Annotated in this window: 43 protein-coding genes and 1 tRNA gene (1 of these 44 cut by a window edge); 19 read left to right on the top strand and 25 right to left on the bottom strand. The window is 72.6% G+C overall.

Translation table 11 applies throughout. From position 1 onward, the window contains the following. Positions 1–1939 carry the 5' portion of an N-6 DNA methylase gene (locus ACZ6Y1_RS14830; RefSeq protein ID WP_469628060.1) on the bottom strand. Its footprint begins 137 nt before the window's first position, so 1939 of the gene's 2076 nt are visible here — the first part of the coding sequence; it begins with the start codon at positions 1937–1939; the stop codon falls past the left edge of the window. A 321-nt stretch (positions 1940–2260) separates the two neighbouring features. Between ACZ6Y1_RS14830 and ACZ6Y1_RS14825 the strand changes: the two genes are divergently transcribed. Beyond that, complete coding sequence (locus ACZ6Y1_RS14825; RefSeq protein WP_469628057.1) at positions 2261–2992, top strand: hypothetical protein; 732 nt, start codon at positions 2261–2263, stop codon at positions 2990–2992. Positions 2993–3080: 88 nt separating this feature from the next. Here the strand turns inward: ACZ6Y1_RS14825 and mfd are convergent, their stop codons facing one another. Beyond that, the gene (mfd, locus tag ACZ6Y1_RS14820; RefSeq protein WP_469628053.1) at positions 3081–6614 is read right to left on the bottom strand and encodes a transcription-repair coupling factor; all 3534 of its coding nucleotides are present in this window, start codon (positions 6612–6614) and stop codon (positions 3081–3083) included. Between the two features lie 297 nt (positions 6615–6911). Between mfd and ACZ6Y1_RS14815 the strand changes: the two genes are divergently transcribed. Next, a complete protein-coding gene (locus ACZ6Y1_RS14815; RefSeq protein ID WP_469628050.1) occupies positions 6912–8288 on the top strand; it encodes a DUF2079 domain-containing protein in 1377 nt (458 codons plus the stop codon). A 72-nt stretch (positions 8289–8360) separates the two neighbouring features. Here ACZ6Y1_RS14815 and ACZ6Y1_RS14810 read toward each other — a convergent pair whose 3' ends face one another. Beyond that, complete coding sequence (locus ACZ6Y1_RS14810; RefSeq protein ID WP_469628306.1) at positions 8361–10898, bottom strand: ABC transporter permease; 2538 nt, start codon at positions 10896–10898, stop codon at positions 8361–8363. 53 nt (positions 10899–10951) lie between these two features. Then, entirely contained in the window at positions 10952–11728 is a 777-nt protein-coding gene (locus ACZ6Y1_RS14805) for an ABC transporter ATP-binding protein (protein ID WP_376659822.1), read from the bottom strand. A gap of 489 nt (positions 11729–12217) precedes the next feature. On the opposite strand from ACZ6Y1_RS14805, the gene ACZ6Y1_RS14800 reads away from it, so the two are divergent. Together ACZ6Y1_RS14800 and ACZ6Y1_RS14795 are read left to right on the top strand one after the other, a co-directional pair. Continuing rightward, on the top strand, positions 12218–13789 hold the full coding sequence (locus tag ACZ6Y1_RS14800; protein ID WP_469628303.1) for an MFS transporter: 1572 nt from the start codon (positions 12218–12220) through the stop codon (positions 13787–13789). A 63-nt stretch (positions 13790–13852) separates the two neighbouring features. Then, a complete protein-coding gene (locus ACZ6Y1_RS14795) occupies positions 13853–14701 on the top strand; it encodes a hypothetical protein (protein WP_469628045.1) in 849 nt (282 codons plus the stop codon). Here ACZ6Y1_RS14795 and ACZ6Y1_RS14790 read toward each other — a convergent pair. Continuing rightward, a complete protein-coding gene (locus ACZ6Y1_RS14790; RefSeq protein ID WP_469628041.1) occupies positions 14698–15258 on the bottom strand; it encodes a CGNR zinc finger domain-containing protein in 561 nt (186 codons plus the stop codon). The two genes, ACZ6Y1_RS14795 and ACZ6Y1_RS14790, sit on opposite strands and share 4 nt — an antisense overlap. An 81-nt stretch (positions 15259–15339) precedes the next feature. On the opposite strand from ACZ6Y1_RS14790, the gene ACZ6Y1_RS14785 reads away from it, so the two are divergent. Next, a complete protein-coding gene (locus tag ACZ6Y1_RS14785) occupies positions 15340–16197 on the top strand; it encodes an alpha/beta fold hydrolase (protein WP_469628039.1) in 858 nt (285 codons plus the stop codon). Between the two features lie 245 nt (positions 16198–16442). Here the strand turns inward: ACZ6Y1_RS14785 and ACZ6Y1_RS14780 are convergent, their stop codons facing one another. The 3 genes from ACZ6Y1_RS14780 to ACZ6Y1_RS14770 form a co-directional block, all read right to left on the bottom strand. Then, on the bottom strand, positions 16443–17336 hold the full coding sequence (locus tag ACZ6Y1_RS14780) for a cellulose-binding protein (RefSeq protein WP_469628035.1): 894 nt from the start codon (positions 17334–17336) through the stop codon (positions 16443–16445). Between the two features lie 153 nt (positions 17337–17489). Then, positions 17490–20243, bottom strand: coding sequence for an SUKH-4 family immunity protein (locus tag ACZ6Y1_RS14775; RefSeq protein ID WP_469628033.1), 2754 nt, complete (start codon positions 20241–20243; stop codon positions 17490–17492). Between the two features lie 7 nt (positions 20244–20250). Then, the gene (locus ACZ6Y1_RS14770; protein WP_469628031.1) at positions 20251–21246 is read right to left on the bottom strand and encodes an SMI1/KNR4 family protein; all 996 of its coding nucleotides are present in this window, start codon (positions 21244–21246) and stop codon (positions 20251–20253) included. A 229-nt stretch (positions 21247–21475) separates the two neighbouring features. Between ACZ6Y1_RS14770 and ACZ6Y1_RS14765 the strand changes: the two genes are divergently transcribed. Both ACZ6Y1_RS14765 and ACZ6Y1_RS14760 read left to right on the top strand, forming a co-directional pair. After that, the gene (locus ACZ6Y1_RS14765) at positions 21476–22084 is read left to right on the top strand and encodes a YwqJ-related putative deaminase (RefSeq protein WP_469628028.1); all 609 of its coding nucleotides are present in this window, start codon (positions 21476–21478) and stop codon (positions 22082–22084) included. A 2-nt stretch (positions 22085–22086) separates the two neighbouring features. Then, positions 22087–22596, top strand: coding sequence for an SUKH-3 domain-containing protein (locus ACZ6Y1_RS14760; RefSeq protein WP_469628027.1), 510 nt, complete (start codon positions 22087–22089; stop codon positions 22594–22596). Positions 22597–22722: 126 nt separating this feature from the next. Here the strand turns inward: ACZ6Y1_RS14760 and ACZ6Y1_RS14755 are convergent, their stop codons facing one another. Beyond that, entirely contained in the window at positions 22723–24000 is a 1278-nt protein-coding gene (locus ACZ6Y1_RS14755; protein ID WP_469628025.1) for a sensor histidine kinase, read from the bottom strand. Positions 24001–24131: 131 nt separating this feature from the next. Here ACZ6Y1_RS14755 and ACZ6Y1_RS14750 point away from each other — a divergent pair, with 131 nt between their 5' ends. The 7 genes from ACZ6Y1_RS14750 (at position 24132) to ACZ6Y1_RS14720 (ending at position 30148) form a co-directional block, all read left to right on the top strand. Next, positions 24132–25040, top strand: coding sequence for a hypothetical protein (locus ACZ6Y1_RS14750; RefSeq protein WP_469628023.1), 909 nt, complete (start codon positions 24132–24134; stop codon positions 25038–25040). A gap of 12 nt (positions 25041–25052) precedes the next feature. Next, positions 25053–25124 (top strand) — tRNA-Gln (locus ACZ6Y1_RS14745). A gap of 111 nt (positions 25125–25235) precedes the next feature. Next, positions 25236–26684, top strand: coding sequence for a bifunctional UDP-N-acetylglucosamine diphosphorylase/glucosamine-1-phosphate N-acetyltransferase GlmU (glmU, locus tag ACZ6Y1_RS14740; protein ID WP_469628021.1), 1449 nt, complete (start codon positions 25236–25238; stop codon positions 26682–26684). Between the two features lie 134 nt (positions 26685–26818). Further along, the gene (locus tag ACZ6Y1_RS14735; protein WP_469628018.1) at positions 26819–27796 is read left to right on the top strand and encodes a ribose-phosphate diphosphokinase; all 978 of its coding nucleotides are present in this window, start codon (positions 26819–26821) and stop codon (positions 27794–27796) included. Positions 27797–27984: 188 nt separating this feature from the next. Beyond that, positions 27985–28566 carry a 50S ribosomal protein L25/general stress protein Ctc gene (locus ACZ6Y1_RS14730; protein ID WP_469628015.1) on the top strand — a complete coding sequence of 194 codons (582 nt, stop codon included), beginning with the start codon at positions 27985–27987 and terminating at the stop codon, positions 28564–28566. 99 nt (positions 28567–28665) lie between these two features. Continuing rightward, entirely contained in the window at positions 28666–29259 is a 594-nt protein-coding gene (pth, locus tag ACZ6Y1_RS14725) for an aminoacyl-tRNA hydrolase (RefSeq protein ID WP_469628012.1), read from the top strand. A gap of 142 nt (positions 29260–29401) precedes the next feature. Then, positions 29402–30148, top strand: coding sequence for an LPXTG cell wall anchor domain-containing protein (locus ACZ6Y1_RS14720; RefSeq protein WP_469628009.1), 747 nt, complete (start codon positions 29402–29404; stop codon positions 30146–30148). 69 nt (positions 30149–30217) lie between these two features. Here the strand turns inward: ACZ6Y1_RS14720 and ppc are convergent, their stop codons facing one another. Then, positions 30218–32965: a phosphoenolpyruvate carboxylase gene (gene ppc / locus ACZ6Y1_RS14715; protein WP_469628007.1), complete on the bottom strand. Its 2748-nt coding sequence runs from the start codon at positions 32963–32965 to the stop codon at positions 30218–30220. Positions 32966–33304: 339 nt separating this feature from the next. Between ppc and ACZ6Y1_RS14710 the strand changes: the two genes are divergently transcribed. Together ACZ6Y1_RS14710 and ACZ6Y1_RS14705 are read left to right on the top strand one after the other, a co-directional pair. Further along, the gene (locus ACZ6Y1_RS14710; RefSeq protein WP_469628004.1) at positions 33305–34285 is read left to right on the top strand and encodes an acyl-CoA desaturase; all 981 of its coding nucleotides are present in this window, start codon (positions 33305–33307) and stop codon (positions 34283–34285) included. Then, the gene (locus tag ACZ6Y1_RS14705) at positions 34282–34956 is read left to right on the top strand and encodes a TetR family transcriptional regulator (RefSeq protein WP_384591860.1); all 675 of its coding nucleotides are present in this window, start codon (positions 34282–34284) and stop codon (positions 34954–34956) included. Before ACZ6Y1_RS14710 ends, ACZ6Y1_RS14705 begins: the two co-directional genes overlap by 4 nt. A 124-nt stretch (positions 34957–35080) precedes the next feature. On the opposite strand, the gene ACZ6Y1_RS14700 is transcribed toward ACZ6Y1_RS14705, so the two are convergent. Beyond that, positions 35081–35458 carry a VOC family protein gene (locus ACZ6Y1_RS14700; RefSeq protein ID WP_469628001.1) on the bottom strand — a complete coding sequence of 126 codons (378 nt, stop codon included), beginning with the start codon at positions 35456–35458 and terminating at the stop codon, positions 35081–35083. 2 nt (positions 35459–35460) lie between these two features. Further along, the gene (locus tag ACZ6Y1_RS14695) at positions 35461–36318 is read right to left on the bottom strand and encodes a trans-aconitate 2-methyltransferase (RefSeq protein ID WP_469627998.1); all 858 of its coding nucleotides are present in this window, start codon (positions 36316–36318) and stop codon (positions 35461–35463) included. A 161-nt stretch (positions 36319–36479) separates the two neighbouring features. Here ACZ6Y1_RS14695 and ACZ6Y1_RS14690 point away from each other — a divergent pair, with 161 nt between their 5' ends. Next, positions 36480–36977: a MarR family winged helix-turn-helix transcriptional regulator gene (locus ACZ6Y1_RS14690; protein ID WP_384591851.1), complete on the top strand. Its 498-nt coding sequence runs from the start codon at positions 36480–36482 to the stop codon at positions 36975–36977. Here the strand turns inward: ACZ6Y1_RS14690 and ACZ6Y1_RS14685 are convergent. From ACZ6Y1_RS14685 to rsmI, 13 genes are all read right to left on the bottom strand, one after another. Next, positions 36936–37736: a LuxR C-terminal-related transcriptional regulator gene (locus ACZ6Y1_RS14685; RefSeq protein ID WP_469627994.1), complete on the bottom strand. Its 801-nt coding sequence runs from the start codon at positions 37734–37736 to the stop codon at positions 36936–36938. The genes ACZ6Y1_RS14690 and ACZ6Y1_RS14685 overlap by 42 nt on opposite strands. Positions 37737–38204: 468 nt before the next feature. Next, the gene (gene galE / locus ACZ6Y1_RS14680) at positions 38205–39164 is read right to left on the bottom strand and encodes a UDP-glucose 4-epimerase GalE (protein WP_469627991.1); all 960 of its coding nucleotides are present in this window, start codon (positions 39162–39164) and stop codon (positions 38205–38207) included. Between the two features lie 100 nt (positions 39165–39264). Beyond that, entirely contained in the window at positions 39265–39951 is a 687-nt protein-coding gene (locus tag ACZ6Y1_RS14675; protein ID WP_469628300.1) for a response regulator transcription factor, read from the bottom strand. A 180-nt stretch (positions 39952–40131) separates the two neighbouring features. Next, entirely contained in the window at positions 40132–41766 is a 1635-nt protein-coding gene (locus tag ACZ6Y1_RS14670) for an outer membrane protein assembly factor BamB family protein (protein ID WP_469627988.1), read from the bottom strand. Between the two features lie 181 nt (positions 41767–41947). Further along, positions 41948–43567, bottom strand: coding sequence for an outer membrane protein assembly factor BamB family protein (locus ACZ6Y1_RS14665; RefSeq protein ID WP_469627984.1), 1620 nt, complete (start codon positions 43565–43567; stop codon positions 41948–41950). Positions 43568–43700: 133 nt separating this feature from the next. Continuing rightward, a complete protein-coding gene (locus tag ACZ6Y1_RS14660; protein ID WP_469627981.1) occupies positions 43701–45506 on the bottom strand; it encodes an ABC-F family ATP-binding cassette domain-containing protein in 1806 nt (601 codons plus the stop codon). Between the two features lie 28 nt (positions 45507–45534). After that, entirely contained in the window at positions 45535–46869 is a 1335-nt protein-coding gene (locus ACZ6Y1_RS14655) for an acyltransferase family protein (protein ID WP_469627977.1), read from the bottom strand. 473 nt (positions 46870–47342) lie between these two features. Next, complete coding sequence (locus ACZ6Y1_RS14650) at positions 47343–48248, bottom strand: 4-(cytidine 5'-diphospho)-2-C-methyl-D-erythritol kinase (protein WP_469627974.1); 906 nt, start codon at positions 48246–48248, stop codon at positions 47343–47345. Next, positions 48245–49156: a 16S rRNA (adenine(1518)-N(6)/adenine(1519)-N(6))-dimethyltransferase RsmA gene (gene rsmA, locus ACZ6Y1_RS14645; protein ID WP_469627971.1), complete on the bottom strand. Its 912-nt coding sequence runs from the start codon at positions 49154–49156 to the stop codon at positions 48245–48247. Before rsmA ends, ACZ6Y1_RS14650 begins: the two co-directional genes overlap by 4 nt. Continuing rightward, positions 49153–50712 carry a ubiquitin-like domain-containing protein gene (locus ACZ6Y1_RS14640; protein WP_469627968.1) on the bottom strand — a complete coding sequence of 520 codons (1560 nt, stop codon included), beginning with the start codon at positions 50710–50712 and terminating at the stop codon, positions 49153–49155. Before ACZ6Y1_RS14640 ends, rsmA begins: the two co-directional genes overlap by 4 nt. A 101-nt stretch (positions 50713–50813) precedes the next feature. Continuing rightward, entirely contained in the window at positions 50814–51689 is an 876-nt protein-coding gene (locus ACZ6Y1_RS14635; protein WP_469627965.1) for a TatD family hydrolase, read from the bottom strand. A gap of 10 nt (positions 51690–51699) precedes the next feature. Beyond that, the gene (locus ACZ6Y1_RS14630) at positions 51700–52179 is read right to left on the bottom strand and encodes a hypothetical protein (RefSeq protein ID WP_469627963.1); all 480 of its coding nucleotides are present in this window, start codon (positions 52177–52179) and stop codon (positions 51700–51702) included. A 140-nt stretch (positions 52180–52319) separates the two neighbouring features. Further along, entirely contained in the window at positions 52320–53237 is a 918-nt protein-coding gene (rsmI, locus tag ACZ6Y1_RS14625) for a 16S rRNA (cytidine(1402)-2'-O)-methyltransferase (protein WP_469627960.1), read from the bottom strand. Positions 53238–53316: 79 nt separating this feature from the next. On the opposite strand from rsmI, the gene ACZ6Y1_RS14620 reads away from it, so the two are divergent. Beyond that, positions 53317–55086 carry a dolichyl-phosphate-mannose--protein mannosyltransferase gene (locus ACZ6Y1_RS14620; protein ID WP_469627958.1) on the top strand — a complete coding sequence of 590 codons (1770 nt, stop codon included), beginning with the start codon at positions 53317–53319 and terminating at the stop codon, positions 55084–55086. A gap of 199 nt (positions 55087–55285) precedes the next feature. After that, positions 55286–56920 (top strand): penicillin-binding transpeptidase domain-containing protein, encoded by a 1635-nt coding sequence (locus tag ACZ6Y1_RS14615; RefSeq protein WP_469627955.1) that lies wholly within the window; start codon positions 55286–55288, stop codon positions 56918–56920. Positions 56921–57334: the final 414 nt, after the last annotated feature.

Here is a 57334-nt window from a genome sequence, read left to right as displayed (position 1 = left end):
CGGCCAGCGGCCGGCGGGGCAGCCGCAGTCGGCGCACGTCGAGCCGGGTGGCGGTGGAGGCGTGGCTGCTGGCCCGGCGGGTGCCGGCGGTGCCGCGGAGGAATCCGGCCAGGAACCACGGGTCGAGGGCGGCCGGGTCGGGGCGCAGCAGGACGAGGCCCCGGCCGGGTACGGCGCCGGCGGTGTCCGCGTCGACGACGCGGGCGACGGAGGCGGCGCCCACGACGGGGACGAGGACGTCGCCGGGGGCGGTGAGCAGGGGCGCCTCGGGGGCTGCCGCGAGGGTGCCGGTGGGGCCGGTTCCGGCGTAGACGTCCTGTTCGGTGAGGACGGGGGCGCTGCCGCTTCCGGCGCCCGTGCCGGTGTGGAGCTCCAGGGCTCCGGCGCGGGCCAGTTCACCGATGGTGGTCAGCGGAGGCCGGCCCGCGGTCCCGGCGGGCGGGGCGGCGGGCGGCGGGGTGAGCCGGGCCGCCCGGCCGAGGGACTCGGTGAGTCGGTCGCGTACGGCGGTCAGCTCGGCGGGGCCGCCGCCCGCGGCGGGGGGCGGCAGGTGGCGGGCGGGGGTGAGGTCCACGTCGTCGTCGAGCAGTTCGACGACGGGCACGACGCGGGTGGCGCCCGGGACCTCCTCCACGGTCCCGGTGGTGTCGTAGGCGGCCCAGGCGGCCTCCGCCCCGCCGTCCCCGGCGGCCGCCGCGGCCGCGGTGTCGATGAGCAGCAGCCCCGTCGGGGGCGCCGCGTGCGGGGCGGGCCTGCGCAGCACCCACAGGTGCAGGGGGATCCCGTACGGGGGCGCCGCGCCGGCCGGGAGGGCGACGACGGCCCGCAGTGCGCCGCGGCGCAGCAGGTCGGCGCGGATGCGGCGGCCGGAGCGGCGGGCGGCGACGGCGGGGGGCATGAGCAGGACGGCGGTGCCGCCCTCGCGCAGGTGGGCCAGGCAGTGCTGGACCCAGGCGAGTTCGGATTCGGTGCGGGCCGGGAAGCCGTACTCCCAGCGGGGGTCGTAGGCGAGTTCCTCGTGGCCCCAGTTGCGTTCGTTGAACGGGGGGTGGCAGAGCACGGCGTCCACGGCGGCGCCGGCGAAGGCGTCGGCGCGCAGGCTGTCGGCGGCGGCCGCCCGGACGGGGGCGGGCCCGCCCAGGGCCAGGCGCAGCGCGGTGAGGGCGGCGAGTTCGGGCGAGGAGTCCTGGGCGTGGACGGCGGTCGCGCCGGGGAGCGCGCGCAGCAGGGTGCCGGTGCCGCAGGCGGGGTCGAGCACGGTGCGGGGGGCCGCCCCGGCCCGGCCCGGGGGTGCGACGAGGGCGGCCATGAGCGAGGCGAGGCCGTCCGGAGTGAGCGTGTACTGGCGGGGGTTGGCGTCGAGGTGGCGGCCCAGGAGGAACTCGAAGGCCTGGTGGGCGCCGAGTTCGGCGGCGAGTTCGGCGGCGGCCCGCAGCAGCGGCACGGTGGCGGGGGGCAACGGGACCTCGGTGAGGGCGTGGCCGGGGCCGAGGCGGTCGCGGAGCACCTCGTCGAGGACGGGCCGCAACTGCTCGGCCACGTGCCCGTCGGGGCCGGCGGCCAGCTTCAGCCACTCGGCGGGCCGTTCCCGTACGACGAGCAGCGCGCAGCCGGCCTTGACCAGGGCGGCGACGGCCCCGCCGGGGTGGGCGGCGACCTGCTGCCAGACGCGCTCGCGCAGCGGTACTTCGGCGAGTTTGCCCTGGGCGCGCAGCCACTGTTCGACCTCGGGGAGGGCGAAGGAGGGGCTGGCCTCGGTGCCGCCCACGGGCTTGGGGAAGTCGGCGTGGCGGCGGCGCCAGTTGCTGACGGCGGCGCGGCCGACTCCGGCCAGACGCGCGACCTCGGCCGCGGTGACTTCCACGGGGGCGGGCTCCGCAGGGGGGTTGGGGGCCTGGGGTGCGTGGGGGGCGTGGGGCGCGCCGATCTCCTCGGACATGCCGCGGAGCATACCCGTTCACACGCAAGAGCCCCATTCACAGCGTGAACTCAACTTCTTCCGTGCATCCTGTTGACTCGGTTCACAAGCATCTGCTGTGATCACTCCGCCGAACAGGAAAATGCCCAGCCCGGTCCGGCCCGGTCCGGCCCGGTCCGGCCCGGTCCGGCCCGGTCCGGTCCGGCCCGGTCCGGTCCACCCCGCCCCGCCCCCGCCCCCACCCCGTCCCTGGGCCGGATAACCGGACCCCTGTGTTCCGGTTGTTTCCATTCCCCCTTAGCCTTCGCCCAGCCCGCATCTCCTGCCCGAGAAAGTCACGCCATGCGCACCCTGCACCGTCCCCTCACCACCACCGCCGCCTTCGCCTGCGCCGCCACCCTCGCCCTCACCGGCTGCTCCGTACTCAAGCAGGCCGATTCCGGCCCCTTCCCCGGCCAGAGCGGTTCCCAGGTCGCCAACAACTCCGTGACCGCTCTCAAGGGCACCAACTCGCTCACCGTCAGCGGAAACGTCTGGGACGGCGGCAAGCAGATGCAGCTGAACATGGCCGTCAGCAAGGGCGGCGACTGCAAGGGCACGATCTCCAGCCCGGACGGTTCGTTCGAGCTGATACGCAACGCCCAGTCCGTCTTCATCAAGGCCGACGAGCCCTTCTACCGCGCCCAGATGAAGGACCTGCCCAAGGAGCAGGCCGACGCGGCGGTCAAGCAGCTGGCGGGCCACTGGCTGAAGTCGAAGGCCTCGGACGAGGACTCGAAGGAACTGTCCGCCCTGTGCGACCTGAACGAACTGCTGAAGGAGTTCGACAAGAGCGAGGGCGCCGAAAAGGGCAAGGTGACCACGGAGGGCGGCCAGGAGGCCCTGACCATCACCACGAAGACCACCGACGGCACCGAGACCCTGCTGGTGGCCACCAAGGGTGAGCCGTACCTGCTCAAGGCGACGAACACCGGCAAGGAGCCCTCGACCGTCGCCTTCAGCAAGTTCAACGAGCCGGTGCAGGCCGACGCCCCGACCGGCAAGGACGTCATCGACGCCGACAAGCTGGGCTGACGGCACCCCGCCGGGGCGAACGTGGAGGCCGGGCCCCCCGGGCCCGGCCTCCCCGCGCCGCCACGGCACCGCCGTCACGGCACCGCCGTCACGACCCGAGGACGGTCGTGAGGAACTCCCCGGTCCAGGCCAGCAGTTCCCGGCCGACCAGCGGCTTCCCGCCGATCTTCCCCGTCTTCGGGCGCGGGACCAGCACCTGCGAGGTGGCGGGCTTCAGCAGCGAACCGGGGTAGATCCGCTTCAGCCGCAGCTCCTGCGATTCGCGCAGCTCCACCGGCCCGAAACGGATGTTGGGGCCCTGGAGGGTGATGTCGCCGACCCCGCACGCCCGGGCCAGCATCCGCAGTCCGGCCACCAGCAGCAGGTTCTCCACCGGCTCCGGCAGCTTGCCGTAGCGGTCGGTGAGTTCCTCTCGCACCGCCTTGATGTCCGCCTCGGAGTTCGCGGCGGCGATCGACCGGTAGGCCTGCAGGCGCAGCCGCTCGCCGGGCGCGTAGTCGTGCGGGACGTGCGCGTCGACCGGCAGCTCGATCTTCACCTCCAGCGGCGGCTCCTCCTCCACCCCGCCGTTCTCGACGGCGGCCCGGTAGTCGGCCACCGCCTCGCCGACCATGCGGATGTACAGGTCGAAGCCGACGCCGGCGATGTGGCCGGACTGCTCGCCGCCGAGCAGGTTGCCCGCGCCGCGGATCTCCAGGTCCTTCATCGCGACGTACATGCCGGCACCCATCTCGGTGTGCTGGGCGATCGTCGCGAGCCGCTCGTGCGCGGTCTCCGTCAGCGGCTTCTCCGGCGGGTAGAGGAAGTACGCGTACCCGCGCTCGCGCCCGCGGCCCACCCGGCCGCGCAGCTGGTGCAGCTGGGAGAGGCCGAAGTTGTCGCCGCGTTCGACGATCAGGGTGTTGGCGTTGGAGATGTCGATGCCCGACTCGACGATCGTCGTCGAGACGAGGACGTCGAACTTCTTCTCCCAGAAGTCCACCACGACCTGCTCCAGGGCCTGTTCGGACATCTGGCCGTGCGCCGTCGCGATCCGCGCCTCGGGCACGATCTCACGCAGCTTGGCGGCCGCCCGGTCGATGGACTCGACCCGGTTGTGGATGTAGAAGCACTGCCCCTCGCGCAGCAGTTCGCGCCGGATCGCCGCGCCGATCTGCTTCTCCTCGTACGGGCCCACGAAGGTGAGCACCGGGTGGCGCTCCTCCGGCGGGGTGGTGATCGTCGACATCTCGCGGATACCGGTCACCGCCATCTCCAGGGTGCGCGGGATCGGCGTCGCCGACATCGTCAGCACGTCCACGTTGGCGCGCAGCTTCTTCAGCTGCTCCTTGTGCTCGACGCCGAACCGCTGCTCCTCGTCGACGATGACCAGGCCCAGGTCCTTGAACCTGGTCTCCTGCGAGAAGAGCCGGTGCGTGCCGATGACCACGTCCACCGAGCCCTCCTTCAGGCCCTCCAGGGTGGCCTTGGACTCGGAGTCGCTCTGGAAGCGGGACAGCGCCTTCACGTTGACCGGGAACTGGCTGTAGCGCTCGGAGAAGGTTCCGAAGTGCTGCTGCACCAGCAGCGTGGTGGGGACGAGGACGGCGACCTGCTTGCCGTCCTGCACCGCCTTGAAGGCCGCGCGCACCGCGATCTCGGTCTTTCCGTAACCGACGTCGCCGCAGATCAGCCGGTCCATGGGGACGGACTTCTCCATGTCCTCCTTGACCTCGGCGATGGTGGTGAGCTGGTCGGGCGTCTCCGCGTAAGGGAAGGCGTCCTCCAGCTCCCGCTGCCAGGGGGTGTCTGGGCCGAAGGTGTGTCCGGGGGCCGCCATGCGCGCGCTGTACAGCTTGATGAGGTCGGCGGCGATCTCCTTGACCGCCTTCTTCGCCCGCGCCTTGGTCTTGGTCCAGTCCGCGCCGCCGAGCCGGTGCAGGGTCGGGGCCTCGCCGCCCACGTACTTGGTGACCTGCTCCAGCTGGTCGGTGGGGATGTACAGCCGGTCCCCGGGCTGGCCGCGCTTGGCGGGCGCGTACTCGACGAGGAGGTACTCGCGGGTGGCGCCCTGCACGGTGCGCTGCACCATCTCGATGTAGCGGCCGACGCCGTGCTGCTCGTGGACGATGTAGTCGCCGGCCTCCAGGGTGAGGGGGTCGATCGTCTTGCGGCGCCGGGTCGGCATCCGGCCGAGGTCCTTGGTGGCGGTGCGCTGCCCGGTCAGATCGGTCTCGGTCAGCACCGCGATCTTCAGCGCGGGGTCGACGAACCCGTTGTCGAGGGAGCCGCACGCCACGTGGACGAGGCCCGTCTCCAGGGTGCCCAGGTCCGCCTCCAGCCGGGCCGCGATGCCCTCGCCGCCGAGCACCTCGACGGTACGGGCGGCCGGGCCGTGGCCCTCGGTGAGGTAGACGGTGTGCCAGCCGTCGGCGATCCAGCCCTTGGTGTCGGCCAGCGCGCGGGCGGTGTCGCCGCGGTAGGCCTCCGGGGCCTGCATGCCGAGCTTCAGCGTGTCCCCGCCGGCCGTCTCGTCCGCGGCGAAGGGGGACACCGACCACCACATCATGCCCAGCTCGCGCGCGTGGTCCCGGACTTCGGCGATCCCGCGCAGCGACGCCGCGCCGACGTCGATGGGGGCCTCGCCACCGCCTGCGGTGGCGGCCCAGGAGGCCATCAGGAACTCCTGGCTGGTCGCCACGAGGTCCGCGGCCCGCGTCCTTACCCGCTCGGGGTCGCACACCACGGCCATCGCCCCGGCCGGCAGTACGTCGATCAGCAGCTCCATGTCGTCGACCAGGACCGGGGCCAGGGACTCCATGCCCTCGACCGCGATCCCCTCGGCGATCTTGTTCAGCAGTTCCCCGAGCTCGGGGTGCTCCTGGGCGAGGGCCGCGGCCCGCTCCCGTACCTCGTCGGTCAGCAGCAGCTCACGGCAGGGCGGGGCCCACAGCCCGTGCTCGGCGATCTCCAGGGAACGCTGGTCGGCGACCTTGAAGTAGCGGATCTCCTCGACCTCGTCGCCCCAGAACTCGACGCGCAGCGGGTGTTCCTCGGTCGGCGGGAACACGTCGAGGATGCCGCCGCGCACGGCGAACTCGCCGCGCTTCTCGACGAGCTCGACGCGGGCGTACGCGGCGGCGGCCAGCGCCTGGGTCACCTCGCCGAGGTCGGCGCTCTGCCCCTGCCGCAGCCCCACGGGCACCAGGTCCCCGAGCCCCTTGACCTGCGGCTGGAGCACGGACCTGATCGGCGCCACGACCACGGACACGTGCCCGGCGGCCGGGTCGTCCTTGCTCGGGTGCGCGAGGCGGCGCAGCACGGCGATCCGGCGGCCGACGGTGTCGCTGCGCGGGCTGAGCCGCTCGTGCGGGAGGGTCTCCCAGGACGGGAAGTCCACCACCTCGTCGGGCGGCAGCAGCGACCGCAGCGCCGCGGCCAGGTCCTCGGCCTCGCGTCCGGTGGCGGTGACCGCGAGCACGGTCCGCTCGGTCCGCCGGGCCAGCGCGGCGATCACGAAGGGCCGCGCGGCACCGGGCCCGACGATGTCGACGTGCATCCGGTTGCCGTCCCCGGCCGCGCCGACCGCCTCGGCGAGCGCGGGATCCCGGGTGACGGCGTCGAGCAGTCCGTGCAGGCTCATGAAACGGCTTCCATCCGGTGAGGGGGGCAACGCGAAGGACCCGACACGTCGCACGGGCCGGGGGTTCCCACTCTATGACGCGCCCGCATGCGTCGCGCGAGGGATTCCGGTCCCCCGCGGGGTGACGGGCGGGGCACGGACTGCCACGCGGGGCTCATCGGACGCAACGGGTTCGTCCCGCTCTACGATGTCGATGTACTGACCGTCTGAGCTCGCCGCGTCGCCTTCGCCGGAGAGACGCGACCGGCCGAGGGGCACGACTCCGTGACGAGTGACGCGATAGCACGCCCGGCGCCGGTGACACCGGCCACCGCGAAGCCGGGCCGGACCAGGTGGCCGGGGCCCTGGCTGGTGGCCGGCGGGCTGTTCCTCGTCTACCTCGTGCTCTCCGTCGGCCGGTTCCGGCGGATGGAATGGGCCTCCTGGGACCTCGGGATCTTCGAGCAGGCCATCCGCGCCTACGCCCACCTCCAGACGCCCGTCGCCGACCTGAAGGGGCCCGGCGCCAACATCCTCGGGGACCACTTCAGCCCGGTCATCGCGGCCGTGGCGCCCGTGTACCGGGTCTTCCCCGGCCCCGTCACCCTGCTGGTCGTGCAGGCCGCGCTCTTCGCGCTGTCCGCCGTCCCCGTCACCCGGGCCGCCGGCCGGCTGCTCGGCCGGCCGCGCGGGATCGCCGTCGGGGCCGCGTACGGGCTGTTCTGGGGGATCCAGCGCGCCGTGGAGTTCGACTTCCACGAGATCGCCTTCGCCGTGCCGCTGATCGCCTTCGCCCTGGAGGCGCTGCTCGCCGGGCGCTCGCGGGCCGCACTGCTGTGGGGGCTGCCGCTGGTCCTCGTCAAGGAGGACCTCGGCTTCACCCTCGCCGCCCTCGCCGTCGTCGTGGCCTGGCGGTCCCGGCACGCCGGCCGGCGGGCCGTGTGGGGCGCGCTCGCCGTCGCCGCCGCGGCCACCGTCTTCGCCGTCCTCGTCTTCACCGTCTTCATACCGGCCTTCGCCACCGAGGGCTACGGCTACTGGGACAAGATCCACGGCGCGGGTCCCCTCGACGGCCTCGGCACCAAGCTCACCACCCTGACCTGGGTGCTGCTGCCCACCTCCGGGCTGCTCGCGCTGCGCTCCCCGCTGCTGCTGGTCGCCGCCCCCACCCTCGGCTGGCGGTTCCTGTCCGGGGACGACCACTACTGGTCCACGGACTGGCACTACAGCGCCGTCCTGATGCCCGTCGTCGCCCTCGCCCTCGTCGACGCCGTCGACACCCTGCGCCGCAGCGAGCGGCCGTGGCTGCGCTCGTACGCCCTGAACATGCCCGTCGCCGTGCTCGCCGCCTCCCTCGCGCTGGCCGCGACCTCGATGCCGACCGCCAAGCTCGTCGAGGCGAAGACGTACGAGAAGCCGGCGCGCGTGACGGCGGTCGAGCGCCTCCTCGGCCGGATCCCCGACGGGGCGACCGTGGAGGCCGACACCGGCCCGCTGACCCGCCTGACCTCCCGCTGCCGGGTCCTGTGGATCGGCGGCAGCAAGGGCGTGGTCCCCGACTGGATCACCATCGACAACGGCTCCAAGTGGGCGGGCCAGGACCCGACCGCGTACGCCGCCCAGCTGCACCCGGGCGAGCGGTACGCCCTCGTCGGCGAGGCCGGGGGCGTCGTCCTCATGCGGCGCGTCCACTGAACGCGCGGCGCCGGCCCGGAACCTCCCCCGTGGGTCCCGGACCGGCGCCTCCCCCGTACGACCGGGGCGGTGCTACTCGCTCGCGATCGCGTTCAGGACGTTCATCCGGCCCGCCCTGAAGGCCGGGATCAGCGCGGCGAACAGGCCGACCAGGGCCGAGCCCGCGAACACCCCGAGGATCGTCGGCCACGGGATCTCCAGCACCTTCAGGCCCTGGAGCGCGAGCAGCTGATGCGCGGTGGCTCCCCAGCCCATGCCCAGCCCGAGGCCGAGCAGCGCGCCGAAGAGGGCGATGACCACCGACTCCAGCCGGATCATGCGGCGCAGCTGGCGGCGGGAGAGGCCGATGGCGCGCATCAGGCCGATCTCGCGGGTCCGCTCCACCACCGACAGGGCGAGGGTGTTCACGACGCCCAGGACGGCGACGATGATGGCGAGGGCGAGGAGCCCGTAGACGATGTTCAGCAGCTGGCCGACCTGGTCCTTGAGGGACTGCTTGTAGTCGGCCTGGTTGCGGACCGCGTACTGCGGGTAGTCCGCCAGCCCCGCCTTGACCGCCTCGTACGCGGCGGCCTCGTCCTGCCCGTCCTTCGCGCTGGCCAGCAGCATGAAGGGGCGCGGCAGCCGGTCGGCCGGGACGTTCGCCTCGGCGGTGGCGGTGCTGATGTACTTCATCGTCTTGTCGAGGTTGCCCTCGTCGCTGGTGATCGCCGCGACCTTCAGCCTGACCGTCTTGCCACCCGTGAAGGCGACCGTCAGCTCGTCGCCGAGCTTGACGCCGTGTTGGGTGGCGTACTGCGACCCCACCGACATCGAGTTCGCCCCGTACGCCGCAGCGTGCTCGCCGGCGACCATCTTGCGGCGGATGTCCTTGGCGTACGTGGGATCGGTGGCGCCGAGCCCCGCTTCCTCGGTGGTGCCGTCGGGCGCGGTGACCTTGGCGTCGACCTCCCGGTAGGCGGTGACGTGGTCGAGGCCCTTGATGCCGCGCATCGCCTGTTCGGCCTGCGGCATGACCGGCTGCCCGGTCTGGGAGTTCACGATGAAGTCCGCGCCGACCGACTTGTCGAGCTCATCGGTGGCGGAGGCCACCATGGAGGATCCGACCACCGACAGGCAGGCGACCAGCGCGAGGCCGATCATCAGGGCGGCGGCGGTTGCGCCAGTGCGGCGCGGGTTGCGCAGGGCGTTGCGCTCGGCGAGCCGGCCGACGGACCCGAAGGGCCGCAGGACGACGCCGGAGAGCACCCGCACCACGCCCTCGGCGAGCAGCGGGCCGATCACGATGAAGCCCTTGAGGGTGAAGACGACGCCCAGGCCCAGCCAGAGCGATCCGGGTCCGGCCTCGTCGGCCGCCGCGGCCAGGTAGAGCCCGGCGCCGCCGACGGCGGTGAGGACCAGGCCGATGACGGCGCGGACCACGCCGGCCTTCTTGTCGCCCGGGGTGCCCGACTCGCGCAGGGCGGCCATCGGGGAGACCTGGCCGGCCCGGCGGGCCGGGATGAAGGCGGCGACGACGGTGACGACGACGCCGAGGACGATGCCGACGACCGGGGTGGTCCAGGCGACGGTGAGGTCGTCCGTGGACAGGTTCATGCCCATCTGGCCCATCAGCTTCATCAGTCCGACGGCCAGGCCGACGCCCACGCCGACGCCCGCGACCGAGCCGACCAGACCGAGGAGGAAGGCCTCCAGGACCACGGAGCCGAGTACCTGGCCGCTGTCGGCGCCGATGGCGCGCATCAGCCCGATCTCGCGGGTGCGCTGGGTGACCAGCATCGCGAAGGTGTTGAAGATGAGGAAGATGCCGACGAGGAAGGCGATGAGGGCGAACCCGAGCATCGCGTACTTCATGACGTCGAGGAAGGAACCGACGTCCTTGCGGCCCTGGTCGGCGGACTCCTTGGCGGTCTGCAGCTTGTAGGTGCCGGCGCCGACGGCGGCGGCGATGTCCGCCTTGAGCCGCTCGTCGCTGACGCCGTCCTTGGCGGTGACGTTGATGTTGGTGAACGTGCCGGGTGCGCCGAGCAGTTCACGCTGGGCGGTGGCCGTGTCGAAGTAGACGACGGTGGCGCCCGGGTTGGTCACCTTGAAGGCGGCGATGCCGGAGATCCTGGCGCGGAAGTCGCCGGTGACGGCGATGGTGCGCAGCTCGTCCCCGATCTTCAGCTTGTGCTTCTTCGCCGTGTCGGCGTCGACCATCACCTCGGTGGGGCCGCGCGGCTCGTGGCCGGAGCTGACCTTCATCGACTTGAGCTCGTTGTCGTTCCAGCTCGCGGCGATCGTCGGGGCGCCGGAGGTGGGGCCGACGTTCTTGTTCTCGGCGTTGACGACCGTGACGGACAGCGAGACGACGCTGCCCTGGGCGGACTGGACGCCCTGCACGGCCGCGACCTTCTGGACGGCGTCGCCGGGGATGGTCGCCGGCCGGGCGTTGCGCGGGTTCTCGACGTCCTCGTCGCCGCCCCCGACGGGCTTCGCGGAGACCGTGACGTCCGCTCCGGTGGTCGCGAACAGCTTGTCGAAGGTGGCGTTCATCGTGTCGCTGAACACCAGGGTGCCGCAGACGAAGGCGACGGAGAGCAGGACGGCGATGGCCGAGAGCGCCATCCGTCCCTTGTGCGCGACGAAATTGCGCCGCGAGGTCTTCAGGACGGTGTTGCTCACGACGTCCGCCCGCGCGCGTCGAAGTCCTTCATGCGGTCCAGGACCTGGTCGGCCGTCGGCCCGTACATCTCGTCGACGATCCGGCCGTCGGCGAGGAAGATGACGCGGTCCGCGTAGGAGGCGGCGACCGGGTCGTGGGTGACCATGACGATGGTCTGGCCCAGCTCGTCGACCGAGCGCCGCAGGAAGCCTAGGACCTCGGCGCCCGCCCGGGAGTCCAGGTTCCCGGTGGGCTCGTCACCGAAGATGATCTGCGGTCGCGCGGCCAGGGCGCGGGCCACGGCCACGCGCTGCTGCTGGCCGCCCGAGAGCTCGGTCGGACGGTGCTTGAGGCGGCCGGCGAGACCCACGGTCTCCACGACCCGGTTCAGCCACTGCGCGTCCGGCTTGCGGCCCGCGATGTCCATGGGAAGCGTGATGTTCTCCAGGGCGTTGAGCGTGGGCAGCAGGTTGAAGGCCTGGAAGATGAAGCCGATGCGGTCGCGGCGCAGCTGCGTGAGCTTCTTGTCCTTCAGCCCGGTGACCTCGGTGTCGTCCAGGAAGATCTGACCACTGGTCACCGTGTCGAGACCGGCGAGGCAGTGCATCAGCGTGGACTTCCCGGAGCCCGAGGGGCCCATGATCGCGGTGAACTGGCCGCGCATGATGTCCACGTCCACGTCGTCGAGGGCGACCACCCGCGTCTCCCCGGAGCCGTAGGCCTTGACGACCTTCCGCGCCCGGGCCGCGACGGCTTCATGCCCTCCAGTACCCCCGTGCCTGGTTTCGGTCATAGCCGTTGTCACGGTCTTTCTCCTTCTTCGAACCTGCGGTGGGCGGCCGGCGCTGCCGTCGTCCTGAAGCATCTGGCGGGAGGGGGGTCCGGCGCGCTGGTGCCCATCGCCGTATCCGCCCGGGGGTTAACCCCACCCCCGGCCCCGGCCCCCGGCCCGTATGTTCCAGTTAAGGAGCCACCGGGAGCCGATTCCTCCTCCGCCGGGACGAACGGCCCCTGGCCCGTAATGAGGAGGTCCCCTTAGGGGTCGTCCGCCCTGCGGACGATGCGCCCTGGGGGATACCCGGGGAGACCGCCGCGGTGAGATGGTGTTCCCCGCACATACGTGTACGGGGAAGGGATCTTGGTGGCCGCAGCGGAGAGCACCGATGCGCCGGACGGCATACCGGCCGAGGAGCGGGACGGCCCTCCCGGCACCACCGCCCGGGCCACGGCCGGGGGGCGGGACTCCGCGAACGCCGGCCGGGCACGTCCGGACCCGCACGCGGTGACCCCGGGCACGCCCGGCAGGGCGGGCTCGGAGCCGGGTGCGCGCGGGACGGGTGCGGGCGGAGCCGACGGGGCCGCCGCCGGGAGGCCGCCCCGGGCGGTCGTGGCTTCGCTCATGCTCGGGATGGCACTGGTCGCCCTCGAAGGCACCGTCGTGGCCACCGCCGTCCCGCAGATCGTCGGCGACCTCGGCGGCTTCTCCGTCTTCTCCTGGCTCTTCTCCGGGTACCTGCTCGCCGTCACCGTCACGCTCCCCGTCTACGGGAAGCTCTCCGACACCCTCGGCCGCAAGCCCGTGCTCCTCTTCGGCATAGGCCTCTTCCTCGTCGGCTCCCTGCTCTCGGCGGCCGCCTGGAACATGGCCGCCCTCATCGCCTTCCGGATCGTCCAGGGCCTGGGCGGCGGCGCCCTCCAGGGCACCATCCAGACCCTCGCCGCCGACCTCTACCCGCTCGCCGAACGGCCCAGGATCCAGGCCCGCATGTCCACCGTCTGGGCCACCTCGGCCGTGGCCGGCCCCGCCATCGGCGGCCTGCTGGCCTCGTACGCCCACTGGCGCTGGATCTTCCTGGTCAACCTGCCGCTGGCCGCCCTCGCCCTGTGGATGATCTCCCGCCACCTCGTGGAACCCGTAGGCTCCCCCGGCCGCCGCGGCCCGGTCGACTGGGCCGGCGCCCTCGGCGTCTTCGCCTGCGGCGGAGTGCTGCTCTTCGCGCTCGTCCAGGGCGGCGTCGCCTGGCCCTGGCTGTCCGCGCCCTCGCTCGGCCTCTTCGCCGCCGGCGCGCTCCTGGCCGCCGTCGTCGTCCGGGTGGAACGCCGGGCCGAGGAGCCGATCCTGCCCGGCTGGGTCTGGCGCCGGCGCACGATCGCCGCCGTCAACCTGGCGATGGGCGCGCTCGGCCTGCTGATGGTCGCCCCGATGGTGTTCATGCCGACGTACGCCCAGTCCGTACTCGGCCTCGGGCCCGTCGGCGCGGGCCTGGTCATGTCCGTGATGACCCTGAGCTGGCCCATCAGCGCCGCCCTCAGCCAGCACGTCTACCGGCGCATCGGCTTCCGCAACACCGCCGCCCTCGGCATCGCCCTGGCCGCGGCCATCCTCTTCTCCTTCACCCTGCTGCCCTACCCGGCCCGGCCCTGGCAGCCGGCACTGATCATGCTGCTGCTCGGCGGGGCCCTCGGCCTCTTCCAGCTCCCGCTCATCGTCGGCGTCCAGTCCACCGTCGGCTGGGCCGAGCGCGGCACCACGACCGCCTCCGTGCTGTTCTGCCGCCAGGTCGGCCAGAGCGTCGGCGCGGCCCTGCTGGCGGCCGTCGCCAACGCCACCCTCGCCGCCCGGCTCGCCGACGCCCCCGTGGCCGGACTGCCCGCCCACCTCGACGACGTGGCGAAGGCCCTGGAACGGCCGGGGCTCCTGCCGGGCGCCGCCGCCGCGTACCTGCGCGAGGCCGTGGCGGCGGCGGTGGACCACATCTTCCTCGGCGCGACGGCGGCCGCCCTCGCCGCCCTGCTGATCCTGCTGCTGGTCGCCCCGCGCCGGTTCCCCGTCCTGCCCGACCAGGACCAGTAGCCACTTGTCATGACCCCGGCCATTCGGACACCCTGTGGCCAGGACCGCATCCGGGGGGACGACATGGCATCCGCACTGTTCGCACTGGCGTCACTCGCCGCACTGACCGTGCCCCTCGGCCTGCGCCTGCGCCACCACCCCGGCTTCGTCACCGGCCGCGACGGCCGCCTCTCCACCTCGACCGTCCTGGCCCTGACCTGGACGCTCATCCTCGTCTGGCTGCTGCTCACGATCCTCGTCCACGGCCTCACCGCGGGCGGCGGAGTGTCGTACTTCCGGGGCGCCGACGGCACCGACGGCCCGCTCTCCACGCTGACGACCGTCTACCTGCCGCTGCTCGGCGGCCCGTACGCGGCCCTGATCGGCGCGAAGACGGTCGTCGGCATGCGGCTGGAGAACGGCACCATGGCCAAACCCGCCCCCAGGCCGACCGCCTCCGGCCGCAGGCCGCTGCGCGAGCTCGTCGCCAACGACAGCGGCCGCGTGGACCTCGTCGACCTCCAGTACGTCGCGTTCAGCGGGGTCGCGATGGCGTACGTCGTCCTGTTCTTCCTGGCGGACGTCGACGGCGGACTCCCCCGGCTCCCCCCGCAGATCTGGGCCCTGACCGGCGCCCCGGCCGGCGCCTATCTGATCAACAAGATGGCGGTCCGCGCCAACCCCGTCATCACCGGCGCCACCCTCACCGGCACGGCCCTCACCGTCGAGGGCGGCGGCTTCACCCCCGACGCCACGGTCACGGTGGACGCCACCGCCGTCCCGGCCGCCTGCGACCCGGCGACGGGCACCCTGGCGGCCACCGTCCCCGAGGGCACGCGACCCCCGCTCACGGTGGTGGTCACCACCAACCGCGGTCTGCGCAGCGACCCCTACCGCCTGGAGCCCCAGGAGACCCCGGCGCCACAGCACTAGGGGGTGTTGCCCTTGTGCCGGGCGTAATAGCGGGCCACCCGCGCCCGGTTGCCGCACACCGACGCCACGCACCAGCGGCGGCGCGGATGCGCGGGCAGGAAGAGCAGCACGCACCCCTCCCCCTCGCACGCGCGCACCGAACCCATCCGGGGGTCCGTCAGCAGGTCCGCGACCGCGTCGGCCAGCTCCGCCGCCAGCCGCCGGGCCGGGGCCGCCGTCCTGCGCGAGGCCGCCGCCACACCGCCCTGCGCGCCCAGGACCAGCTCGCGGTGGGCGGGGGCCGCGGCCAGGGCCCCGTTGAGCACGCCCAGCGCCTGCGCCGGCGGCCGCTCCCCGCCCCGCACCGCCTCGATCACGGCCCGCGCGGCCTCCCGCACTGCGCACACGGCCGCCACCTCGGCCCCGCCGACCTCCGCGACCGGGTCCAGCCGCCCCTCCTGAGCGGCCAGCCACGCCGCGAGCCCGGCCGGGTCGGCGATCAGATCACCCGCGGCCGTAAGGGTGTTGAGGAGGTCCAGAGCGAGGGGCTCACCGATGAGCGGAAAGTCGACAGTCACCCAACTAATGCTACCAATACCTCTTGACCCATTAAGGATCATCGCGAAGACTAATGGAACCGACACCACAGGAGGCATGTGATGAGCGCAGTCCGGCACCGCACCGTCGACGTCGACGGAGTACAGGTCGCCTACCGCGAGAGCGGCCCCGCCGACGGCCCCGTCCTGCTCCTCCTGCACGGCTTCCCCACCGCCTCCCACCAGTTCACCCGCCTCATGGACGCCCTCGGCGACACCCCCTGGCGCCTCATCGCCCCCGACCACCCCGGCTTCGGCCGCACCGAGGCCCCCGACGGCTTCACCTACACCTTCGACCGGCTCGCCGACACCCTCGAACACTTCACCGACGCCCTCGGCCTGGACCGCTACGCCCTCTACGTCTTCGACTTCGGCGCCCCCATCGGCCTGCGCCTCGCCACCCGCCGACCGGACCGGGTCACCGGCCTGATCGTGCAGAACGGCAACGCGTACGAGGAGGGCCTCTCCGACATGGCCCGCGAGTTCACCGCCCTGCGGCGGGACGTCCCGGGCAACGAGGAGCAGGTCCGCGGCCTGTTCACCCTTGAGGGCACCCGCTTCCAGTACGAGGCCGGCGTCGCCGACACCTCCCTGATCTCCCCCGACAGCTGGACCCTCGACGCGCACTACCTCGCCCTGCCGGGGCGCGCCGACGCACAGGCCGACCTCGCCTTCGACTACGCGTCGAACCTGGGGCGCTACCCCGAATGGCAGGCGTGGCTGCGGAGCTCCGGGGTACCGGTCCTGGTCGTGTGGGGCGCGGGCGACCCCTTCTTCACCCCCGCGGGCGCGAAGGCGTACCTGCGGGACGCGCCGGACGCCGCCGTGCACGTCTTCGACGGCGCGGGCCACTTCGCCCTGGAGACCCACCTCGCGCCGATCGCCGCCCTCATCGAGGCCTTCCTGACCGACCTCCCGTAGCACCACCGCTCGCCTCCCGGCGGGGCCGTCTGCGGGGCGCGGCACCGGTCCGGGGGCGCTGCCCCCGCGCCCCCGCTCCTCAAACGCCGGAGGGGCTTGGTTTTCCCGGTCGGGGGCTTCGATCCTGCGGGTCGGTCCGCGGGGGCCCTCCGGGGCGCCGCCCCGACCACTCCACCCCCGCCCAGGGACACCACCCAGCCCCGCCGGCGATTGAGGCGCGGGGTCCGGGGCGGAGCCCCGGGGGGTCACCCCGCCGAGCCCGAGCCCCCGGCCGCGGCCCGCCCCGTCAGCGCCGCCAAGCTCGCCCGGACGTGGTTCATATGGGCCCGCATCTCCTCCTGCGCCTCCGCGTGCTCCCGCAGGACCCGCTCCGTCTCGCGCCCCACCCGCTCCTCCTCCACCCGCGCCTCCGCCAGCACCTCCGCGGCCAGCGCCTCCGCGTCCTCCTGGCCGTGCCGCGCCGCCTCCTCCGCCTCCGCGAACCTCCGCCGGGCCGCCGCCAGACGGGACTCCGCCTGACGCTCCGCCTCCTCCTGCCGCGCCACCAGATCGGCCTCCCGCGCGGCCATCTCCCGCTCCGCCGCGTCCCACCGGTCCGCCTGCTCCTGCTCGCGCTCCGCCAGCAGCGCCTCCGACCGCCGCCGCACCGCGTCCAGCACCGCGGCCGCCTCCGCCCGCCACCCCGCCGCGTCCTCCCGCGCGGCCCCCCGCACGTCGTCCGCCTCCCGCTCGGCCCGCGACAGCCCCTGACGGACCCGTACCTCCGTCTGCTCCCGTACCGCCACAGCGTCCTGCCGCGCCAGCTCCGCCACCCGGTCCGCGTGCGCCTCCGCCGCACCCGCCGTCGCCGACGCGTCCGCCCGCGCGTCCGCCCGCAGGGTCTGTGCCTCCTCCTCGGCCAGCAGCAGGATCCGCCGCGCGCGCTCGCTCAGCTCGTCGTACGTCTGCGGCTGCGGCGCCAGCGCCGCCACCGCCTCCCGCAGCCGCTCCGCCTCCGCCTCCATCTGCTTGGCCAGCACGGTCAGCCGCGCCACCCGTTCCCAGGCCTCGTCCCGGCTGCCCGACAGCCGCGCGAGATACCGGTCCACGTCCTCCACCCGGTAGCCACGGCCGCGCACGATCGCAATGGGTGCACTCATCCTGCTAGCGCCTCTCTCGCGGGGATTCCCGTCAAGGATGCGCCATTTGCTCCCGGAAGCCCGAATGGCCGGGCCGAAACCCCTTTCGAGGGGTCTCGACCCGGCCATTCAGCACCCGTTCAGCACCGGCCGCTCAGCACGAACCGGCCACCGCTACAGCAGCCCGTCCCACATCTGCTCCAGCAGCACCGACCACCAGCTCTCCGGCGAAGCCAGCGCCGCGCTGTCGAGCCCCGCCAGGTTCGCCTGGAAGTCGACCGTCCAGCGCCCCGCCTGCTCCGGCGTCAGATGCTGCCGCAGCCGCCACATGTGACCCAGCATCGCCAGCGACCGCACGAACTGCGGCAGGCTCGAGTTCACGAACTGCGGCGGCACCGGCGCACCGCCCGGACCGCCCTCCACCGGCACCGCCACGATGTGCGCGGTCCCGTACTGCACGCACAGCGCCTTGCCGAAGTCGCTGCCGACCACCAGGTACGAACCCGCGTCCGAAGCCGGCTGCACCTGCCGCTGCGCCGCCAGCTCGGCCAGCGTCGGCACCGGCTGACCCGGCACCGCCTGCGCCCAGAAGAACGGCCCGAAATCGACCGGCAGACCCGACCACACCAGCGTCTGCGCCACGATCTCCGGCACACCCTGGCGGGACACCGCCCGCTGGTCGAAGCGGAACACGCCCTGCGGACCGAACGCCCCCGCCAGCTCCGCCGCGATCGCGTCCAGCGGGATCGCCGGCTGCAGCGGAACCTGCGGCAGCGGCGCCCGCACCGGCGCCGGACGCGCCGGGCCGTCCGCCACCTGGTGGAGTTCGCCCTGATGGGTGAGCAGGTGCCGCATGCCCTGCTGACGCCCCGCGTGGTCCTTGCCGTACGGAGCCACGCTCGTGATCCGCACCTGCGGCCACGTCTCCCGGATCATCCGGGCGCAGTAACCGCCGGGCAGCTCGCAGGACTCCAGCTCCGTGTGCAGCTCCAGCACCTGCTGCGGCGGCACGTTCATGGCGCGCAGCTCGTGCAGGATCTGCCACTCCGGGTGCGGGGTACCGGGCGCCGAGCGGCGGATGAGCTGCTGCTCGGACCCGTCGGGCGCGCGGTAGCGGAGCACGGCCTGGTAGCCGGGCCCGACCGTGGGCACGCCGGAGGGAGCCGGCGGCATCTGGTGCGCCGCAGGAGGCTGGGACGCCGGACGCCCCGCCGCGGGTCCGCCCGGCGGCGGACCGGGGGGCGCGGGCGGCTGCCCGGTGACAGCCGGACCCGCCAGCATCGTCGCGGCATGGTCCAGCCCACCGCCCAGCGAACCGCCACCGGGAACCCCGGGCGGACCGGGAGGCTGCGGCGCCCCGCCACGCGGAGCCCCCGGCGGACCGGGAGGCGCCGGCGGCTGACCCGTCACAGCCGGACCCGCCAGCATCGTCGCGGCGTGCTCCAGCCCACCGCCCAGCGACCCGCCACCGGGAACCCCGGGCGGACCGGGCGGCTGCGGGGCGCCACCGGGAGCCCCCGGCGGACCGGGAGGCGCGGGCGGCTGCCCGGTGACAGCCGGACCCGCCAGCATCGTCGCGGCATGATCCAGCCCACCGCCCAGCGAACCGCCACCGGGAACCCCCGGCGGACCGGGAGGCTGCGGCACCCCGCCACGCGGAGCCCCGGGCGGACCGGGAGGCGCCGGCGGCTGACCCGTCACAGCCGGACCCGCCAGCATCGTCGCGGCATGGTCGAACCCACCGCCGAGCGACCCGCTGCCCGGAACCCCCGGCGGACCGGGCGGCTGCGGCACCCCCGGCGTACCCGGCGCTCCCTGTACTCCCTGCACTCCCTGACCCCCCTGTGATCCTTCGGACAACGCTGCACCCGGCGCCCCGGGCGGACCCGGAGGCGTCGGAGGCACCGGCGGCGCCGGCACCCCCGCCGGCACCCCCGCCGGACCCGCGCCCGGCCCGGCGACGCCGTCGGCGCCACCGCCCGAGTCGCCCGGCCGGTCGATCCGGGCCCGGCTCGTGGGCGCGTCGGCGATGTCCGCCGCATCCGCGCCGAGCGCCGGCACGATCCGGGTCTTCGGCAGCCGGCTGCCGCCCGGGATCAGCGTGGTCTTCGCCTCCGGGGCGACCCCGGGGGATGGCGCGTCGTCCAGGTCCGACCCGGACAGCGGCGGTGCGAACACGGTCGCGGGCAGCGGCACGGAGGCGTCGTCCGAACCGGAGTTCACATCGGTCCCGGCCCACGGGGTGGACCCGGCCGGCACCCCGTCATTGGCGGTCGGCTCGTACGGGATCTCACCCCCGCGCCGCAGCGGCACCGCGTCCACGGGCTCGGCGGCCCGGACCGGTACGCCGTCGGCGGGCTCGGCGGCCGCCGCAGCGGCAACCGGCTCCGGAACCCCAACCGGCACACCCGCACCAGCAGACGCACCCGCACCCGCAGCCACATCAGCACCAGCAGACGCACCGGCACCTGCACCCGCAGCCACACCAACACCGGCAGGCCCAGCCGCAGGCGCACCGGCAGGCGCACCGGCCGGCGTGACGGCCGGCGGGATCCCCGCCCGGTCCGCCGCCTCCTGCAGCCACTCCGGCGGGCTCAGGATGAACGAGGTCTGCTCCGAATCGATCCGCGGCGGCGGAACCGAAGCCTCCGAAGCCGACGCGGCCGCGGCCGCCCCGTACTCCTCCTCGTACCGGCGGATCACCTCACCCACCGGCAGCCCCGGCCACAGCGTCACCTCACCGCTGTCCCGCGCGATGACCAGCCGCTGCCGCCCACCACCGGACACCGGACCGGCCGCCCGGTCCTCCGCCCACACCACGAACCCGAGCCCGAACTCCCTTACCCGCACCTCACGATGCTGGTAACCGGGCACGTCCCCGTTGATCCACTCCTCGGCGCGCTCCTGCGCCTGCGCAAACGTCACCATCGCGCGCTCACCCCTCGACCCGCGCCGGACCCGCCACGGGAACCGAGCGCGCGAATCCGCCGTCCACCATCAGACCGGCCACCGTTTCCAGCTCAGGCGGATTGCCCGCCAAGCGCTCCAGGAAGGCATCGAAATCAGCGCCGCACGGCAGCAACAGCCGCTCCACACGCTCCTGGACGGACCACCCGTCCCGGTCGCGCGCGTCGTCGTACGGGGAGAACCACACCGAACCGACCGACTCACCCCTGACCTTCAGCGCGAGCAGCCCGCCCTGCGCGAAGGCCACGCACAGGTAGTCCTTCGTCAGGTGGTCGCGCAGGCACTTGTTGACGTAGACGAGGTCGTTGACCGCCGCCTCCTCACGCACCGTGAAGAACGGCTGGTCCACCAGCAGCCCGAGGTCCACGTCCAGACCCGCGCCCACCGGAGCGCAGCCACCCGCCGCCTTCAGGAACGAGCGGTACGCCTCCGGCAGCCGGTAGCCGAGGTCCTCCTCGACACCCTGCACCTGCGACTCGGACACCGAGACCACCGACTTCGGCAGCCCCAGGTGCACCGGACGCACCTCCTGCAACGGCCGCGTCCCGCGCTTCTCGTGATCCACCGGAGCCGTCGCCAGACCCGCGTGGTGCCGCAGCAGCGCCTTCACCTCGACCGGCACCAGCTCCATGCGCCGCGAACCCGCCACGTGGTGCCAGGTCCAGCCGTGCGGAGTCGCGACCGGGCCCACCGTGTCCCACAGCTCGTGACCCGTGGCCTTCATCGCGGCGTTCGCGGACACGTAGTCCGTCAGCCGCAGCTCGTCCACGCCGAAACCCTCCGGCGGTTCGGCGATCTCCACCGCCGCCCGAGCGTACGCGGAGAAATCCGGATGCCCCGCGCCGCCCATCCGCACTCCATGGGGATGCCGAGCAGCCCGGACCGGGTCCGGGAAATGCACGACCTGCCCCGAGTAAGCGGCGTTGGGTGGCGCGGCATGCTGCCCGAGCCGACCTGTCGTCATGGCGGTAGCCCCCTGCTGGATCTGGCTGGTTCACCACAGCCTATGCGCTGGGGCAAGAGCGTCACCCGCCCCCGACCGGCGCACCCACCCACGGGCCGGGAACATCCGAATTGATACGAATATTCGACCCCGCTTCCGTATGACAGATGACATTTGGCAGGCTGTCCCCGCAGCACGGGGGCGTGCGCACAGCGGCGACAACCGCGGCCACGGGAGGGAAAGCGCGAGGATGCACAACACCGCAACACGTACGGACCGGGCCGACTCCACCGACCCCGGAACCGGCCCCTCCACGGGCCCGGCCACCACTCAGGCCACCGCTTCGGCCGCCGCCCAGGCCCCCGGACCGGGCGGCCCCACCGGCGACCCACGCCTGCGCTGGAGCAGCACCGACGGCCGCCCCGCCGTACCCGTCCTGCGCTTCCGCCGCGACGGCATCCTGCCCACCGTCGCCGCCGCCCTCTCCGTCCGCGGCGAAACCCTCACCAGCACCGCCGGCAAGGGCGACCAGCCACCCGTACTCCACCCCCTCGTACAGGACTTCCTCGACACCCTCACGAGCGGCCAGCGCGAACGGTTCACCGGCCGCTGCCCCGAGGCGATCCTGCTCTCCCGCCACCTCGCCACCGTCGAAGGCGCCCGCTCCAAACGCGCCTCCCGCAAACCCCTCTCCCCCAGCGAAGCCCGCCGCTCCCTCAAACACTCGAAGATCACCGCCCGCCGCATCCGCGAGGCCGGCGACCCCCTCCACGGCAGCTACGCACCCCCCTGCCGCTCCTGCGAGGCCCTCCTCGCCCACTTCGGCGTACGCCACGTCGACCTCACCCCCGCCGAGTAGCCATGACCACCACCTCAGCCTCCTACGACCGCTCCTCGGCCACCCGGTTCCCCGTCCCCGTGGACGACGCCCTGCGCACCGCCGGATGGGAACCCGGCCGCTGGGACATCAAGCAGGCCGAATACTGGGCCGACGCACTCCGGGACCACACCACCCCCGCCGGCCACCGCCACACCGTCTTCCCCGCCGCCGTCGAGGCCTGGGCCGAATTCGGCGGCCTCACCGTCACCGCCCGCGGAGCGGGCCGCCAGATAGCCCCCGCGACCATCCGCATCGACCCGACCACGGGCCTCCACCTCGCCCGCACCTTCGCCGACCTGGGCCGCGCCCTGTCCACGGAACTCTGCCCCCTGGGCACCGAGGCCGACGGCAGCTCCCACCTGGCCATCGACCGCGAGGGACGCGTCTACGGCATCGACCACACGGGCGACTGGTACCTCGGCACCACCCTCGACGAAGCCCTCACCCTCCTCCTGACGGGCCTCCAACCCACCCGCCTCACGACGGGCTGACCCAAGCCCGCCGGGGCGCACCTCCAGCCCCGCCGGCGTTCGAGGCGCGGGGGTCCGGGGGCAGCGCCCCCGGCAACGCCGCCGCACCGAACCACAGCCGCCCGCACCCCGCGCGCCGAACCCGGCCTACCCCCCGACCCCCACGGGAAGCACCGCCGACACCCTGAACCCACCCGCATCCGTCGGCCCCGACACGAACACCCCGCCCAGCCCCAGCACCCGCTCCCGCATCCCCACGAGCCCGTTCCCCCCACTGGGAAGCCCCGGCTCCGGGGCCTGACCGTCACACGGCCCGTTCTCCACCTGCATCGCCACCTCCCCCTCCCGGTGCGCCAGCCGTACGACGACCCGCGCGCCCGGAGCGTGCTTGTGGCAGTTGGTCAGCGCCTCCTGCACCACCCGGTAGGCGGTCTGCTCCACCTCCGCCGCGTACGCCGACGCCTCCCCGTGCACCACCATCTCCACGGCCATCCCCGCCACCCGGGACTGCCCGACCAGCGCCTCCAGCTCACCGAGCGAAGGCCCGTCCTCCACACCCGAGCGCCCCGCCAACGCCACCGGCACGGAGACGGCAGCAGCCACCGGGGCCGCCTTCACCGGCTCCTCCCGCCGCAGCACCCCGAGCATCTCCCGCAGCTCGGTCAGCGCCTGCCGCCCCATGTCACCCACCAGCGCCGCGTTCTTCGCCGCCCGCACCGGATCCTTCGCGGCCACCGCCTCCAGCGCGGCCGCGTGCACCACCATCAGCGACACCCGGTGCGCGACCACGTCGTGCATCTCCCGCGCGATCCGGGTCCGCTCCTCCGCCCGGGCCCACTCGGCCCGCTCCTCCGCCCGGTCCGCCAGCAGCGACAGCTCCCGCTCCAGCGAGTCCGCCCGCTCCTGGAGACTCTCCATCAGCCGCCGCCGCGCCCCCATGTACAGCCCGAGCAGCACCGGCGGCACGGTCAGCGCCACCGCCACGAACACGGACAGCATCAGCACGAACGTCCGGCCGGCCTCCGTGTCCCCGCTGGTCCGCAGGTACATCACGGCGAACGTCGCGGCCAGCGCCATCGAGGTCAGCGTGGCGGTGATCCGGCGGGGCACCGCGGAGGAGGCCACCGTGTACAGGCCCACCACCCCGAGCAGGAAGCCCATCACGGCCGGCGTGACGGCGATCCCCACCAGCACCACGGCCACCGGCCACCGGCGCCGCACCAGGAGCGTGGCCCCCACCACCAGCCCGAACAGCACCCCGGCCGCGGCCGGCACCCCCGCCTCCTGGGCGAAGGACACGCCTTCCCACCCGCACTCGACGGTGGAGGCGACCCCGAGCGCCACGTCCACCACGACATCCCGCCGCCGCCCCCACCACCACACAGCCGGGCCCGCGCGGCCTTCCACATCCCCCGTACCGGTCATGCCGACCAGCGTACGCAGGGGCCCCAGCACACGGTCGACCGGAATTCCCGGAAACCGGAGGTAATCGCACGTACGCATGAATAGCCCGGAATCCGAGACGTGAATCCTGCATTCCGGACGACATTGGGGACATGACCGAAATCCGACGTCGCCCCGGCGACGGCACCGGCGGGCTCCGCCACGGCACCACGACCTTCGAGTCCCTGCGGGAGCAGGCGGTGACCCTGCGCCGCGAGGGGCTCAGCCGCCGCCAGATCCGCGACCGCCTGCACGTCCACAACAACGACATCCTCAACCGCCTCCTGGACGGCGAGCCGGCCCCCGAGTGGACCAAGCGCCCGAACGCCAAGGACGACCTCCGCGCGAAGGCCCGCGAACTCCGCCTCCAGGGCCTCACGTACGACCAGATCCAGGTCGAGCTCGGCTGCTCGAAGAGCTCGATCTCCCTCTGGGTCCGCGACCTTCCCAAGGTCGACCATCGGTCCCCCTCGGAACAGGGTCGGGACGCCGCACTCAAGCGCTGGGCCCACGAGAGCCCGCGCCGCGGGGAGGCGCGCGACGCCGCCATCGAGGCCGCGCGGGCGGAGGTCGGCCGCCTCGGCGGCCGGGAACTGTTCCTCGTCGGCGTCGCCCTTTATTGGGCCGAGGGCTCCAAGAGCAAGCCATACCGGCGCGACGAGACAGTCACCTTCATCAACAGCGACCCCGGCGTCATCCGCGCGTGGCTGGCCTGGCTACAACTCATGGAGATCCCCCGTGAGCGCCTGAAGTTTCGGGTGATGATCCACGAATCCGCGGACGTGGAGGGGGCCGAACAGTACTGGGCCGACCTCGTCGGAGTGCAGCGGGCCCGCCTCCAGAGAACCACCCTCAAGAAGCACAACCCGAAGACCGTGCGCAAGAACACCGGCACGGATTACCGCGGATGCCTGATCGTCCGCGTCTCCGCCAGTTGCGACTTGTACCGTCGCATTGAAGGTGCCTGGTGCGGCATAGTAGGTGCCGTCGACTCGATCAACAGAGGCGAATGTCCGATTTAGTCGGCTTTGCTATCCCCTGTGGTGTAATCGGCAGCACTGGGACCTTTGGAGTCCTATGTCCGGGTTCGAGTCCTGGCAGGGGAGCAGAGCGAGGTTCGGGTCCTGACCGCCAAGGTCAGGACCCGCCCTCGTTTCCGGCCCTTAACCCCCCGGTATCCTTCACGGGTCCACTCCCGAAAGCCGAAGGGCACACCCGTGAGCGCCAACCGCCCGGCAGCCGTCGTCGTACTCGCAGCGGGTGAGGGCACCCGCATGAAGTCCGCGACTCCCAAGGTCCTGCACGAGATCTGCGGGCGCTCGCTCGTCGGTCACGTCGTCGCCGCCTCCCGCGAGCTGGACCCCGAGCACCTCGTCGTGGTCGTCGGGCACGCCCGGGAACTGGTCACCGCGCACCTCGCCGGCATCGACGCCGACGTCCGCACCGCCGTCCAGTACGAGCAGAACGGCACCGGGCACGCCGTCCGCATGGCCCTCGAAGAGCTCGGCGGCACCCCGGAAGGCACGGTGATCGTCGTCTGCGGTGACACCCCGCTCCTCACCGGCGAGACCCTGGCCCAGCTGACGGCGACGCACCAGGCGGACGGCAACGCCGTCACCGTGCTCACCGCCGAGGTGCCGGACTCCACCGGCTACGGCCGCATCGTCCGGGACTCGGAGAGCGGCGCCGTGAAGGCGATCGTCGAGCACAAGGACGCCACCGACGCCCAGCGCGCGATCCGGGAGATCAACTCCGGGGTCTTCGCCTTCGACGGGGCCCTGCTCGCCGACGCGCTCGGCAAGGTCCGCACCGACAACAGCCAGGGCGAGGAGTACCTCACCGACGTCCTCGGCATCCTGCGCGAGGCCGGCCACCGCGTCGGCGCGGCCGTGGGGGCGGACCACCGGCAGATCCTGGGCATCAACAACCGCGTGCAGCTCGCCGAGGCCCGCGCCCTGCTGAACGCGCGGCTGCTGGAGCAGGCGATGCTCGCGGGCGTGACGGTCGTCGACCCGGCGAGCACGTTCATCGACGTGACGGTGACTTTCGGCCAGGACGCGATCGTGCACCCGGGCACCCAGCTGCTCGGCTCCACCCACATCGCCGAGGGGGCCGAGGTCGGCCCGAACACGCGCCTCACGGACACCCGGGTGGGCGAGGGCGCCCGCGTGGACAACACGGTGTCCGACAGTGCGGTCATCGGCGCGCAGGCGACCGTCGGCCCCTTCGCGTACCTGCGGCCCGGCACGAACCTCGGCGCGAAGGCCAAGGCGGGCACGTATGTGGAGATGAAGAACGCGACGATCGGTGAGGGCACGAAGGTGCCGCACCTGTCGTACGTCGGGGACGCCACGATCGGCGAGTACACCAACATCGGCGCGGCGAGCGTCTTCGTGAACTACGACGGTGAGCACAAGCACCACACCACTGTCGGCTCGCACTGTAAGACGGGGTCGGACAACATGTTTGTGGCGCCCGTCACCATCGGGGACGGTGCGTACACCGCCGCCGGGTCGGTGATCACGAAGGACGTTCCGCCCGGTGCGCTGGCCGTGGCCCGGGGCCAGCAAAGGAATATCGAGGGCTGGGTCGCCCGGAAGCGCCCGGGAAGCGCGGCGGCGACGGCGGCTCAGTCGGCGGTCCAGGTGGACTCCGACGCCCGTTGAGGTGAACTGACCGGAAACGGGTACGTTCAGGACGGCGTACCGTGATAGGTGCACCCAATTCGGCTGGCTCACCGTGTGCGGGACGGACGCACATGGGGGCGAGCAGCTTTCAACACGTCTGAGGAGACAGTGCTGTGACCGGGATCAAGACGACCGGCGAGAAGAAGCTGATGCTCTTCTCCGGCCGCGCCCACCCCGAGCTGGCCGAGGAGGTCGCGCACCAGCTCGGTGTCGGCCTCGTGCCGACCAAGGCTTTCGACTTCGCGAACGGTGAGATCTACGTTCGTTTCCAGGAGTCGGCGCGCGGCGCGGACTGCTTCCTGATCCAGAGCCACACGGCTCCGATCAACAAGTGGATCATGGAGCAGCTGATCATGATCGACGCGCTGAAGCGCGCGTCGGCCCGCTCCATCACGGTGATCGTCCCGTCGTACGGGTATGCCCGTCAGGACAAGAAGCACAAGGGCCGTGAGCCGATCTCGGCCCGTCTGGTCGCTGATCTGCTGAAGACCGCGGGTGCGGACCGCATCCTGACGGTCGACCTGCACACGGACCAGATCCAGGGCTTCTTCGACGGCCCGGTGGACCACCTTTCGGCCCTGAACGTCCTCGCGGACTACGTCGGTGCGAAGGTGGACCGCTCGAAGCTGACGATCGTCTCCCCGGACGCCGGCCGTGTGCGCGTCGCCGACCGCTGGTGCGACCGTCTGGACGCGCCGCTGGCGATCGTGCACAAGCGCCGTGACAAGGACGTCGCCAACCAGGTGACGGTCCACGAGGTCGTCGGTGAGGTCAAGGGCCGTGTCTGTGTCCTGGTCGACGACATGATCGACACGGGTGGCACGATCTGCGCCGCTGCCGACGCGCTGTTCGCGCACGGTGCGGAGGACGTGATCGTGACGGCGACGCACGGCATCCTGTCGGGTCCGGCGGCGGACCGTCTGAAGAACTCGAAGGTCAGCGAGTTCGTGTTCACGAACACCCTGCCGGACCCGTCCGACCTGGAGCTCGACAAGATCACGGTGCTGTCGATCGCCCCGATGATCGCGCGTGCGGTGCGCGAGGTCTTCGAGGACGGTTCGGTGACCAGCCTGTTCGAAGAGGAGCACTGACTCCTCCGGAACACCTCTGGAAGATCCTTTTGAAGTGCGGCCTTCCCGCCGGGTAGACTCATGAAGTTGCTCGGCGAGGGAGGCCGCACTTCTGTGTGCGGGTGCTCCGTTATCGACGCGCTCTTCGTAGCAGGCCGTTTCGGCCGGGTGACCCTGTCCTTTTTTCCGTCACCCCACGAGGAGTGAGCATGTCCGAGGTCAAGCTTTCCGCCACCCTGCGCGACACCTTCGGCAAGGGCTCTGCCCGCCAGGCCCGTCGCGACGCCCTGACCCCCGGTGTCATCTACGGCCACGGCGCCACCCCGAAGCACGTCAACGTCGAGGCCCACGGCCTGATGATGGCGCTGAAGACCCCGAACGTCCTGCTCTCCCTGGACATCGCGGGCGACGGCACCGAGCTGGTCATCCCGAAGGCGATCCAGCGTCACCCGCTGAAGCGCACCATCTCCCACGTCGACTTCCTGATCGTCAAGAAGGGCGAGAAGGTCACCGTCGAGGTTCCGGTCGTGACCGAGGGCGAGCTGGCCGCCGGTGGCAACCTGCTGGAGACCCTGCTGACGACCATTTCCGTCGAGGCCGAGGCCACCCACATCCCGACCGAGGTCACCGTCTCGATCGCGGGCCTGGAGGCCGGTGCCACGGTGCACGCCTCGGACCTGAAGCTGCCGGCCGGCACCACCCTGGCCGTCGACGGTGAGACCGCCGTTCTGCAGGTCGTCGCCCCGCAGGCCGAGGAGCCGGCCGCCGAGGCCGAGGGCACCGAGGCCTGAGCCTCGCCCCACCTTCTCAGCAGTTGCTGACCGACCGCCGTCCGGCTCCACTGGAGCGGGACGGCGGTCGTCTTCGTATGAGGGATTGAGGAGCTTTTGATGTCGGACGACGCGGCGGCTCCCTGGCTGGTCGTGGGGCTGGGGAACCCTGGTGGCGAGTACGCGGGGAACCGGCACAACATCGGTTTCATGGTGGCGGACCTGCTGGCCGAGCGGATCGGCGGCAAGTTCAAGGCGCACAAGGCGCGTGCGCAGGTGGTGGAGGGGCGCATCGGGCCTCCGGGGCCGGCGAACCGGCGTGTGGTGCTGGCGAAGCCGATGTCCTTCATGAACCTGTCGGGTGGCCCGGTGACGGCTCTGCGCGATTTCTACAAGGTGCCGTTGGAGCGGGTCATCGCGGTCCATGACGAGCTGGACATCGATTTTCCGACGCTGCGTCTGAAGCTGGGTGGCGGGGACAACGGCCACAACGGTCTGAAGTCGATGACGAAGTCGATGGGTGCGGACTACCACCGGGTGCGTTGCGGTATCGGTCGGCCGCCGGGGCGGATGCAGGTCGCGGACTTCGTGCTGAAGGACTTCTCGTCGGCGGAGCGCAAGGATCTGGACTGGTTCGTGGACCGGGCGGCGGATTCGGTGGAGTGCCTGATCACGGAGGGCCTGGAGCGCGCCCAGTCGGCATACAACTCCTAGGGCATACCGGGCATAGGGAGCAGTGGCACCCAAGGGCACACGAATACTCGTGCGTACCTCTTGACCGTGGTGGGGCGGCGTCAGCAAGCTTGGCGGCGCCACCCCCACGGCCCGTATTCCTCACCTGTGCCAGAGGTGCCTCATGTCCATTCTCAGCCAGCGCTGGGCGGCGGTAGCGGTTCCGGCCGCGGCTTCCCTCGTGGTCGCCGCGGGGGCCGTTCCGGCTCTCGCGGCCGACTCGTACACCGTTCCGCTGCACCAGGCGGTTCCCCTCACCGCGGCTTCGTACGGTGAGAAGGAGGCCTCGTGTGCGGGCGTTCCGTCGTCCCAGGACGGTTGGCACTTCGTGCTGCCGGGTAATTCGACCGATTTCAAGAAGCTCACGGTGACGTTCGAGCCGGGCGGCACGCAGGTGATCACCGTTTTCGGCCCGCCGTCGGAGAAGCACGCGTACGCGGCTTCGGCTGCCGGTGCCAAGCTCACGGCGGCTTCCGCGGTGGTCGAGGGCGGTTCGGTGGAGTGGTTCAACCTGTCGCACACCTGCCCCGCGTCGGTGACGCCGTCCGGTACGCCGTCGAAGACGCCGTCCGGGACTCCTTCGCACACCCCTTCGCACACGCCGTCGAAGACGCCGTCGGGCAGTGCCTCGGCGTCGTCCTCGCCGTCGGCGTCGGTGTCGGCGAGCCGGAGCGGCGGCGGTACGCCGTCGGGCTCGGTGTCCCCCGGCTCCTCGGCGAGCTCTCCGGCTCCGGTCCCGGGTGGCACGACGGGCGGCGGTGACCTGGCGAGCACCGGTTCGGACCTGCCCGTGGCGCTGCTGTCGGCGCTGTCCGCCGCGCTGGTGGCCGCGGGTGGACTGCTGCTGATGCGCCGGCGCCGTACGCGGTAGTCGCCGCGCCCACGGGGAAGCCCCCGCGCCGTGGACCGGTGCGGGGGCTTCCGTGTGACTGCCGTCGGGTCAGCCGGTGTTGCGCAGGCCGGCGGCGACGCCGTTGACGGTGAGCAGCAGGGCGCGGGCGAGGAGCGGGTCGGGGTCTTCGCCTCGGGCGGCGGCGGCGCGCTGGCGGGCGAGGAGGGAGACCTGGAGGTAGGAGATGGGGTCCAGGTAGGCGTCGCGTACGGCGAAGGTCTGCTGGAGGACGGGCTGGGAGTCGAGGAGCTTCTCGCCGCCGGTGATGCGCAGGACTTCGGCGACGGTGAGGGCGTGTTCGGCTTCGATGCGGTCGAAGACGTGCTTGAGCTCTTCGGGTACGAGGGTGTCGACGTAGTGGCGGGCGATCCGCAGGTCCGTCTTGGCCAGCGTCATTTCGACGTTGGAGAGGAAGTTGCGGAAGAAGTGCCAGCGCTCGCCCATTTCGGTGAGGACGTCTTCGTGTCCGGCTTCGCGCAGGGCCTTGAGTCCGGAGCCGACTCCGTACCAGCCGGGGACGATCTGGCGGGACTGGGTCCAGCCGAAGACCCAGGGGATGGCGCGCAGTCCGTCGAGGCCGGCGCCGGAGTCGGGGCGGCGGCTGGGGCGGGAGCCGAGGTGGAGGTCGGCGAGCTGGTCGACGGGGGTGGAGGCGAAGAAGTACGAGGGGAGGTCGGGGTCCTCGACGAGTTCGCGGTAGGCGCTGTGGGCGGCCTCGGAGACGATGTCCATGGCCGTGTCCCAGCGGGTGAGGGCGTCCGGGGACTGGCGGGGCGCTGTGTGCAGGGCGGATGCCTGCAGGGTGGCGGCGACGGTCAGTTCGAGGTTTTCGCGGGCGAGGGAGGGGACGAGGTACTTGTCGGAGATGACCTCGCCCTGTTCGGTGACCTTGATCTCGCCTTCGAGGGTGCCCCAGGGCTGGGCGAGGATGGCGTCGTGGGAGGGGCCGCCGCCGCGGCCGACGGTGCCGCCGCGGCCGTGGAAGAGGCGCAGGCGGACGCCGTAGCGGTGGGCGACGTCGCGCAGGCGGCGCTGGGCGCGGTGGATTTCCCACTGGCTGGTGGTGATGCCGCCGAACTTGGAGGAGTCGGAGTAGCCGAGCATGACCTCCTGGACGTCTCCGCGGAGGGAGACGAGGCGGCGGTAGGAGGGGTCGGCGAGCATGTCGCCGAGGATGACGTCGGCGGCGCGGAGCTCGTCGGTGGTTTCGAGGAGCGGCACGATGCCGATCTTGGCCCAGCCGGCGTGGAGGTCGATGAGGCCGGCTTCGCGGGCGAGGACGGCGGCGGCGAAGACGTCGTCGGCGCCCTGGCACATCGAGATGATGTAGGACTCGATGACTTCGGGGCCGAACTTCTCGAAGGCGTCCTTGATGGCGAAGAAGACGCCGAGGGTCTTGTGTCCGGCCGCGTCGAGGGGGGCGGGGGTGGGGGCGAGGGGGCGGCGGGAGCGGAGTTCCTTGGCGAGGAGCTTCTGCCGGTAGTCGCGGGGCATGTCGGCGTAGCGCCAGGATTCTTCGCCGAGGCGGTCGAAGAGCTGGCCGAGTGCGTGGTGGTGGGCGTCGGCGTGTTCGCGGACGTCCATGGTGGCGAGCTGGAGGCCGAAGGCGGCCAGGGTGCGGATGGTGCGGTCCATGCGGCCGTCGGCGAGGAGTCCGCCGCGGTGTTCGCGCAGGCTGGTCTGGATGAGGGTGAGGTCGGCGAGGAGCTCGGCGGTGCCGAGGTAGTCGCGGCCTTCCTCGTGGGGGGTGCCCTTGGCGAGGCGTTCGCGGGTGTTGAGGAGCTTCTGGCGGACGCAGGTGGCCTTGAGGCGGTAGGGCTCTTCGGCGTTGAGGCGCTTGTAGCGGGGGCTGATCTCGGGGAGGCGTTCGAGGTCGGCCTGGAGGGAGGCGAGGAGTTCCTCGGTGGCTCCGGCGTAGCGGATGGAGTTGGAGAGCAGCGAGCGCAGGAAGTCGATGAGTTCGAGGGCGTCGCTGATGCCGTGTTCGTGCTGGAGGATCAGGATGTCGCGGGTGACGTCGGGGGTGACGTTGGGGTTGCCGTCGCGGTCGCCGCCGATCCAGGTGCCGAAGGTGAGGGGGCGGGTGCCGGCGGGGAGTTCGACGCCGACGCGCTGGAGTTCGGCGGCGAGGTCTTCGAGGACGTCGCCGACGGCTCCGGCGTGGAGTTCGTCGAGGTAGTAGATGGCGTTGCGGGCCTCGTCGGAGGGTTCGGGGCGGACGACGCGGAGTTCGTCGGTCTGCCAGACGAGGTCGATGTTCTCGGCGAGGCGCAGGTCGTGGCGGCGGCGGTCGCCGGCGCCGGTGACGGGCTCTTCGAGGAGGGCGGCGATGCGGCGGAGCTTGCCGAGGACGCTGCGGCGGGCTGCTTCGGTGGGGTGTGCGGTGAAGACGGGCCGGACGTTGAGGTTCTTGACCGTGGCGCGCAGGTGTTCGGGGTCGGCGTCCTTGAGCATGTCGGCGGTGCGGGCGAGGAGTCCGCCTTCGGTGGCGCGGTGGGCGCGCAGTTCCTTGCCCCGGTGTACCTGTTCGGTGACGTTGGCGAGGTGGAAGTAGGTGGAGAAGGCGCGCACGAGCTTGGCGGCGGTCTCCAGGTCGGTGTCGCCGAGGAGGGCGGCGGCGGCCTCGCCGTCGGTGCGGGTGAGTGCGCGCACGCGTTCGACGAGGTCGAGGAGTTCCTGGCCCTCCTGGCGTACGAGGGTTTCCCCGAGGAGGTCGCCGAGGCGGCGGATGTCCGCGCGCAGCTCTGCGTTCGCGGTGTCCGTGGTGTGGGCGGGGGCCTGGTCAGCACTGCTCACAGGTGCGGCTCCTTGCAGTGTTTCGAGCGCTACTGGGCGGTGGGCTCCCGACCGCGCGCAGCGCTGCTGCTTCCTGGTGCGCAGCTCGGGCTGCCCGTGCGGACCGCGCTGTCCGCCGGGGACAGGATAGGTGTCCTGTGCTTGTGCCTGGGCAAATGTCTCACCAGACGGCAGGTGGGGGGGCCGTACGGGGGTGTGTCCGCCCCGGGGGTGGTGTGCTCTCGCACGCCCCGGCCGCGCGCCTGTTGCCTCGTGGCACGCCTTTGCCATACTTACGATGCCGTAGGTTACGGGCCCGTAACCTCGGCCCTGCCGGCCTCTCACCCTCAGGGGACCTCCATGACCACCAGTCCCGACCTGGTCGAGGACGTGTCCGCGTCCTCCGACGGGTCTGTGCCCTCCGCGACTCTCGGCGGCGAGAACAAGCGGTCCATCGAACAGATCGCCCTGCTGTTGTTCATCACGGTTCCCTTCGTGGCCCTGCTGGCGGCGGTGCCGCTGGTGTGGGGCTGGGGGGTGAGCTGGCTGGATCTCGGCCTGATGGTGTTCATGTACTTCGTGGCGTGCCACGGGATCACGGTCGGTTTCCACCGGTATTTCACGCACGGTTCCTTCAAGGCGAAGCGGCCGCTGCGGATCGCGCTGGCGGTGATGGGGTCGCTGGCGGTGGAGGGGCCGCTGGTGCGGTGGGTGGCCGATCACCGCAAGCACCACAAGTACTCCGACCACGAGGGGGACCCGCATTCGCCGTGGCGGTTCGGGGAGACGGTGCCGGCGCTGATGAAGGGGCTGTGGTGGGCGCACATCGGCTGGCTGTTCGACGAGGAGCAGACGGATCAGCAGAAGTACGCGCCCGATCTGATCAGGGATCCGGCGATCCGGCGGATCTCGCGTGACTTCATCTACTGGACGATGCTCTCGCTGGCGATCCCGCCGCTGGTCGGGGGGCTGGTGACGATGTCGTGGTGGGGTGCGTTCACGGCGTTCTTCTGGGGTTCGCTGGTGCGGGTCGCGCTGTTGCACCACGTGACGTGGTCGATCAATTCGATCTGTCACGCGGTGGGGAAGCGTCCGTTCAAGTCGCGTGACCGTTCGGGGAACGTGTGGTGGCTGGCGGTGCTGTCGTGCGGTGAGTCCTGGCACAACCTGCACCACGCGGATCCGACGTCGGCGCGTCACGGTGTGCTGCGCGGGCAGGTCGATTCCAGTGCGCGGCTGATCCGCTGGTTCGAGCGGCTGGGCTGGGCGACGGACGTGCGGTGGCCGTCAGCGTCCCGCATCGACGCCCGGCGCAGGGAAACCGCGTCGAACGCGGCATGATGGGGGACGTGGCGATCGACGGCGGTACTTCCAGCAGTGACAAGCCCAGGCGGGGACGCCGGGTGCGGATGACGGGCGCCGAGCGGCGCCAGCAGCTGCTGGACATCGGCCGGGCACTGTTCGCGGAGAAGGGCTTCGAGGGCACGTCGGTGGAGGAGATCGCGGCGAAGGCCGGGGTGTCCAAGCCGGTGGTGTACGAGCACTTCGGCGGCAAGGAGGGGCTGTACGCGGTCGTCGTGGACCGGGAGATGCGCCAGCTGCTGGACGGGGTGACGGGTGCGCTGACGGCCGGGCATCCGCGGGAGCTGCTGGAGCAGGCGGCTTTCGCGCTGCTGGACTACATCGAGTCGTACACGGACGGTTTCCGGATCCTGGTCCGCGATTCGCCGGTCGCGCAGTCGACGGGCACGTTCGCGTCGTTGATCAGTGACATCGCCACGCAGGTGGAGGACATCCTGGGTCTGGAGTTCAAGGCCCGGGGGTTCGACCCGAAGCTGGCCCCGCTGTACGCGCAGGCGCTGGTGGGGATGGTCGCGCTGACGGGGCAGTGGTGGCTGGACGTGCGCAGGCCGAAGAAGGCGGAGGTGGCCGCGCACCTGGTGAATCTGGCGTGGCACGGGCTGGACGGGCTGGAGTCGAAGCCGCAGCTGGTGGGCCGCCGCAAGAACTGAGTGCCCGCTGCCGGGTACGCGACGGCGCCCCGTCACCGGTGATCCGGTGACGGGGCGCCGTCGCGTGGTGCGGGTGCGCCGTGCTCGGTGCCTCGCGGGCGCGTCGTGCTCGGGTGCGCCGGTGTCAGGCGCAGGACTCCAGGGTGTGGGGTTCGAGGAATTCGAGCCGGTTGCCGACGGGGTCTTCGGAGTAGAAGCGGCGGTGGCCCGGCAGGTCGTCGTCCCAGACGACCTTGGCCCCCCGCTCCTCCAGTCTGCTCGCGTACTCGACGATGCCGGTCACGCGCAGCCCGGGATGGGCCTTGCGGGCGGGCCGGAAGTCCTCCTCGACGCCGAGGTGCAGCTGTACGGGTCCGGCGGCGAACCAGCAGCCTCCGCGTGCGGCGAGGACGGGCGGTTTGGGGATCTCGGTCATGCCGAGGACGTGGGTGTAGTAGGCGCGCAGGAGGGCCTCGGATCCGGGGGGCGCGGCGAGTTGGACGTGGTCCACGGCGGTGAGCATGGTCAGGCCTCCTTGCGGGCTACGGCGAAGATGCGGCGGAAGGGGAAGACGGTGCCGCGCGGTCCGGGCGGGTAGGCCTCGCGCAGCCGGTCGCGGTATTCGGTGAGGAAGGCGCGGACGGCGTCCTCGTCGTCGCCGAGGGCGGTGAGGACGGGCCGCAGCGCGGTGCCCTTGACCCAGTCGAGGACGGGGTCGGGGCCTTGGAGCAGCTGGTGGTAGGTGGTGTCCCAGACGTCGACGGCGCAGCCGAGTTCGGTGAGGCGGGCGAGGTACTCGGCGGGTTCGAGGAGGTGGGTGTAGCGGGCGCCGTGGCCGGCGAGCCGGGCGCGCCAGCGGGGGGTGTCGCAGAGTTCGGCGAGCAGGGCGTGGCTGGGGGCGGTGAAGTTGCCGGGGAGCTGGAAGGCGAAGGTGCCGCCGGGGCGCAGTCCGTTGATCCAGGCGCCGAAGGAGCCGGGGTGGCTGGGGACCCATTGGAGGGCGGCGTTGGAGACGATCAGGTCGTAGGGCTCGTCGGGCAGCCAGGAGGCGAGGTCGGCGTGCTGGAAGTCGAGGCTGCCGCCGCCGGCGGTGGGGCCGGCGTGTTCCTGTTCGGCGCGGTGGAGCATCTCCGGGGAGAGGTCGAAGCCGGTGATCTTGGCGTCGGTCCAGCGGTCGGCGAGGAGTGCGGTGACGTTGCCGGGGCCGCAGCCGAGGTCGGCGATGCGGGCGGGGTCGGTGGGGAGCTCGGGTATGCGGGTCAGCAGGTCGAGGAAGGGCCTGGTGCGGTGGCCGGAGTGGCGCAGGTACTGCTGGGGGTCCCAGGTGGGTGCGGACGGCGCGGTGGACGTGGGGGTCCCTGCACGCGCGGTATCGGAATACATGTTCGAGCCTCCCTACTGGCGGGGCGGGCGGAAGCGGAATGAGTTCCGGGACGCTCCATGCCCCACCCTCGCAGCAATTATATCTTGACGTCAAGAAAGTTGTGGTCAAGATGCTTGACGTGAAGAGACTTCATGTCGACAGACCCCTTACACTGATCGGCATGGAGGACGAGGTCGACCGACTGGTAGCGGCATGGCGCCGGGAGCGCCCTGACCTCGACGTGGAACCGCTTGAGGTGCTGAGCCGCGTGAGCAGGCTCGCGCGGCACCTCGACCGCGCCCGCAGGCTGGCCTTCTCCGAGCACGGCCTGGAGCCCTGGGAGTTCGACGTACTGACCTCCCTGCGCCGCGCGGGAGCGCCCTACCAGCTCTCCCCCGGCCAGCTCCTGACGCAGACCCTCGTCACCTCCGGCACCATGACCAACCGCATCGACCGGCTCGCCAAGAAGGGCCTCGTCGAACGGCTTCCGGACCCCAGCGACCGCCGGGGGGTCCTCGTGCGGCTCACCCCCGAGGGCCGCGACCGCGCCGACCAGGCCCTCGCCGGGCTGCTGGCCCAGGAGCGGGCGATCCTCGCCCAGCTCTCCCAGCACCAGCGCGCGGACCTGGCCGGGCTGCTACGCCAGCTGACCGCTCCGTTCGACAACATCCCCGGCTAGCCCCAGATCGGCCGGCCGTACGCCCGCCCGCCGGGCCAGGGCCACAGCCGCCAGGGTGGAGTGCACGCCCAGCTTGCCCAGCACGTTCTGCATGTGCGTGCGGACCGTGTGGGGGGACAGGAACAGCCGCGCCGCCACGTCCTTGCGGCCCAGTCCGGCCACCATGCAGCGCAGCACCTCGTGCTCGCGCGGGGTCAGCGACTCGACCAGGCGCTCGCTGTCCGTGCGGTGCTTGCGCGCTGCCGTCAGCTCGCGCAGCACCCCGGTGAGCAGCGCGGGCGGCAGGTGGGTCTCCTCGCGCAGGACCCCGCGGATGACGGCCAGCAGCCGCGAGAGCGAGCAGTCCTTGGCCACCCAGCCCGAGGCGCCCGCCTGGAGCGCGTGCGCGGCCCGGCGCGGTTCGTCGCGCTCGGCCAGGACGACCGTGCGCACGCCGGGGTGGGAGCCCCGTACCGTCGCGACCAGCGCGATCCCGTCCGCGCCCGGCGGCGCGGCCCCGGCGCCCGGCTCGCGCTGGGCGGGCACGCCGCCCGAGGGGCCGGAGGCGCCCGCAGGCCCGGCCGCGGCGGCCAGGTCGGCGTCGACGAGCAGGACGTCGAAGCGGCGGCCCTCGGCCACCGCGCGTTCGAGGCAGCGCAGGGCGGCCGGACCACTGCCGGCCGCGGACACGTCCACGTCCGGCTCGGCCGCGAGCGCGGCTGCGAGCGATTCGGCGAAGATTCGGTGATCGTCGACGACGAGAACCCGGATACGAGCCACAAAACCCCCAAGGGTCGGGGAACGGACGACGGCGGGTACGGCGCCCGGACCGGGTGATCCGCAGCTGCCCCGGCCGCCGCCGAGACATCTCTGCACTACCCCGGACCGGCCGCCGTACCCGACGTGTCTCGACCCCTGAATCAACACCGGCCCCCACCGGTGTCACGCATCAGCGTAGGGCCGGGGGCGGCGCGCGGTTGGCCGAATAGCAGAAGTTTTCCCCGCGATTTTCCAGCGGGCGCGGCCCGAACGGGCTTTGTGGTGGCTTGAATTCGACTGCCCTGAAGGTCCGGATGACGGCATCCGCACCGGCCTGTGCCACGGGCAGTTGCACGGGGTGTGTTTCACCCGGCGTGTGCACGCCGGGCGCCCGCGCACAGCGCTCGCCCACCGCGCGCCCGGGGCATGCGCGCGCCCCCCGCACCGGAGGGTGCGGGGGGCGCGTGGGAAAGCGGTGAGCAGGGTGGTTCAGGAGGCGTCCCTGCGCGCGAAGTTCCACGCGTCCGTGATGATGCCGGTGAGATCGGTGCGGCTCGGGGTCCAGCCCAGGCGCTCGTGGGCCGTGCGCGCGGAGGCCACCAGCTTCGCCGGGTCGCCGGCCCTGCGCGGGGCGACGACCTCGGGGATCTCGTGGCCGGTCACCTTGCGGACGGTCTCGACGACCTCGCGGACCGAGAACCCGCTGCCGTTGCCCAGGTTGCAGATCAGGTGCTCGCCGGCTGCGGCGTTCTCCAGCGCGGCCAGGTGGGCCTCCGCCAGGTCCGCGACGTGGATGTAGTCGCGCACGCAGGTGCCGTCGGGGGTCGGGTAGTCCTCGCCGAACACCGAGATCGCCTCCCGCTCGCCCAGGGCGACCTGGAGCACCAGCGGGATCAGGTGGGTCTCGGGGCTGTGGCGCTCGCCGAACTCCTTGTAGGCGCCGGCCACGTTGAAGTAGCGCAGGGACACCGCGGCCAGGCCGTGCGCCACGCACTCCCCCGCGATCATGTGGTCGACGGCCAGCTTCGAGGCGCCGTACGGGTTGGTCGGCGCGGTCACCGAGGCCTCGGTCAGCAGGCCCTCGGCCGGCTCCCCGTAGGTGGCGGCGGTGGAGGAGAACACCAGCTTGCCGACGCCCGCCTCGCGCATCGCGGCCAGCAGGGCGAGGGTGCCGCCGACGTTGTTCTCCCAGTACTTGCCCGGGTTCACCACGGACTCGCCGACCTGCGAGGAGGCCGCGAAGTGCAGGACGCCGTCGAAGGAGGCGTCCACGTACCGCGCGGCGTCCTGGATCCGGCCCTCGATGAAGGAGGCGCCCGCCGGGACGCCCTCGCGGAAGCCGGTGCTGAGGTCGTCGAGGACGGTCACCTCGTGGCCGGCCTCCAGCAGGTGCGCCGCGACCACGCTGCCGACGTATCCGGCGCCACCGGTTACAAGGTACTTGCTCACTCCACTACTGCCTCTCCCAGGGAAACGCGCACGGGGGTACGCGCGTGCTAGGAGACTGGCTTACCGGATGAGGCGGCTCCGGAGGAAATCCTGGCCCCGCTCAGGCTTCCCCGGGACCCCGCGGCGGGGCCGCCCGGTCCAGCAGACCGGTACGGGCGGCCAGCGCGGCCGCCTCCAGCCGCGAGCCCACGCCCAGCTTCATCAGGACCCGCTGCACGTGCGTCCGGGCGGTGCTCGGGGCGATGGCCATGCCCGCCGCGATCAGCCGGGTGTCCTCCCCCTCCGCGACCCGCACCAGCACCTCCACCTCGCGCGGGGTCAGCATCCGCAGCAGCCTGCTGCCCTCGTCGTCGGGCTGGGCCGCGGGGTTCAGGAGCTCCGCGAACGCCCCCTGGAGCAGCTGGGGCGCGATCGCCGGCTCCCCCGCCCGCGCCTTGGCCAGGGCCCGCTCCACGCCCTCGATCCGCTCGTCCTGGCGTACGTAGCCCGAGGCGCCCGCGGCGAAGGCGGCGGCGATGCCGCGCGGGCTGGGCACCGGCCCCAGCACGACGACGGCGATCTGCGGGCGTTCCCGCTTGATCCGTACGACCGGCTCGAAGACCCCGGGTTCGGCCGGGGTCGCCGTCCCCAGCAGACAGACCTCGGGGGCCCGGCCGATGACCAGTTCGGCGGCGCCCGCGGTCGGGGCGGTGGCCGCCAGCACCCGGTGGCCGCGCAGTTTCAGGGCAGAGGCGAGCGCCTCGGCCAGCAGCCGGTGGTCGTCGACCACCACGACCCGTACGCCCATTGAGGCACCCACCCCCGAATCATCTGACCCGGCAAGCTACACGCTTGTTCGACGGTGCGCGCCGGTATCGACGCAGAAGCCCCCGGAAGGACGGACCTTCCGGGGGCTTCCGGCCACTTGCGCACGGTTGTTCGCCGCGGCCTTCGCGCGCCGCGGCCTTCGCGCGCCGCGGCGCGGGCGTCAGCTCGCGGTGAAGGAGATGAAGAGGTACTCCGGGTCGCTCTTCTCCGAGTACGGCTTGCGGACCGAGGTGCGGGAGATGAAGAGCTTGCCCTTGTGGTAGCGGTATTCGGAGTATTCGGGCGAGAAGGCGATCTCGGCCCGCTGGGTCGCCTTGTCCGCCGGGTTCTCCATGAGGAGGGTTTCCTTCATGGTCCTGCCGTCGATGCTGACGATCTGGCCGCCCTTGTCGTACGGGGGCTCCTTGTAGGCGATGATGTTCGGCCCGTCCATGCGCAGCGGCGTGATCTGGTAGCGCTCGCCCGCGTCGGCGCGGTCGGTGGTCTGCTTGCCCGTCTCAAGGTCGAAGGAGAGCACCTCGTTGGTGCGGCTCATGCCCTCCTTGCCCTGGTGCTCGTACGAGGGCAGGTAGAGCTTGCCGTTGCCGACGACCATGCCGGTGCACTTCTCGACCTCGGTGGCCGCGCACTTGCCGTCGAAGGTGCCGGAGGTGAGCGCGATGCGCGCCTTCAGCTCGCCCTTGTCGTCGACGACGAAGAGGTCGCTGACGCCGGTGGCGTTCTTCGCGGTCTTGCCGACGTCGGCGGCGACGATCAGCGGCTTGGTGGAGACGATGCCGGCGTAGTCGATGCCCGGGGAGAGCTTGTAGGAGGCCTTGGGCGCTCCGGTGGCCGGGTCCAGGACCTGCGCGTACAGCGTGTAGTTGGGGCTCTGGCCGCACTTGCGGATGACGGCGAGGGCCTCGCCGCCGGCGTAGCCGGTGTCGCGGCACTGTTCGGCGTCGACCTTGGGGAGCCACAGGGGCTTGCCGTCGGCGAGGTTCCAGGCGGCGCCTCCGATGGAGATGTCGGCGGCGGCCACGGTGTTGCCGCTGATGGTGACCTCGCGCAGGTTCGCGGGCCGGTCGCCGCCGCTGGCGCTCTTGGCGTTGCCGGACCAGACGAGCTTGCCGCCGTCCAGGTCGATGACGCCGACCTCGCTGCACGCGGGGTACTTGTTCTCGGCCGTCGGCTGGGTGGGCCGGAAGAGGATCGCGGACTTGTTCTGGCTGACGTGCTTGGTCGCTCCGCAGACCTCGCCCGGGAGCGGGATCTCCCACTTCTTGCCGCCGTCGACCAGGTTGTAGCCGACGACCTTGGACACGTCGGACTTCACGTAGGTGGAGTCGGTGATCCAGGAGCCGGTGGTGCCGACCTGTTCGGCGGGCTGCGGGCTGGGCAGGTTGAAGAGGGTCTTCGCCTTGGGGTTGGAGGGCGCGGTCTCCGTGCCCGCCTGGCCTTCCTGGGGCTTGTCGTTGCCCGTGGGGGTGCTGCCGCCCGCGGTGGTCTGCCTGCCGTCGCCCCCGCCGTCGCCGGAGGCGTACCAGAGGCCGCCGCCGACGATGAGGACGATGGCCAGCAGGGCCGCGCCGACGATCATCAGCTGGTTGCGCTTGTCGTTGCCGCCGCCGGCCGGGGCGCCGGGCGCCGGGGGCTGGGCGGCGTACATGGGCGCGGTGGCGGGCTGGGGCTGCTGCGGGTAGCCGTAACCGGGCCCGGGCTGCGGGTATCCGTACGCGGGCTGTCCGGGGGCCTGGCCCGGGGCCGGCGGTGCGGCCGGCGGCGGACCGGGCTGGGCCGCGGGCTGGACCGGCATGGTCGGGGGCTGGGCCGGAGGCTGCTGCGCGGGCACCGGCGGCCCGGGCGGCGGAGGCGGGGCGAACCCGCCCTGCGGGGGATCCTGCGGCGCTCCGAAGCCGCCGGACGGCGGCTGGCTGGGGGGCGGCGGGGTACTCATGTGTTGCTACTGCCTCTCGGTGGGCGGCTGTCGGACACGTTCACTTTCCGAAGACCATGAGGAGCTTCTCTTCCTTGCCCTCGGCCTTGAGGTGGCCGGTGGAGATGAAGAACCGTCCGTCCACGTAGTCGGCCTCCGGGAGACGGAACGAGTGCTCGATGGGTGCGGCGGGGCCCGAGGGGTTGCGCAGGAGTGCGGTGGGGGTGCCGCCGGCGGCGGGGATCGAGAGGATCTCGCCGCCCTTGTCCTCCTCGGCCTGGCGGTAGAAGACCAGCTGTCCGCCCGCGGCCTTGAGCGGGGTGACGGTGCGCTTGTCGCCGGCCGGGGTACGCCACTTGACCTTGCCGGTGGCCAGGTCGAAGGCGACGATCTCGTTCGCCTTGCCGCCCGACTCCTTGGTGGCCAGGTAGAGGGTGTTGTCGGCGACGGCCGAGGAGTCGCACGTCGTCAGGGAGTGGAAGAGTCCGCTGTCGCCGCAGCCGACGGGGAAGTTGCCTTCGCCGGTGAGGGTGGCGGTCTGCTTCCCGTCGGGGCCGATGACCACGATGGAGCGCTCCTTGCTCTCCTCGTTGCCAAGGTCGAGCACGAGCGGGTCCACCGAGTAGATGCTGGTGACCTTGAACTTCGGGGGGAGCCGGAAGGTCCAGTTCTTCTTGCCGGTGACCGGGTCGGTGCCCTGTACCTCGCCGGTGCTGTTCTCGTCCTGGCAGGTGGCGAGGGCGATCATCCGGCCGTTGCCCGACGTGTAGGAGTCGGGCTGGCAGCCCTCGGCCTGGTTGCTGCCGAACAGCCTGTCACCGGTGCTGACCTTGAAGGCGCTGGCGTTGCCGCCGCGGCTGATGGCGACGGTGTCGCCGGTGATGTCCACCGAGGGGCTGGTGAAGAGGTCGAACAGCCCTTCCTTGGGCACCTCCTTCGACCAGACCTCCTTGCCCGTCTTGAGGTCGACCACGCGCATCTGGGTGCAGGAGGCGGTGTCCGACTCGCCTTCCCTGTACATGACGACCGTCTTGCCGTCGGCGGTGGTCTGCGGGGTGGTGGCGCAGATCAGGGCGGGGAAGGGGAGCGTCCACCGCTCCTTGCCGTCGGCGGCCGAGTAGGCGGTGAGGGACTTCCAGACGCCCTTGACGACGGTGTCGCCGACCACCCACTGGCCCGGGGAGTCCACGCCCATGCCGGGGCCGTCGATCTTGACCATCTTGAGCCAGAGGACCTTGTCCTCGCCCTGCTTGCGGCCGGAGTTGAGGTCGGCGTCCTGGCTGCCGTTGCCGCTGCCGTCGCCCTTGTCCACGGAGGCCGACGCGGAGGGCTTGCCGTCGGAGGGCGACTCCTGCGCGAGGGGCTTCTTCGGGTCGTCGCCCTTGACGAAGGCGACGTAGCCGACGCCGCCGGCGAGCAGGAGCGCCGCCACGGAGGCGGCGATCAGGACGGTGAGCTTCTTCTTCGGCGGCGTCCCGGGCGCGGGCGGCGGCGTCCCGGGCGGACCGGGGGGCGGCGGCGGGTAGCCGTAGCCGTACATCGGCTGCGTGGGGGGCTGCTGGGCGTAGGGGTTCGCGCCCTGCGGCGGATATCCGTAGGCCGAAGGCTGCGGCGGGCCGGGGAGGTGCCCGTAACCGGAGGGTGTCGGCGGCTGGTTCGGCGGCTGGGGCGACTCGGTCATCAGCGCACCTTTTCGGATTCGGAAGGGTCGTGGGGGATGACCTTTCTATCACTGGCAGGCCACGCACATCGGGCCGGTCCTCGCCCTGTACCCAAGGGAGGACCGGCCCGTGACGCCGTCGTTATCGGCCCGGCTACTGGGCCTCCTCGGCCAGTTCGAGCCAGCGCATCTCCAAATCGTCGCGCTCCGAGAGGAGTTCGCGCAGCTCCGCGTCGAGCTTGGCGACCTTGTCGTAGTCGGTGGAGTGCTCGGCGATCTGCGCGTGCAGGTTGCTCTCGCGGTCGGCGAGCTTGTTCAGCTGGCGCTCGATCTTCTGGAGTTCCTTCTTCGCCGCGCGGGAGTCCCCGGACGAGGTGGACTTCGCGGCGGCAGCGGCGGGCGCGGGCGCCGGGGCGGCCGCCTCGATCATCCGCCGGCGGCGCTCCAGGTACTCGTCCAGGCCGCGCGGCAGCATCCGCAGGCTCGCGTCGCCGAGCAGGGCCATCACCGTGTCGGTGGTGCGCTCGATGAAGAACCGGTCGTGGGAGATCACGATCATCGAGCCGGGCCAGCCGTCGAGGAGGTCCTCCAGCTGGGTCAGGGTCTCGATGTCGAGGTCGTTGGTGGGCTCGTCGAGGAAGAGGACGTTGGGCTCGTCCATCAGCAGGCGCAGGATCTGCAGCCGGCGCCGCTCACCGCCGGAGAGGTCGCCGACGGGCGTCCACTGCTTCTCCTTGGTGAAACCGAACTGCTCGCACAGCTGGCCCGCCGTCATCTCGCGGCCCTTGCCGAGGTCGACGCGGTCGCGGACGCGCTGGACGGCCTCCAGGACCCGCAGGGACGGGTCGAGTTCGCCGACCTCCTGCGAGAGGTAGGCGAGCCGGACGGTCTTGCCGACGGTGACCCGGCCGGCGGCGGGCTGGGACTCGCCCTGGGTGCGGGCGGCCTCTGCCAGGGCACGCAGGAGGGAGGTCTTGCCGGCGCCGTTGACGCCGACGAGTCCGATGCGGTCACCGGGGCCCAGGTGCCAGGTGAGGTGCTTGAGGAGGACCTTGGGGCCGGCGTGGACGCTGACGTCTTCGAGGTCGAAGACGGTCTTGCCGAGACGGGCGTTGGCGAAGCGCATCAGCTCGGACTTGTCGCGCGGCGGCGGCACGTCGGCGATCAGCTCGTTGGCCGCCTCGATGCGGTAGCGCGGCTTGGAGGTGCGGGCCGGGGCGCCGCGGCGCAGCCAGGCCAGCTCCTTGCGCATCAGGTTCTGCCGCTTCTGTTCCTCGGTGGCGGCGATCCGCTCGCGTTCGGCGCGGGCGAAGACGTAGTCGCTGTAGCCGCCCTCGTACTCGTGGACGTCTCCGCGCTGGACGTCCCACATGCGGGTGCAGACCTGGTCGAGGAACCAGCGGTCGTGGGTGACGCAGACGAGGGCGGAGCGGCGGGCCTGGAGGTGGCCGGCCAGCCAGGAGATGCCCTCGACGTCGAGGTGGTTGGTGGGCTCGTCGAGGACGAGGAGGTCCTGGTCGGCGATGAGCAGTTTGGCGAGCGCGATCCGGCGGCGCTCGCCGCCGGAGAGCGGGCCGATGACGGTGTCGAGGCCCTGGCCGAAGCCGGGCAGGTCGAGCCCGCCGAAGAGGCCGGTCAGCACGTCGCGGATCTTGGCGTTGCCGGCCCACTCGTGGTCGGCCATGTCCCGGATGATCTCGTGGCGGATGGTGGCCGCGGGATCGAGGGAGTCGTGCTGGGTGAGGACGCCCATGCGCAGGCCGCCCGACTGGGTGACGCGCCCGGTGTCGGGCTCCTCCAGCTTGGCCAGCATGCGGACGAGGGTGGTCTTGCCGTCGCCGTTGCGGCCGACGACACCGATCCGGTCCCCCTCGGATACGCCGAGGGAGATGCCGTCGAGCAGGGTACGTGTGCCGTACACCTTGCTGACTGCCTCGACATTGACCAGATTGACGGCCATCAGACGCGCTCCAGGGAAGGGGTGTGGATCAGCCCCTCAGCCTAACGCGCCGGGCAGCGCCGGACCGTTCCACCAGGAGCCAGCCGCCCAGTGCCATCGCGATGGCGGCCGGCGCGGTGACGGGAACGGCGATCAGGGTGGCGGTGTGCCCGTCGAGCAGCCCGCCGAGGCCGGTCATGGAGAGCCCGAGGATGCCGAGGAGGCACAGGGTGATGCCGGCGGCGGCGCGGGGGCCGCTTCCGGAGCCGGCGGGGGCCGCGGGGGCCGGACGGGCCGGGGCCTCGAAGCGGCGGAAGCAGGCGACGAGCAGCGCGGTGAGGCCCGCGGCGGCGGCGATCCTGACGGGCGCCTGCGCCCACCAGGCGGCGGTGGCGGGCTCGGGCAGGGCGATCCCGAGGGCGACCTGGGCCCCGTACACGGCGAGCATGGCGGTGAGGTGCCACAGGAAGGCGGTCATGGCGATCCCGTTGGCGGCGACGACGCCGCGCCAGACCCGGGGGCGGGCCAGCCAGGCGGTGGCGGGCCCCGCCAGGAGCTGGACGGCGCCGACGAGCCACAGGCCGTGGCAGAGCAGCGCCAGGGTGGGCGGGGCCATGTTGGAGACCTTCTCGCCGGGCATCCCGACCATGGACAGCGGGTACGGACCGTACGCCACGAGCAGCGCGGCCCCGGCGAGGCCCGCGGCGGCGAGGAGGGCGGGGCGGCGGATCCGGCCGTCGGCGCGGAGGAAGCCGAGCTGGTGGACGGCGAGCCAGACGAAGCCGAAGTTCAGGAACTCCACGTACGGCACGCCGAGCGCGAAGCGCAGTACGTCCACGGCGGCGGCCGCGCCGGCCAGGGCCGCGAAGGCGGCCCAGCCGCGGCGCTCGTGCAGCTTCAGCAGCGGCGGGGTGAAGGCGACCATGGCGAGGTAGATCCCGATGAACCAGAGCGGCTGCGTGACCATCCGCAGCGCGGCCCCGCTCAGCCGCCCGTCACCGGCTCCGGCGAGCTGCACGCCGAGCGCGAGGGCGGCCCAGACGAGGACGAAGACGAGCGTGGGCCGCAGCAGGCGGCGCAGCCGGGCGCGCAGGAAGTCGGCGTAGACGGGCCGGCCGTCGCCGCGCCGCAGCAGGGAGCGGTAGGACAGCGCGTGCGAGAACCCGCCGACGAAGAAGAACACCGGCATGACCTGCAGCGCCCAGGTGAGCACCTGGAGCCGTGGCACGACGGCGAGGAGGTTCCCTATGCCGCCGCTGCTGACGGCGGCCATCAGCCAGTGCCCGGCGACGACGGTGCCCAGGGAGGCGGCCCTCAGCAGATCCACGTACCGGTCCCGTCCGGCGGGGGTGGCCTCGGCGATGTCGCGTGCGCTGGCTGTCATGTCCCCACGGTCGCCCGCCGGCCGGCTCCGCCGACAGGGTGCGGGTACTCAACTCCGGCCTGAGTACGGGCGCGGCCCGGCTCCGGGCGAAGATGCCGCTGCGCGGCACCCTGGGCTCCGCCCAGACCCGCGCCTCAAACGCCGGCGAGGCTGGATGTGCCCCGGGGGGGGCTGCATGTCCCGGAGGGGCTGGACATCCCGCAGGGGCTGGACATCCCGGAGAGGCTGGTTTTGCCCTCCGGGGCATCCAGCCGCACCTGGCGGGCGGCAGCAGCCAAATCCAGCCTCGCCGGCGTTTGAGGCGCCGCCGGAGGCAGACCCGGGCCCGCCCGGGCTTCGTGAGCCGCCCCCGGAGATCCACGCCGGCCTGCAATGGGGGCGCCGCCGGGGCGATATGCGGCCCTCCGGCGTTTGAGGAGCGGGGGCTGGGGCGGAGCCGCAGGGGGCCGCGCAGCGGCGTCCGGCCCGCGGGGCTACGCCAGGACCACCGCTCCGGGGGCCGGGGCCGAGGCCACGCGGGTGGTGCGGCACGTGCCCGAGGCTTCCAGGGCCGCGGCCACCTTCAGCGCGGCTTCCGGGTCGCGGACCAGGAAGGCCGTGGTCGGGCCCGAGCCCGAGACCAGCGCGGCCAGCGCGCCCCCCTCGACGCCCACCGCCAGCGTCGCGGCCAGCGACGGCCGCAGCGACAGCGCCGCCGACTGGAGGTCGTTGGACAGGGCGCCCGCCAGCGCGTCCGGGTCGCCGGAGGCGAGGGCCGCGAGGAGGGCCGGGGAGGCCACGGGCTCCGGGATCTCCCGGCCCTCGGTCTCGGCGAGCCGGTCGAACTCGCGGAACACCGCCGGCGTGGACAGCCCGCCGTCGGCCACCGCGAACACCCAGTGGAACGCGCCCGCCTCCACGGGCGTCAGCAGCTCGCCGCGCCCCGTGCCGAGCGCGGCCCCGCCGACCAGGCTGAAGGGGACGTCGCTGCCGAGCTCCGCGCACAGGTCCAGCAGCTCGGCCCGCGGGGTGTTCAGCCCCCACAGCGCGTCGCAGGCCACCAGGGCCGCCGCGCCGTCCGCGCTGCCGCCCGCCATGCCCCCGGCCACCGGGATGTTCTTGGCGATGTGCAGGTGCACCGAGGGGGAGATGCCGTGCCGCGCCGCGAGGATCTCCGCGGCCCGCGCGGCCAGGTTCGTACGGTCCAGCGGCACCTGGTCGGCATCCGGGCCGGTGCAGGTGACGGTGAGGGAGTCCGCGGGTGCCGCCGTGACCTCGTCGAAGAGGGAGACGGCGAGGAAGACGTTGGCGAGGTCGTGGAAGCCGTCGGGGCGCGCCGCGCCCACCGCCAGCTGGACGTTGACCTTCGCGGGGACGCGTACGGTCACGCTCGTGCTCACAGCGCCGGCCTTTCCGCCTGCGGCTTGTGCTCGGCGATCGCGGCGAACTGCTCGACCGTCAGCGACTCCCCGCGCGCCTGCGGGGAGATCCCGGCGGCGACCAGCGCCTCCTCGGCGCCCGCCGCCGAACCGGCCCAGCCGGCCAGCGCGGCGCGCAGCGTCTTGCGGCGCTGCGCGAAGGCGGCGTCGACGACCGCGAACACCTCCGCCTTCGAGGCGGTGGTCTTGATCGGCTCGGTGCGGCGGACGAGGGAGACGAGGCCGGAGTCGACGTTGGGGGCGGGCCAGAAGACCTTGCGGCCGATGGCGCCGGCCCGCTTGACGTGCGCGTACCAGTTGGCCTTGACCGAGGGCACCCCGTACACCTTGTTGCCGGGTTCGGCGGCGAGCCGGTCGGCGACCTCCGACTGCACCATGACGAGGGTCCGCTCGATGCTCGGGAAGCGGTCGAGCATGGTCAGCAGCACCGGCACGGCCACGTTGTAGGGCAGGTTGGCGACGAGCGCGGTGGGCGCCGGCCCGGGCAGCTCGGTGACGAGCATCGCGTCGGAGTGGACCAGCGCGAAGCGGTCCATGCGGCCGGGCATCCGCGCCTCGATGGTGGCGGGCAGCGCGGCCGCGAGGATGTCGTCGATCTCGACGGCGGTGACCCGGTCGGCGGCCTCCAGCAGAGCGAGCGTCAGCGAGCCCAGTCCCGGCCCGACCTCGACGACCACGTCGTCGGGCCGCACCTCGGCGGTGCGCACGATCCGGCGCACCGTGTTGGCGTCGATGACGAAGTTCTGCCCCTTCTGCTTCGTCGGCTTCACGCCGAGTACGGCGGCCAGCTCCCGGATGTCGGCGGGGCCGAGGAGGGCGTCGGAAGGGGCGGGGTGGTTCTCGTTGGGCTGCTGCTCTGCGGTGCTCACCGCCCAAGCCTACGGCCGCAGTGCGGCCACGGGCTCGCCCCCCGCTGCACGTAGAGCTTCTTCGCCCGGTACGTCTGCTCCGAGGCCGGTGCGTCCTGGGGGCGGCCGCTGCCGCCGAGGGCCTGCCAGGTGCGGACGTCGAACTGGTAGAGGCCGCCGTACGTGCCCGAGGCGTCGGTGGCGGTGGGGCGGCCGCCGGACTCGCACTGGGCGAGGGCGGCCCAGTCGAGGCCGTCGGCACCGGAGACGGAGGTGGGCAGCGGCTTCGTGCCGACCTTGACCAGCTGGGTGACGGGCTCGCGGACGACCTCCTCGGCGATGCGGCGGGGTTTCTGCCGGACCCCGTTGACGGTGCGCAGGCCGTAGGTGACCCGGCGGGCGCCGGGCCGGCCGGCGCGTTCGACGACTTCGGTGCCGGTGAAGAGGGAGGGGTCCTCGGTCTTCTCGACGGCGTAGGGGATGCGCTCCTCCCGGACCTCGCGGGTGCCGGTGATGCGGAGCACGGTGACGGTCTGTCCGTCGCGGGGGAAGGAGTCCGGGGGGACGGAGGTGGTGTCCTGGCCGTGGAGGGTGATGCCGGCCTGGTCGAGGGCTTCCTGGACGCTGGCCGCGTTGGTGCGGATGGTGCGTTCGCTGCCGTCGGCGAGGAAGGTGACGCTGCGCTCGGTGCGGACGCTGAGGGCGAGGCCCGTGCGGGGGACGGGGGCCTCGCGGGGTGAGGAGAGGAAGGCGCCCTCGGCGCGGATGCCGAGCTGGCGCAGGGCGCCCTCGACGGTGCGGGCGGTCGTCCACACCTGGCGGGGCTGGCCGTCGAGGGTCAGGCGCAGGGGGCGGCCGTAGCGGACGATGACCTCTTCGCCGTCGTCGAGGGGTTCGCCGGGGGCGGGGGCGACGAGGTCGTGGGGGCCGACGCCGAGGCCTTCGGAGGCCAGCAGTTCGTCGACGTCGTCGGCGAAGGTGTGCAGGTTCCTCGGGACTCCGTCCACGGTGAGCCGGACGGTCTTGTCGGCGGCGACGAAGGCGGTGGTGCCGCCGGCGAGGAAGGCGACGACGAGTGCTTGCGGCACGATCCGCCGCCAGGTCCCTCCCGGGAGGGGCGGGGGTACGGCCGTGGCCCGCCGGCGTCCGGTGCCGGGCCCTGCGGGGGCCGACAGGCCGGGGGCCTCGCCGCCCCGGCGGCGGCCGGTGCCCGGCCCGGCGCGGCGCCTTCCGGCTCCTGGCGGGGCCTCCCCGCCCGGGGCGGGCTCGGCGGGGGCACCGCGCCGTCGGCCGGGTCCCGGCGGGGCGGGGGCGGTGACCGTCCCGCCGCCCGCCGCTGCCCGGCGGCGGCCCGTGGCCGTTGCCGGTGCGGCTGCGGGTGCGGCGTCCTGTGGTGCGGGGGCGGCCGACCGGTCGGACTCCTGCCCGCGCGCCCGCCGCCGCGCGCCCCGGCCGCCGGAGCCCCGGGGCGTCGGCACCTCCGGCCCGGCCGCTCCGGGTCCTGAGGTGCCGGCGGCGGCCGGCCGGGCGCCCGGCCCGGGACTGCCGCGGCGGTGACTGCCCTGCGTTTCGCTCACGACGCTCGCTCCCCTGGTGGTCGGCACCCGCTGGTTCGGGGCACGGCACCATAGCGGAGGAGTCGTCACACTCCAAAGTCGTACGACTACTCAGGGTGGCGTCAGTAGCCGAACGCGCGCGCCGTGTTGGCCGCCAGGGCCGTGGCCATCGCGTCCTCGCCGATGCCGCGCACGGCGGCCATGGCCCGCACCGTCAGCGGAATGAGGTACGGCGCGTTGGGCCGGCCGCGGTACGGCGCCGGGGTCAGGTACGGGGCGTCGGTCTCCACGAGGACGAGTTCCAGCGGGGCCACGGCCAGGGCCTCGCGCAGCGGGGCCGCGTTCTTGAAGGTGACGGTCCCGGCGAAGGACATGTAGTACCCGGCGGCGGCGCACTCGCGGGCCATCTCGGCGTCCCCGGAGTAGCAGTGGAAGACGGTCCGCTCCGGGGCGCCCTCCTCGCGCAGCACGCGCAGGACGTCCGCGTGGGCCTCGCGGTCGTGGATGACGAGCGCCTTGCCCTGCCGCTTGGCGATCTCAATGTGGGCGCGGAAGGAACGCTCCTGCGCGGCCATCCCCTCCGGCCCGGTGCGGAAGTAGTCCAAGCCGGTCTCGCCGACCGCCTTGACGTGGTCGAGGGCGGCCAGCGCCTCGATCTCCGCGAGCGCCTCGTCCAGGGCCGCGTCGCCGCCGCCGGCCCGGGCGCCCTGCCGGGACCAGCCGTCGGGATCCCCGTGCACGATGCGCGGGGCCTCGTTGGGGTGCAGGGCCACCGCCGCGTGGACGTTCTCGTACGCCGCCGCCGTCTCGGCGGCCCACCGGGAGCCCTTCACGTCGCAGCCCACCTGGAAGACGGTGGTCACCCCGACCGAGGCGGCCTTGGCGAGGCCCTCCTCGACGGTGCCGGACTGCATGTCCAGGTGGGTGTGCGAGTCCGCGACCGCCACCCGGAGGGGTTCGGGCAGCGGCGGCGGTGCGTCTTTCGAGGAGGGGCTCATGCGGCCGATCTTATGACCGGCGGAAGATCCCCATCAGCCGGGAGAGCCGGCCCCGGCTCCGCTCCGGCTCGTCGACCGGGACGGGACCCGGTGCGTCGTGCCTGCGCGGCTTGGGGGTCCGCGGTTCGTTCGCCCCGGCCGGCACCGGTCCGGCGATCCCGGGGGCGATGCGGTGGTGGTAGAGCCGGTCGATCGTGCCGAGCACCGAGGAGACCTGACCGGCCCGCATGATCCGCACGACGTGGCCGCCGCAGTTCATGCAGGTCGGGTTGGACAGCGGGGAGGGCACCCGCTCGCCGCTGACCATGTACATGATGAACGGCTCGCCCCGGCCGTCCACGTGGTGTTCTATCGCGTAGGCCTGCTCCCAGGCGTATCCGCACTTCATGCAGGCGAAGGAGTACGCCTCGTGCACGGTCTGCACGGGAGCGGATACAGGGCCGGGTCCCGCGGCGGCGACGGGGACCGGGGTGTCAGCGATCTCACTCATGCCAGCTCCTCTTGTTCCACTGGTGCCATTGCCAGTGGACGCCTCTTCGGGCGGGAGCGCATCAGGCCCTGTCTACTGTTGGACGGTCTTTGGGCGACTCATGCCCCAAAGCGCCCGGTGCGCGGTCTGAGCTTTGCTTTTCAGGTTAGCTCTTTACCGACCTGGGGCACCTTTTCAGCCGCATTCTTTGCCGCCACCACCGCGTCGAACACGTCCCGCTTGGGTACTCCGGCCTCCGCCGCGACCGCCGCGATGGCCTCCTTGCGGCGCTCCCCCGCCTCCTCGCGCACCCGTACCCGGCGCACCAGCTCCTCGGCGTCCACGTCCCCGGGCCCGGCCGCGGGGGCGCCTTCGACCACCACGGTGATCTCGCCGCGCACGCCCTCGGCCGCCCACACCGCCAGCTCGCCGAGGCCGCCGCGCCTGACCTCCTCGTACGTCTTCGTCAGCTCGCGGCACACGGCGGCCCGCCGGTCCGCGCCGAAGACCTCGGCCATCGCGGCCAGGGTGTCGTCGAGCCGGTGCGGGGCCTCGAAGTAAACGAGCGTGCGCCGCTCGCCCTCGACCTCGCGCAGCCGGCCGAGGCGCTCGCCCGCCTTGCGCGGCAGGAACCCCTCGAAGCAGAAGCGGTCCACGGGCAGCCCGGACAGGGCGAGCGCGGTGAGCACGGCGGAGGGCCCCGGGACGGCGGTGACCTTGATGTCCTTCTCCACGGCGGCGGCCACGAGCCGGTAGCCGGGATCGGAGACGGAGGGCATGCCGGCGTCGGTGACCAGCAGGACGCGCTTGCCGTCCTCCAGCGCTTCGACGAGCTCGGGGGTGCGCGCGGACTCGTTGCCCTCGAAGTACGAGACGACGCGCCCGGTGGTGTGCACGCCGAGCCCCTGGGTCAGCCGGCGCAGCCGCCGGGTGTCCTCGGCGGCGACCACGTCGGCCCGCTCCAGCTCGGCCGCGAGCCGCGGCGGGGCGTCCGCGAGATCGCCGATGGGCGTCCCGGCGAGGACGAGCACGCCTGCTGTGGAGGAGGGTTCGGTACGGAGGGGCTGGTCAGTCGTCACCGGCCCATCCTCTCAGTCCCGGGGCCCGCCGCCCCCCGGGTACTGGGGCGCACACGGATCTCTTCCCTACGATGTGCCGGTGACCAGTACCGCGACGCCGCCGCCCAGCCCCGCGGGGGCACCTCCCGCCCTGCCGTCGGGGCGGGCCGAAGAGCAGCCCACCTGGCTGCGCCGCCTGCGCGGCTTCGGTTACGCACCGCCCGCCGGCGCCTGCGCGCGCGGGGACCTCCGCACCCGCCTGGTGCCCCCGTACGCCCAGCCGTCCCCACAGCTGTGGATGACCTTCGGGCTGCGGCCCGAGGTGTGGGGGACGTGGAACCGGATCCTGGCGTGGGCGGGGCCGGTGCTGGTGGCACTGGTCGCCGGGGTGCTGCGGTTCGTGCACCTGGGCAGCCCCAAGGCGGTGATATTCGACGAGACGTACTACGCCAAGGACGCCTGGGCCACGATCAAGCAGGGCTATGAGGCGAGCTGGCCCAAGGACATCGACAAGCTGATCCTCGACAACCCGCACGCGGTCGCCCTTCCGGCGGACGCCGGCTACGTCGTGCACCCGCCCGTCGGCAAGTGGGTCATCGGGCTGGGCGAGTGGATGTTCGGCTTCAACCCCTTCGGCTGGCGGTTCATGACCGCCGTGCTCGGCACCCTGTCGGTGCTTATGCTGTGCCGGATCGGGCGCCGCCTGTTCCGCTCCACCTTCCTGGGCTGCCTGGCGGGCGCGCTGCTCGCGGTGGACGGCCTGCACCTGGTGATGAGCCGGACCGCGCTGCTCGACCTGGTGCTGATGTTCTTCGTGCTGGCCGCGTTCGGGGCGCTGCTCATCGACCGGGACCGGACCCGGGCCCGGATCGCGGAGGCGCTGCCGGTGGACGAGGAGGGCCGGACCCGGCCCGACCTGAAGGTCGCCGAGACGCTGCGGCTGGGCTGGCGCCCGTACCGGATCCTGGCGGGCGTCTGCCTGGGTCTGGCCGCGGGCACAAAGTGGAACGGCTTCATCGCGCTGGCGTTCTTCGGCGTCCTGACCGTCTTGTGGGACGCGGCCGCGCGCCGCACCGCGGGCGCGGGGGCTCCGTACGCGTCGATGCTGCGCCGCGACGCGCTGCCCGGCTTCCTGTCGACCGTGCCGGTCGCGATCGTCACGTACCTGGTCTCCTGGTCGGGCTGGATCCTCAGCCCGGACAACGGCAAGGGCGGCTACCTGCGCGACTGGGCGGCCAAGTACGACCAGAAGAGCTCGCTGTCGTTCCTGCCGGAGTGGGTGCGCAGCCTGTGGCACTACGAGACCGAGGTCTACAAGTTCCACGTCGGCCTGACCTCGGGGCACACCTACGAGTCGAACCCGTGGAGCTGGCTGGTCCTGGGCCGGCCCGTCTCCTACTTCTACGAGTCCCCGGCGCCCGGCACGGACGGCTGCCCGGCGACGGAGACGGGCAAGTGCGCCCGGGAGGTGCTGGCGCTGGGCACCCCGCTGCTGTGGTGGGCGGGCTGCTTCGCGCTGCTCTACGTCTTGTGGCGGTGGTTCTTCCGCCGTGACTGGCGGGCGGGTGCGATCGCGTGCGCGCTGGGCGCCGGCCTGCTGCCCTGGTTCAACTACCAGGAGCGGACGATCTTCTACTTCTACGCGGTGGTCTTCGTCCCGTACCTGTGCCTGGCGGTGGCGATGATGATCGGCGCCCTGCTCGGGCCGGCCGGTTCGAGCGAACGGCGGCGGGCGCTGGGCGCGATCGGGGCGGGCGTGCTGGTGCTGCTGATCGCGTGGAACTTCATCTACTTCTGGCCCATCTACACGGGCCAGACCCTGCCCATGGACTCGTGGCGGGGCCGGATGTGGCTGGACACGTGGGTGTGACCGCGTAGCCGGTTCGGACGTGAGGAGGGGCCTTCCCGGGCGGACCGGGAGGGCCCTCCTGCCATTTACCGCACCGTTTCGGCCATCGGGGATTCCGGTCCGGTAACAAGCGCGTGCTCCGCCGACCACACGGCGTAAGGTCCGCACCAAGGATTCTTTGAACATGTTCAGGGAATCGCGACTCGGGGGAGGACCGGAAATGAACGGGGCGGCCAAGGGCGCCATCGTCGGCGGAGTGTTCCTCGCACTCGTCGGCGGCGCCGGCTACGGGGTGTACGCGCTGGTCGGGGACAGCGGCGAAGGCGAGAAGGACGGCGGTACGGCTTCCGTCCAGGCGGCCAAGGACAGCGGGCCGATCACGGAGAAGGAGACCGTCGCCACCGCCAAGGCCTTCCTCGCCGCGTGGGCCGCGGGGGACTCGGCCGCGGCGGGCGCGCTGACGAACAACGCGCATGACGCGCAGCCCGCCGTCAGCGAGTTCAGGGCCCGGGCGTTCGTGTCGAAGGCGGTGATCACGCCCGGCGCGTACAACGGCACCAGCGTGCCCTTCAAGGTCGAAGCGGAGATCACGTACGAGGGGACCACCAAGCCCTTCGTCTACGACTCCGAGCTCACCGTGGTGCGCGGGCTGACCACCGGGAAGCCGCTGGTCGACTGGAAGGACTCGATCATCCACCCGCAGCTCCAGCGGGGCGAGCGGCTGCGCGCGGGCGCCCCCGCCACGGCGCCGGTGAAGGCCCTCGACCGCAATGGCAAGGAGCTGACGGCCGAGCAGTACCCCTCGCTGCGGACCGTGCTGGACGAGCTGCGCAAGGCGTACGGCGAGAGGGCGGGCGGCGCGAAGGGGGCCGAGGTGTGGATCGAGCCCTTCACCCCGAACGATCCCAGACGGACCCTGATGACCCTGGCCGAGGGCAGGCCGGGGGAGATCCAGACCGTGCTGGACGCCGATGTGCAGGCCGCGGCGGAGAAGGCGGTGGCCGAGTACGCCGAGGCCTCGGTGGTCGCGGTCCAGCCGAGCACGGGCGACATCCTGGCCGTGGCCAACCACCGCAAGGACGGCTTCAACGCGGCGATGCGGGGGGCGCGGGCGCCGGGCTCGACGATGAAGATCGTGACGGGGGCCATGCTGATCGAGAAGGGCCTGGTGGCGGCGGACCGGCCGGCGGCCTGCCCGGCGACCGCCACGTGGGAGGGGCGGACCTTCCACAACCTGAACAACTTCAAGTCGGAGGGCGAGACCTTCGCGTCGAGCTTCGCCAGGTCCTGCAACACCGCCTTCATCAGCCTGATCGACGACGTGCGCGACAACGGCGCGCTGCCGCGGGAGGCGAAAGAGGTCTTCGGCATCGGGCTCGACTGGAAGACCGGGATCCCCTCGCGGGACGGGTCGGTCCCCGATGCCTCGGGGGCGGGCGCGGCCGCCGCGTACATCGGCCAGGGCACGATCACGATGAACCCGCTGAACGTCGCCTCGATCACGGCCACGGCCCGGACGGGGGTGTTCCGCCAGCCGGTGATCGTGAAGCCCTCGCTGGACGGGCGCAGCCTCGCCACGGCCTCGCGGGCCCTGAAGCCGGGGGTGTCGGCGCAGCTGGTGAAGATGATGAAGCTGACGGCGACGAACGGCACCGCCCGCGAGGCGATGGCCGCCGTGGGCGGCTCCGACAAGGGCGCGAAGACCGGCTCCGCGGAGGTCGACGGCGCGGGCAGCCCGGACAGCTGGTTCACCGGCTTCAGCGGCGACGTGGCCGCGGCGGCGATGGTCGAAGCGGGTGGCCACGGCGGCGAGGCGGCGGGCCCGATCGTGGCGCGCGTCCTGAACGCGGGGTAGCCCTCCCGGGCGGGGTCGGGCCGGCCCTGCGCGGCTCCGCCGTCTGCCTCCCGGCGGGGCCGTCTGGGGGGTGCGGCGCCGTTCCGGGGGCTCTGCCCCCGCACCCCCGCGCCTCAAACGCCGGCGAGGCTGGATTTGCCGGGCCGGAGGCTTCGGAGGTGCGGGTCGGTCCGCGGGGGCCCTCCGGGGCGACTCCTCGTCGTCGCGCCTGCGGGCACCGCAAGACCGCTGAACGAGGTTGCGCGCTCCTCCCGCGGGGACGCCCCTGCGCGCCCCCGCGCCTCAAACGCCGGCGAGGCTGGATTTGCCGGCCGGGGGCTTCGGAGGTGCGGGTCGGTCCGCGGGGGCCCTCCGGGGCGACTCCTCGTCGTCGCGCCTGCGGGCACCGCAAGACCGCTGAACGAGGTTGCGCGC

The sequence above is a fragment of the Streptomyces sp. NPDC053432 genome (assembly GCF_055585365.1).
The sequence above is the reverse complement of the archived record's forward strand: the minus strand, read 5'-3'. Positions and strand labels throughout refer to the sequence as shown.

Excerpts from the sequence above, each read along its gene's own strand:
- ACZ6Y1_RS14825 (WP_469628057.1), top strand. The coding sequence starts at position 2,261 with ATGCGCACCCTGCACCGTCCCCTCACCACCACCGCCGCCTTCGCCTGC.
- mfd (WP_469628053.1), bottom strand. The coding sequence starts at position 6,614 with ATGAGCCTGCACGGACTGCTCGACGCCGTCACCCGGGATCCCGCGCTC.
- ACZ6Y1_RS14810 (WP_469628306.1), bottom strand. The coding sequence starts at position 10,898 with ATGGCGCTCTCGGCCATCGCCGTCCTGCTCTCCGTCGCCTTCGTCTGC.
- ACZ6Y1_RS14805 (WP_376659822.1), bottom strand. The coding sequence starts at position 11,728 with ATGACCGAAACCAGGCACGGGGGTACTGGAGGGCATGAAGCCGTCGCG.
- ACZ6Y1_RS14795 (WP_469628045.1), top strand. The coding sequence starts at position 13,853 with ATGGCATCCGCACTGTTCGCACTGGCGTCACTCGCCGCACTGACCGTG.
- ACZ6Y1_RS14785 (WP_469628039.1), top strand. The coding sequence starts at position 15,340 with ATGAGCGCAGTCCGGCACCGCACCGTCGACGTCGACGGAGTACAGGTC.
- ACZ6Y1_RS14780 (WP_469628035.1), bottom strand. The coding sequence starts at position 17,336 with ATGAGTGCACCCATTGCGATCGTGCGCGGCCGTGGCTACCGGGTGGAG.
- ACZ6Y1_RS14775 (WP_469628033.1), bottom strand. The coding sequence starts at position 20,243 with ATGGTGACGTTTGCGCAGGCGCAGGAGCGCGCCGAGGAGTGGATCAAC.
- ACZ6Y1_RS14770 (WP_469628031.1), bottom strand. The coding sequence starts at position 21,246 with ATGACGACAGGTCGGCTCGGGCAGCATGCCGCGCCACCCAACGCCGCT.
- ACZ6Y1_RS14765 (WP_469628028.1), top strand. The coding sequence starts at position 21,476 with ATGCACAACACCGCAACACGTACGGACCGGGCCGACTCCACCGACCCC.
- ACZ6Y1_RS14760 (WP_469628027.1), top strand. The coding sequence starts at position 22,087 with ATGACCACCACCTCAGCCTCCTACGACCGCTCCTCGGCCACCCGGTTC.
- ACZ6Y1_RS14755 (WP_469628025.1), bottom strand. The coding sequence starts at position 24,000 with ATGACCGGTACGGGGGATGTGGAAGGCCGCGCGGGCCCGGCTGTGTGG.
- ACZ6Y1_RS14750 (WP_469628023.1), top strand. The coding sequence starts at position 24,132 with ATGACCGAAATCCGACGTCGCCCCGGCGACGGCACCGGCGGGCTCCGC.
- ACZ6Y1_RS14730 (WP_469628015.1), top strand. The coding sequence starts at position 27,985 with ATGTCCGAGGTCAAGCTTTCCGCCACCCTGCGCGACACCTTCGGCAAG.
- pth (WP_469628012.1), top strand. The coding sequence starts at position 28,666 with ATGTCGGACGACGCGGCGGCTCCCTGGCTGGTCGTGGGGCTGGGGAAC.
- ACZ6Y1_RS14720 (WP_469628009.1), top strand. The coding sequence starts at position 29,402 with ATGTCCATTCTCAGCCAGCGCTGGGCGGCGGTAGCGGTTCCGGCCGCG.
- ACZ6Y1_RS14710 (WP_469628004.1), top strand. The coding sequence starts at position 33,305 with ATGACCACCAGTCCCGACCTGGTCGAGGACGTGTCCGCGTCCTCCGAC.
- ACZ6Y1_RS14705 (WP_384591860.1), top strand. The coding sequence starts at position 34,282 with ATGATGGGGGACGTGGCGATCGACGGCGGTACTTCCAGCAGTGACAAG.
- ACZ6Y1_RS14700 (WP_469628001.1), bottom strand. The coding sequence starts at position 35,458 with ATGCTCACCGCCGTGGACCACGTCCAACTCGCCGCGCCCCCCGGATCC.
- ACZ6Y1_RS14695 (WP_469627998.1), bottom strand. The coding sequence starts at position 36,318 with ATGTATTCCGATACCGCGCGTGCAGGGACCCCCACGTCCACCGCGCCG.
- ACZ6Y1_RS14690 (WP_384591851.1), top strand. The coding sequence starts at position 36,480 with ATGGAGGACGAGGTCGACCGACTGGTAGCGGCATGGCGCCGGGAGCGC.
- ACZ6Y1_RS14675 (WP_469628300.1), bottom strand. The coding sequence starts at position 39,951 with ATGGGCGTACGGGTCGTGGTGGTCGACGACCACCGGCTGCTGGCCGAG.
- ACZ6Y1_RS14670 (WP_469627988.1), bottom strand. The coding sequence starts at position 41,766 with ATGCCGGTCCAGCCCGCGGCCCAGCCCGGTCCGCCGCCGGCCGCACCG.
- ACZ6Y1_RS14665 (WP_469627984.1), bottom strand. The coding sequence starts at position 43,567 with ATGACCGAGTCGCCCCAGCCGCCGAACCAGCCGCCGACACCCTCCGGT.
- ACZ6Y1_RS14660 (WP_469627981.1), bottom strand. The coding sequence starts at position 45,506 with ATGGCCGTCAATCTGGTCAATGTCGAGGCAGTCAGCAAGGTGTACGGC.
- ACZ6Y1_RS14655 (WP_469627977.1), bottom strand. The coding sequence starts at position 46,869 with ATGACAGCCAGCGCACGCGACATCGCCGAGGCCACCCCCGCCGGACGG.
- ACZ6Y1_RS14635 (WP_469627965.1), bottom strand. The coding sequence starts at position 51,689 with ATGAGCCCCTCCTCGAAAGACGCACCGCCGCCGCTGCCCGAACCCCTC.
- ACZ6Y1_RS14630 (WP_469627963.1), bottom strand. The coding sequence starts at position 52,179 with ATGAGTGAGATCGCTGACACCCCGGTCCCCGTCGCCGCCGCGGGACCC.
- ACZ6Y1_RS14615 (WP_469627955.1), top strand. The coding sequence starts at position 55,286 with ATGAACGGGGCGGCCAAGGGCGCCATCGTCGGCGGAGTGTTCCTCGCA.